This is a genomic window from Bacillus sp. B1-WWTP-T-0.5-Post-4 (genome assembly GCF_009183795.1).
GTDB lineage: Bacteria > Bacillota > Bacilli > Bacillales > Bacillaceae_G > Bacillus_A > Bacillus_A cereus.
In genome coordinates this window covers 173,014-230,684 of the sequence record NZ_WEIJ01000005.1, presented here as the reverse complement: position 1 = coordinate 230,684, position 57,671 = coordinate 173,014, and the positions used below count along the sequence as shown (strand labels likewise).

The following is a 57,671-nucleotide window of genomic DNA, read 5'->3' as shown; positions in this document are numbered from 1 at the left end:
TTTCTTAAGTGCAAAAATAGGAAAAGGTCTTCTAAGAAACTTAAACTACTACTTTTCTTACGTTGATGCCTATGATAAGAAACCACCAGTTAAAGAAATAAGACCACTTATGAAACAAGTAACGAACAGATAGCCAAAAATACAAAAAAAGAAAGCATCTAACTCTGGATGTTTTCTTTTTTATTGAAAACTCATTAACTTTCATCCTCTTCTAAAAGTATGTATCCAAGCATATTTTAAATTAAAAACATTGGAGGATTAGAGTGAATGAAATACTCAGAAACAATTATAAGCAAACGACTTCGAATACTTAAAATGACGGGTATGTTTTTCATGCTAGTGTTAATAGCATGGATTGGCTATACAAAATTACTTTATGAAAACGGCTTTCTTCAAGAAAAAAAGAATTCAGTAGAAGTAATGAACACTAGCATTACAGGAGAAATAGAGCAGCTTTTTCATATAAACTTGCAAGGTTATCGAAAAACAAGCCTTGATGCTGTTATAGAAGCAAGCAAAACCGATCCAAGTGAACTATCCCTAATTGAACTGGTCAACAAATCCTGCTCGCGAGATTGCATAGGCGAACCAGTAACATATGTAAACTCAAACAATGGATATATCTTTTATAAGGAATCTAATGGAACTAATGTAGCTATAACAGTTAAAAAGAAAGACACATGGGTAATTGTAAAGAAATCTGTTCAAGATGGAATATAATCACCCAAAAAAAGAGTACGTATCGTACTCTTTTTTATTATTAATACCCTTCCTCTTCATGAATACAATGGCATTTCGGTTTTGTTTTACAATGACATTTTTCACACTCACATTTCGGTTTCTCTTTGCAACAACATTCGTGAAAATCATTGCGTTTACATCTACATCTCCCAAACATTAAATTATCCCAAAATGTATTACAATTTCGGGAATGCCCACAATGACAAGTATTCCCCATGAATTTGCTTCCTCCTTAATAGAATTCATCATATTCTATGTTTAAAAGTATACAAAGGCTTGTTTATTAGTCTATTTTCTCCATATTATAAGTAGAGTTAAAAGATTATATAAAAATAAAAAACCGTCACATGACGGCTTTTTATTTAGCAAACTACTCTTTTGTATAAAAATATTTAATTCCTTTCGTATCTAACCAAGCAGTTGCTTTGTCCAGTTCGTTCCCTTGACGATAATCTGTTTCGAAATACACAAGCCCTTGGTTATCTCCACGAGATATTATTTTAGAAGTATATCCAAGCTTATCCATCATTTGAATCATGTCAGGAACTAAATTTACACCAAATTCATAAGTAACTACTTTGTTATATTTATTCACTATAATTCCAACCCCTTCTTGTTTTTTTATCGGCTCAACAATTGGATTTGTAAACCAAGCTAACGGCTTATTTCCAATCAGCTTATTTAAATCACACTTGCCGATACCAGCCACATTCCCTGTTTCTGTGTATTGCCAAATATCACATGAATACGCCGGTTTGTTACCACCGTAACGAGGAATCCATACAAAATCAGAATTGAAATTTGCCATTCCAAATGGAGCATACATATGATGAGCAATATATAAACCAGCCTTCTTAGCTCCTAATCTGCGTAATTCATCAATAAAAGCTTGTGCACCCGCTCTCATATCGTTCATTGTTCTTACTTCTACGTCAGCTACCCAAACTGTTGCATTTTTATCACCACGGTTCCAAAAGTCTCTTGCTTCTATCCGTGCATCCTCTACTGAAACGAAACGACAGAACGCATAATTACCAAACGGAATATTCCGTGCTTTCATTGCTTGTACATAATTTTTATATAAAGGATCTACATAGTTTGAACCATCTTGCACACGTGCAATTACGAAATCCAATTGTGGTGCTGCGATATCCCAGTTAATGTCGCCATTCCATTTCGAAATATCCACAATATAACCCATTATTTAACATCTCCTTTTTCATTATTATATTCAAAGCTTGTTTTTTTGCTATTATCAACTAATAAATAGTATGAGAGGTAGTATATTATTGGGTAATAATTTAAAATTCGGCTTATGTATTGAGAAAACAAAATATTATTACAGGTTTAACAAGTAAAGATTTACAAAGCTCTAAACTATATAAAGTGAAACTATAATTAGTAGGCGGCTACGAGCAGTGAAATTCCCACTTAATTTCTTAGCTTCATCCGAATTTTGAGATAAGAATTTTACTGCCCACAAATAGCTAGATAAACAAAACCACCTTTCTGACAGGTGGTTTTGTTTACTAATTTACATATACATTGTCCATATTTTTATAGTTACATAATTATTAGTTACTTAATATACTTGTTAACTAAATATAAGACAATTGTTAGTTTTTAATCAAACTAATTTTCATTTTATCTCACGTACTCATAGTACCATTTTCGTGCATCTAACCAAGCTGTAAATTTATCGATATTTCCAGACGGATAGCCATTCGTTATAGCATAACCAATGCCATCTTTCTGAACGACAATTTGTCCATCAATACCCGCATCTACCATAGCTTGAGCCAAAGCTTGTAAATTACTAAATGCTACACCACCAGTTTTTACTTTGAGCAAATCCGCTGCACCTCCTCCAGTTTGTCCTGTAAGAGCAAATACAACAGAATTAGCGATTTTATCAACATTCCATTTTGCCATATCAGATTCATTGTCAATAAATCCTAATTCTATAAGAATAGCAGGTGCTTTCGTCCCATTTAATACCGCTAAATCCGTACGCTGTTTCGCACCTCGATCACGCCATCCAATATCTTTTGCTAGTTGAGCTGAGATTTTAGCCGCCAAATCTTTCTGATCATAATACAAAACCTCAACACCCTGTCCATTTCCATCACTTGCATTAAGATGAAAAGAAATAACTAAATCCACAGCATGGGAATTGCTATTCCGAATGATATTATTTAAATTTTGTGATTGAGTTGCCCCTACCTCGTCCGTATCGTCATAAACCGTGTGTCCTAGGGATCTTAACTTAGTCGCCACAGCATCTTTAACTTGCCTATCTAAAACGTGTTCTTTCCGATTCCCAAAATTAGCACCTTGAACAATACTATTGTGTCCTCCGTGCAAACTATATCTGGCCATTATTTATCAACATCTCCTTTCTTAATATCCTATTCAAAACTTGTCTTATTGCTATTCCCACTTACAATCTTAACTGTACCCATATGTCCTACATTTTCTAGAAGTGAAGCAATTTGTTCTCGATATAAAAAAGCTATCGCTTCATAAATCGAATGATTTATTCTCTAAATTACTTTTACATGAATGACGACACGAACAAAAAAAGCATCACCCTTTCGGCGATGCCTAAAAACTCTATTTTACTTTTCGGCTCCCTAAATAAATAGAGTTTAAAATCACTGAAACTACACCTATATTTCCTCCCCTTCCTTCACAGCTTCTTTCAACCTCTGCAACATATATCCAATCCCTTTACACCCCTCTAGCGGATATGTAATCATTTCTTCTGGATATAACTTTGTCACTACTTTTTTATGCTTCTTCCCTGCTAGTAAGACGATTTCGTCAAACTGTAATAAACTTTTATCTACCATCTGTTTTTGTAATTGCTCTATATTTATTACTCCATCGCTTTTTGAATCAAATGCAAGATCATAGTTTTCTAATACAATATCATTTGGTCTTAAAAATCCATGTTTCGCCGATAATATAACCCAGTTTTCGAAAAACATAGTTGCGTACGCCTGACATGCTTTTCCGAACGGACTAATATACACATCTTTTGCTTCCATCGGTCCGTAGTCTGAATGTTTATCCCAAATTTTCTTTTTTCCACATGGAATTATACATATCCTTTTCATATATATTTCTACTCCCTTTACTTTGGTAAATAAAATTCGTTATTTTGTACATTTTTCTCTCGAAATACTATATAATAATTTTGAAAAGTTTAAATTACACATTTTACCATATATGTACTATGGATCACTCTCATTGCAAATATTATAATACCATAAAAATTTTTGCATTTTTTTCTTCAAATTATTATAATTAAATTTTAATATTATGATTTATTAATTAAATTAGGAAGGAGGTCCATAAAAATGAAAAATATTATCCCTGCACTATTAGTCTATTTTATTGTTTGCGTTATTTCCGTTATCATCCCAGCATCTGAAGGCTATAATTATGTCGGCTGGAAGTTATTTGTTGGGCAAGTGTATGCGATACCTATTTTCTTCATTACTGCTATAATTACATTTTATATAAACAAGAAAAAATCTTACGAATAAACGATTATAAGGATAGCTAACGCTATCCTTATTTTAATTCGTTAATCAAATTTAGAATGACCCTTGCAGTACTTTATATCCTTTCTTCTAAAAAGTCAAACGCAACTTCTGTATTTCAGCGTTTAAACGTAGCTCCTCCGAGAGCCAGCTCTCTAATTCTGAAACCGACGTAATATTTCGTTCTAAAAGTGACTGTAATTTACTCTCCAAATCATTAAACATACACAATCCTCCCGTTTTTAATTTTCTGTTTTTTAGAGATAAAAAAGGACAAGTAGCCAATCTGACTACTTGTCCTTACTGTTCATCTGTACGCAATACGATTAAGCTTGGAATGCTTCTGTTAATACTGGTACGATTTGTTTTTTACGAGATACAACACCTTTTAAAGTAGCTGTGTTGTTTTCTAGTGATACGTTGTATGCTTTCTCAACAACGTTTGCTGCTTTACCGATCGCAAGACCGACAGAATCATTAGTTAAGATATCAGTTACAACGAATAAGAATAGGTCTAAACCTTTTTCTTCTACTACTGCAGAGATTACTTTTTCAAGTTCCGCTTGGTGTACAAGAACGTCGTTTGTATCAACAGCGTTTACTTGTGCGATTTCAACTTTCGCATTACCCATTTGGAATTCTTTAGCGTCAAGAGAGATTAATTGCTCCATTGTTTTTCCGCTTAAGTCAGCACCAGCTTTTAACATTTCTAAGCCGTAGTTATCTGCATCTACACCAGCGATTTGCGCTAATTCACGAGCAGCTGCTACGTCTTGTTCTGTGCAAGTTGGAGATTTGAATAGTAAAGAATCTGAAATGATTGCAGATAACATTAAACCTGCAACTTCTTTACGAATTGTTACGCCATTTTCTTTGTACATTTTGTTTAAGATTGTAGCTGTACAGCCAACTGGCTCACAACGATAGTATATAGGATCGCTTGTTTCAAAGTTAGCAATACGGTGATGGTCAATAACTTCTAACACACGAACTGATTCGATATCGTTAGCACTTTGTTGACGCTCGTTATGGTCAACTAAAATAACGTTGTCCACTTCGCTTGCTACTGTCTCAACAAAACGCGGTCCTTCTACTTTAAAATAGTCTAACGCAAATTGAGTTTCACCGCTGATTTCGCCTAAACGTACAGGCTCAGCATTCATTCCTAATTCTTTTTTCAATTCTGCATAAGCAATTGCAGAACAAATTGCATCTGTATCTGGGTTTTTATGCCCGAAAACTAGTACTTTTTCCATGTTTTCCACCTCTTCATGAAAAGGATATCTTAAAGAAGCAAATATGACAATATTTAAAGCATATTTTTTTATAAATAATTGCACTTTCTTCTATATTTTTCATCATTTTCATAAAAAAAATCATCTAAAATGAATTAGATGATCGAAATGTATGTTTCAATTAAAATAGTGTAGGAGCTTGCACTACATTGTTAAAAGCGAAATTTGAGGATAAGCCATTATTCAAAAGGTTTACATCTATAACTTGATAAAACGCATTTCCAGTGTCTGCAATTTCCCAAACAGCTAAAATAAGATGGTATCCACTACGGTCAGTTGGTACATTTGCTTCGTGCGTTACTGTTGTCCCTGGTCTAGCTCCACCGTCATTTTTCACATAGAATGGCACTAAATCTAAATCTGATCGCGTTAAAGGTTTATTTGGATTCCAACCTTTTTTCGTAATATAATATTTCCACTCTTTTGTACTATGAGGAGCCGTTAGTTTCCACTTGAATGTATTCGTCCCGCCATTTAACGTAACTTTCTTCCACCTATCTACAGTTTGAACATCTAAAGCGGGAAAATGACCAGCCCCTGCAATTTGTCCATCAGAAGGTCCTAGTTGCGGAAATCCACCTATCCCTTCTACGCTTTGTGGTTCATATTGAATCGGTCCACAATTTACATTTACCCCTTGCTTACATAAATAAGATCGGCTCGCTGGTGATTCTACATATCCATGAGCTGAAGCCTTTTCTGAAAATCCAAATGTTAATAATCCCGTAAGTAATACTCCACCACTTAAAATAACTTTCTTCATCTTTTGTAAACTATTCTTTTTCATACTTTCATCCCCTTCCGATAATAAAGCGAAAATAACTATAGTTGGCTAGTCATCTTCTCTACATTTATTATAAGACGAGAATCATTACTAAAAGAACCCTCTAAAAACTTTCTCAAATTCATTTAGTGCGTTAATTAGATTATAATTAACTATTTTAACACCGCCAGAAAAATATAGACTGTGTTAAAAATAGTCGTTTATTATTCACTTACTAATAATTAAGCACTCTCCCCGTTTGATTATACCTTAAATGTTTTTATAATAAATAACCGTAGCATCTAACTTTCCATTCGGAGAAATTGCATACCCTGGTATTGTTCCAACTTCTTGGTAGTCTAGTGATTTATACAATTTATTGGAAGGATCTCCTTCTCTAGTATCTAATACTAAAAGAGACCTGTTTTCTTGCTTTGCTCGTTCCTCTGCTTTTTGCATAAGCGATCGTCCAATACCGTTACGTCTAAAGTTTGGATGAGTCATTAATTTGCAAATCTCGGCTCTATGAATTCCGTTAGGCTTAGTAACTAATTGTAATTGAATACTCCCTGCTACTTCGTTGTTTATTTTAGCCACATACAATATCACTTCTGGCGCTAATACTGTTCGCCAATACTTTGTTGCGTCTTTTTGTTCCAGTGGAGGCAAAAAACCAATTGATGCCCCATCATTTACAACCATTTTTAAAAGTTTCGAAAGTTCTTCCATATCATTTTCTAGTTGCTTTATTTCTTCAATTACTAAATTTCGCATTACTTTTCCCCCTTTTGTTTCATTGTAACAATTTTTAAAGAAGGAATAATGAAATAATAAGATGAATTTATAGAAAGATATGATTTTTTGTGAAAGGATAACGATATGAAATATATATTAGATAGAACGTACGCAAAAGAATTACTCGAATGGGCATATGAACAAAACCCGGGCCCTTGGTTTGAACATTCACTACATGTTGCTCATGCAACTGAAAACATAATTATAGAACTTATAAAAAAAGGGTACAAGCTAGATGCTGACATAGCATATAATGCTGCCCTTTTGCATGATATCGGAAGATACAAAGGTTTTACCAAATCGGTTATTCATTCCTATGATGGTTATATGTATATGAATGATTTAGGGTATACAGGAAACGCTGTTATTTGTGTGACACACTCATTCCCATGCAAAAATGAACATATAAATATCGCAGCGGAGTGGAGTCTCGTTCCTGACCATATGAGAAGCCGGTTAGTTGAAATATTAAATGAACATTGTAACTACGACTTATACAATAAAGTAATTACTCTTTGTGACGCTCTTGCTGATGCGGATGGCTTTACTACGCTGGAAAGAAGATTAATTTCTGTTGGTTTGCGTCATGGTACAACATCTCATACATCTTTACATTGGAAAGGGTTTTATGCGATTAAGAAAGAATTAGAAGCTTTAATCGGTAAGAGTATATACACAGTTCTTCCTGATGTAGAAAAATCTATTTATGAAGATATAGAATATTAAATTACATACAAATTGAAAACGATAAAATTTGTATGTATGTTTCTAAAAAACTCTTTCAAAAGTGGAGGGATTTCTTATTAGTAAAATAGGATTTGACTTGATAAACCTTGAGATGAATTTTGATTTTGGATATGAAGATATAAAAGAGATTTCTATGAGATGTAAATTTTCTAACTGTTCACATACAAATGAACCAAACTGCGCGGTTAAAAGAGCTATCTCTGACGGTGCTCTTTCTGAAGAAGTAGTTAACAGTTACTATAGAGATTTTAATGAGGCACATTATGTTTCTAAACAGAAAAATAAAACAAAAGCCATTGACTATATGAAGCAATTGAAGCTTTTTACAAAACCTTAAGATTAAATAGTTGTTATTTCTCATTCCTACTAAATTTAAAATTCTCCCATTATTGTATAACCATAAATTGAACCCATCCTAGATAATTTTTATACTCAAATTTAATTTCACATAAAAAACGTTTTAAACATAAAGTTTAAAACGTTTTTTTATTCAATGCTTTTGATTTTTCAGTTCTGTTAAACACTCTTGCACTAAAGTTACCGCTTGACTCATCGCAGCTCCGCCAGCAAATGCTGCTGAAACACCACATGCTTCCAGAATCTCTTTATCCGAACATCCTTGATCAAGACAACCTTTTGTATGATAAATTGTACAATACTCATCTTGCGTTGCTAAACTAATTCCTAATGCAATAAGTTGCTTTTCTCTTTTTGTTAAAGCATCCTCTTGAAAACAAGCTTGCGTGAACGCATTATATGTCTCAGCGATTTCAGGAATTTGATTTGTAAAACTACCTATACCTTCTTTATAATGATGTAGAATATCATTTATCGAACTATGTTGCTCATGTTCCATCTTATTCCCTCCAGTCATATTATCCATACTTATTGTAGTATGTGATGAAATGGAGGCAATATACCTTCTTTAGAATTAGGAATTTTCAGTTAATTTAAGTTATAATTTTAAATTATCATCTACAATAACTTTTTCTCTAGAACGTTTTCTTTCAACCACTTTACTTCTTTCTTCCCAAAAGGTTAATCCTTCAATCCCCACATTTTTAGGATTAAATACTGGATCTTTCCCTTCTTTTTTCTGCGTTTCATAATCTTTTAACACTTTTAATGCGGTTTTACTTAATAATAGAATCGCGATTAAGTTTAACCATGCCATACTACCGATTCCTAAATCTCCGAGATTCCATAAAAGCGACGCTGATTCAACACTACCGATGTAAACCATAATTAAAAATCCAAATTTTAAAACTGGTTTTAACCAGCCATACTTCAATTGACGATCTAAATAAGTAAGTGTCGTTTCAGCGATATAGTAATAAGCGAGTAACGTTGTAAATGCAAAAAAGAAAATCGCAATTGAAATAAATATTGGACCAAACCCTGTTATCACAGTTTCAACTGCTTGTTGTGTATAAATTGGACCAGCTTCCACATTTCCTATGTTTTGTACAATAGCGGTTTTCCCTTCAGGTATAACATTATACATACCTGTTATTAAAATCATAAGAGCTGTCGCTGTACATACGACAATTGTATCGATATATACGGAAAATGCTTGAACTAATCCTTGTTTTGCAGGATGCGATACTTCAGCAGCAGCCGAACTATACGTCGCTTCTCCGACACCAGCAACGTTTGAAAATACAGCGCGTTTTACGCCCCATGCAATAGCTGCACCAACAATTCCACCAAACATTTCATTTACACCAAATGCGCTAGAGAAAATTAAAACAAACATACTTGGAATCTCCGTTACATTCGCAATTAATATGATACATGTAACAATTACATAACCAATTGCCATAAATGGAACAAGCATTTGAGAAACGCCAGCAATTCTCTTTACACCACCAAAAATAATTGCTGCTAGTAACACGACTAAAAATATACCAGTTATATATTTGCTAATACCATTAGAGTTTTCGAATCCAACTGCGATACTACTAGATTGAATACCTGGTAATAACACGCCATACGAAAGTGTTACAACTACCGCTACAATGACTGCAAACCATTTCATTTTTAAACCTTTCTCAATAAAATATGGAGTACCGCCGCGATATTCATTCCCTACTTTACTTTTGTATACTTGAGATAATGTTGATTCTACAAACGCACTCGCTGCCCCTAACAAAGCCATGACCCACATCCAAAATACAGCTCCAGGCCCGCCGAAAGCGATAGCTGTCGCTACCCCTGCAATATTACCAATTCCAACTCTTCCCGATAAGGCTAAACAAAATGCCTGAAAAGATGATATTCCTGTCTCTGAACTCTTTCCTTCAAATAATAGTTTAATCATCTCTTTAAAATAACGAATTTGCAAAAAGCGTGTTGCAATCGTGAAATATACGCCTGCCCCTAATGCAAAAACAACTAAACCGATACTCCACACTTGCCCTACTAACCATTCTACTAAATTCTCCATCCAAATCCCCCTTATCATTCTTTGGAAAAGCAATTTTGTATATAAAAAACGGACAACTATTATCAAACTTTCTAGTTGTCCGCATCTTTCATTATTTCATCCCTCAATTATTTTCAGTAAAACATCCTATTATTTTATATTTACCCAAACACTTTTCACTTCTGTATAATTATCAAGCGCATATGAACCTAACTCGCGACCAATACCAGATTGTTTGTATCCACCAAATGGTACAGCTGCATTTTCTAAGTTATAATCATTAATCCATACTGTTCCTGCTTTTAATTTATTTGCCACTTGATGACCCGTTTTGATATTTTGCGTCCATACACCCGCAGCAAGGCCATAGGATGAGTTGTTCGCTCGTTCAATTACTTCTTCTGTCGAATCAAATGGAAATACAACAACAACTGGTCCAAATATTTCTTCCTTAACGATTGTCATATCGTCTGTAACGTCTGTGAATACAGTTGGCTTAACGAAATAACCTTTTTCAAGCGCACGTTCGCCACCAGCCGCAACTGTAGCACCTTCTTTCTTCCCTTGCTCAATGTAATGTAACACACGCTCTTGTTGTTTCTTAGATACGAGTGGACCCATTTCCGTTTCTTTATCCATACCTGCTCCAAGTTTTACGGTGTTCGCCATTTTCACAAGTGCATCTACTACAGTTTCATAATGTTTACGATGAACAAACACACGTGATCCTGCGCTACAATTTTGACCGTGATTATACATAATACCTTGGAATGCACCATTAATTGCTTCTTCCAAGTCCGCATCTTCTAAAATGATATTTGGTGATTTTCCGCCAAGCTCTAACGTTACATGCTTAATCATTTCTGCAGACTGACGCATAATATACTTTCCAGTAACAGTAGATCCTGTAAAAGCAACTTTATCAATGTCATGGTGATTTACAATTGCCGTCCCTGCTTCAGGACCAAATCCTGGTACAAAGTTTACAACACCGTTTGGAAATCCAGCCTCTTTAAAGAGTTTCGCTGTATACAGTAAAGATAAAGGCGTTTGCTCTGCTGGCTTTAATACGATCGTACAACCTGTCGCCAGTGCAGCTCCCATTTTCCAAGAAGACATAACGAGCGGAAAATTCCACGGAATAATCTGACCTACAACACCTACAGGTTCATGTCTCGTGTAATTTAAGTAATCTTTTGAAATTGGTATGGTTTGCCCAATAATTTTTGTAGCCCATCCTGCGTAATAACGATAATTTTCTACAGTCGCTGAAATATCATCATCAAGTGCTACTTGATATGGCTTTCCATTATCTAAAGCTTCTAGTTGCGCTAATTCTTCTCTATGTTCTTCAATTAAATCTGCTAATTTATAAATAAGATGCGCTCTTTCAGCAGTAGTCATTTCTGCCCACGGACCAGATTCAAATGCAGATCTTGCCGCTTTTACTGCAGCATCAATATCCTCTTCTTGCGCTTCACATACGACAGCTAGAACATCTTCTGTAGCCGGATTATACGTTTCAAACGTCTTTCCGCCAATAGCAGAAACAAATTCGCCATTAATAAACATTTTAATTTCTTCATTTAAAAACGCTTCCACTTTTGGTTTCAGCTCAATATTTGTCTTTAACATTATGTTCTCCTCCTTATTTAAACAGCTGCATGAGCTGCAATATTTGATAAAATCATTTGAAGCTTTTGATCTTCGTCAGCAGTTAACCCTAGTCTTGGATAGCGAGAAGGTCCTCCGGCTTGCCCATGTAATTCCATAGAACGTTTAACGATTTGAACATATTTCCCTGATCCTTCAAGAAACTCGCAAAGTGGTAAAATAGCATCGTTTATTTCCCACGCCTTTTCTAATTCACCATTTTGAAAATGCTCATACATTTTTGTAACGAGACCGGGAACGATATTTCCTGCTACTGAAACCCATCCCGAGGCACCAACTAAATATGATTCCATAACTAAATCTTCAGAACCACAGAAGACTTGGAAAGCCCCTTCACTTTGTCTTACTAAATCTCTTGCTTTTCGAATATCTCCGCTAGATTCTTTAATATGTGTAACATTTTCACACTCTTTTCCAATACGGAGCATTAGCTCTGTACTCATATCAACACCAGAAGTAAATGGATTATTGTATAACATAATTGGTATATTTACAGAGTTTGAGATTTCTTTAAAATGAAAATAAATCTCCTCTTCCTTCGGTTTACAATAGTAAGAGTTTATAATTAATGCACAATCCGCTCCGTGCGCTTCTGCATGTTTCGTATATTCAATTGTTTCTTTCGTCGTCTCTGCTGCAGTTCCAACAATGACTGGAATACGGCCATCAATTTCTTTCAACACGGTTTCTACCATTTTAAATCGTTCTTCTTTTGATAAACTTACAAATTCTCCTGTACTTCCATTAATGATGATACCTGCAACGTTTTGTTCGATAAAGTAATTTACATTTTGCTTTACCCCATCCCAATTAATTTCCTGAAATTCATCCATCGGTGTTATTAATACTGGAAATGCCCCTTTAATTTTTTGCATATTTATCTCTCCCTATCACATTTTATTTTAATAAGAAACCTGCTGGAAATGGATCCGTAGGGTCTAATAGAAACGTCTGCATCCCTGTAATAAATCCTCTACTTTCAAAACGGAAAATGTATCCTAGTTCCTCCTTCTTCACTTTTTCCACAATTATAAAACTATTAAATATACTTTCATTTTTAAAAGGTTGATCCGCCATATAATCATTTTTAAATAATGCATGAACATAAGAAACAATAGAAGAAACAAACCCCGGTGAACGGACAATAAAGTTATCTTCATGAAATGTAATCGATTTTATATGATTCTTTTCTTTTTGCGAAGGATCTACTAAAATAAGCCTTTTTATTAGCGACTGTTTTTGTATAGTCTGTAGTGTAGCTTCTCCCCATCTTTTCAATTCAGAAATGTTTTCAACACGAATTTCTGGCGAATACGTACCTTTCTCTACAACTGCATATACTTTATCTGCTTGTATGAGAGAATAACTTACATTACCAACCTGTAAATTTTCCTCAATCATATAGCATAGTTTGCTTTCAAACGAAACAGATATAACTTCATCATTCTCTACATACGCATGAACTAAAAATATTCCAGATAACGTTTCAATTTTGTATTGATTGGACTCTCTCTTTTTTAAATACCCACTTTCGAGTAACATCGTTATTACTGCAACAATGCCTCCATAATGAAGCGGAACCGAACCTTCATGATTAAAAAATAATACAGCTGCATCCACTTCATTATGGATAGATGGAACGACAATACACCCATTCAAACCGATAAAACCACGTGGTTCATTTAATAAAAGCTTCATCTCTTCTGCTAATTCACCTGAAAATTGTTCATTTAATTGCTCCAAACTGTAGTAGTATTTGCATGGTACGTCTTTCATTACACGAAATGCCTCGCCATTTACATGTACGTCTACTGCTGTATACATTTTTTGAATGTTCATTTTATATCCTCCGTTTCATGTTCCATCGGCGGAATTAGCAAAAATCCTTCTTTAAGTGGATCCATTTCATTGTAAAAAAATCTATGCATACCCATAAGCCAAGCTGATCCCGTAATTTTCGTTATGACAGCTTCAATATTTTCAACATGTGTCGTATTCATGACATATCCTTTAAATAAAGAACCAACGATACTCTCATGAATGAACTCTTCACCAATTTCGATTTCTTTCTGAGCGTATAATACAGCTAGCTTCGCAGATGTTCCTGTACCGCATGGAGATCGATCTATTCCGCCTGGTGGTACAACAACTGTATTTTTCACATGCGCACATTCATGAGTAGGATCTGTATAAAATTCAACATGTGTTAATCCTCTTATAAACGAATACTCTGGATGAGTGATTTCAAACTTCTCATTAATTGTGTTTCTTATATGAATCGCCTTATCGATGATTGTAGATGCATTTTCTGGTACTAATTCTAGATCTACTGATTTCGCATCAATAATGGCATAAAAATTCCCTCCATACGCAATATCAGCCTCTATAGTCCCAATGTCTTTCACTTGTACAGTAATATTTTTCAATAAAAAAGCTGGTATGTTACAGAAAGATACTTCTTTTGCTTTTCCATCTTGAACAGCAATATCTACTTCAACTAAGCCAGCCGGTGTATCTAGTTTTAAAGAAGTAATCGGTTCAACTACCGGAATTAAACCTGATTCAACTAACGCTGTACATACACCGATTGTATCGTGACCACACATCGGTAAATATCCACCTGTCTCTATGTATATAACACCTATATCAGCCTCAGGATGACACGGGTCTGTTAATAATGCTCCTGACATTACATCATGACCACGCGGTTCATTCATTAACAATTTTCGAATCCAATCATACTCCTTTTTCATATGTAACATCTTCTCTGCCATCGTCTCTCCAATCAACTTTGGAAGTCCACTAATTAATGTCCTCGTTGGATTCCCACCTGTGTGTGTATCAATCGTCGTAAAGACTCTTTGTGACCTCATCTGTTTAACACCCTTTCTGTAAAACGACTCAAACGAAGTGGTTCAATAGGAATAATTGTCTCTTTTTCATTTAATAACTCTTCAATTACTTTTCCAGTAACTGCTGCAAGACTAATCCCATCACCTTCATGTCCAGCGGCAATGAAATAATTCGGAATATGTTCCACTCGTGAAATAATCGGTAAATGATCTTCTGTCCACGGACGTAAACCAGCGTAAGAACGAATTACCATCATATCTGCCATTTTCGGATAAAAGCGAATTGCTCTATTTGCGATACATTTAATGACTTCATTATTTATCCTCGTATGAAATCCTACAAATTCACGACTACTACCAATTAAGAAATTTTGACTTTCAGTAGGCTCAAATACGAGCGCAACCCCGTATTTTTCAGTTAAAGCATCTACTTTTCGTTTTCCGCCAAATTTAGAAATTAAATAACCGAATTCCATTACTTTACGGCATCCTACGTGTTGTTGCCTTGAAGCTACAATAATATGCCCTTTTCTCGGTTCAATTGGTATATTTATATTTAACATCTGACCAATCTTAGGAGCCCACACACCGGCTGCATTTACAACTTGTTGTGCTGTAAAAGTTCCATTCGTAGTTTCTACAACAAATGAACCATCCGTCTCTATTTCCATACTCTTTACTTCCGTCTGCTTAAAAGCTTTTGCGCCAAACTTTTGTGCCTCTGACAGAAGCGAGAAAGCAAGGAGATATGGATTCACAGTTGAATCCGTCGCACATTCTAAACCGCCTAATAAATCCTCAGCAAAAAAAGGCGACTCTTCCCTTATATCTTGCCTATCAAGCATTCGAAACGGTAATCCAGCTTCTTTTTGCCGATTTACCCATTGCTGCGCAGCTTCCATCTCTTCGTCTGACTCACATACGAGAATACTTCCTGGTGCCCTATATTCAAATGAATGCTCTAATTCTTCACTTAAATCAGTTACTAATTTTTGACTTACTAAAGACATTTGACTATCAAATCCTGGGTCTTTATCAATGGCCAAAATATTCCCATCACACCGTGAAGACGTCCCGCTGACAAATTCCCCTTTTTCAATGATTGTTACGTCTCTTCCGTATTTTGAAGTGTAATAAGCGATAGAACACCCTATTATTCCACCACCTATAATTAAAACGTCGCAGTGCCTCACAATATACTCCTCCTTTCCTAGCCCTCTCACTTTCTTTTTATGCAATTGACGTGCCAATTCTGTACATATACAATTTTTATAAATAATATTTTTATTTGTAAAAATATTTTAAATTTATAGTAAATAGGTGTATTATTTTTTTATCACTGTCAAAATTTTTATACATAACAGGAGGACATTATGGAATTTTCATTTCCGACTATACAAGAATTTTTGGAAAGCGTTTTAATCAATCATACATGTAGCCTTGATCGCATTAAGAAAATAAACGAAAGGTTTTATTATCTCCCTTCTACTACAGAAGAATATAATTGCGCAATTATTTATGTAGATGACTCATTCACTGCATTAATTGACGCTTTTTCTTATGAATTAGCTGTTATCATCCTTAACGAAAACGATGAGCCGCTATGCTGTATAACTTCTCAGCAAATGATTCCATTTCTTTATAAGTCCTACAATGAACTACAGTCATTTTATGACACTGTAATACAAACAACTGACTCTTCTGTTACAGTCATTGATAGTAAAGAATACGTTCGAACTTGGACAGATGGCGCTGAAAAAATATTTTCAGTCAACCATAATGAGATTATTGGGCAACCGATTACTCGTTTTTTTGATTATAAAGACTTGGAAATTTTACAATCTTTACATGATGGAAAAAGCATAGTCGCTCAGTTCCATCAGCCTCGTCCCGATTTATTCGTATTAATTAATTCAAATCCAGTTTATTGTAATGATGAAATTATAGGAGCAGTCGTTTCAGAAACAGATGTTACAAATCAAGTCGCTTTAAATGAAAAACTATTTAATATGTCACATGAAATGCACCGTTTAGAACAAGAAGTGGCAAAGTATAAAGATGAATCCGATCCATTCCTTGCGATGAATGGGAAAAGTCCTGTTATACAAAGAACGATACAATTAGCTAGAAAAGTTTGTTCTGTAAAATCAACTGTTTTAATACTTGGGGAAAGCGGAGTTGGAAAAGAAGTATTTGCGAAAGCAATTCATGAAGCAAGTGAGGCAGCGAAGGCGCCTTTCATTTCGATTAACTGCGGGGCAATTCCAGAAGCGTTATTTGAAAGTGAATTATTCGGTTACGAGCGTGGGGCGTTTTCTGGAGCAAATAGTAAAGGAAAAAAAGGTAAAATTGAACTCGCGCAAGGCGGTACTTTATTTCTTGATGAAATAGGTGAAATGCCACTTGATATGCAAGTAAAACTGTTACGTGTACTGCAAGAGCGAAAGTATTACCGAGTTGGTGGTGAAAAAGAAATTAATATTGATTTCCGTATTATCGCTGCTACAAATCGTGATTTACAAGAAGAAATGAGAAAAGGAACTTTCCGAGAAGATTTATATTACCGCTTAAATGTAGTTAGTTTGCAGATTCCACCGCTGCGCGAAAGACGCGAGGATATTATTGAATTAACCTATTCTTTCTTAAACGATTTTTCAATCAACTACAACAGACCAATTCGTGACCTACCTTCAAGCATTATGCATGAACTGCTTCATTACAATTGGCCAGGTAATATTCGCGAACTTCGAAACGTTGTTGAACGGCTTGTGGTATTCGCAACAGACGGAATTATAAAACAAGAATATTTACCATTTCATACGACTGAAACTTTAGACAACCATACAGCTCATTCCCTATTACTCAGCAACAATAATACAATCCTTTCTTTACAAGAAGAGATGGATGAGCATGAGAAAAAAGTTATTGAAAGGGCTTTACGAATTTTAAATGGGAATAAATTAGAATGCGCAAAACAACTTGGTGTAACAAGGGCTACTTTATATAACCGTTTAAAGAAACTTGGACTTCAATAAAGAATCAGTATGCACCAATCAGGCGTTTACAGGTAGCCCTCTCTCCCTCCTCTATATTGGCATGATTTTTGCATATATAATTTGTGAAAATCGAACTAGAGGAGGAATACACGTGACAAATAAAAACAACTTAATCGTTTGTCGTTGTGAAGAGGTTACATATGGGCAACTTCAATCGACAATTGCTGAATATAACTGCTCGGCAAGAGAATTAAAATTAAGAACACGTGCTGGCATGGGATTTTGCGGTGGTCGCACATGCAGAATAATGATAGATCGAATGATTGAAAATGTGAATCTTGACGTAACTCTTAATGAACTACCGTTAAAATATCAACCACCAATACGTGCAGTTACTTTTGGATCAGTAGGTGAAAGTAAATGAATAGAATTACACATCACCCTATTTTAGGTACTTTACAAAGTAGTGAGCGTATTACCTTTCAATTTAACGGTCATCAATACGAAGCATATGAACATGAAACGATAGCTGCTGCCCTGTTAGCAAATGGAATAAGGACATTAAGAGTTCATGAAGATAGCGGAACACCGCGAGGTATTTATTGTAATATCGGGCACTGTTCCGAATGCCGCGTGACAGTAAATAATCAAACAAATGTACGCGCATGCTTAACTGTTGTAGAAGAAAACATGGTTGTTGAAAGCGGGAAACAGCATCCGAATATCGTGAGAGAGATGGTGAAAAAGCGATGAGTGATGTAATTATTATAGGTGCAGGGCCAGCGGGATTATCTGCTTCTATCTCTTGTGCTCGTTTCGGACTAAAAGTGCTCGTTATTGATGAATTTATGAAGCCGGGCGGGAGATTGTTAGGACAGTTGCATCAAGAGCCTACTGGAGAATGGTGGAACGGAATAGAAGAATCGAAGCGACTTCATGAAGAAGCAGAATCACTTTCAGTACATATCAGGTGCGGTGTTTCGGTCTATAATTTAGATAGAGATGAAAACAATTGGTTTGTACATACTAATATCGGCACGTTAGAAGCACCTTTCGTACTACTTGCTACTGGAGCTGCGGAATATTCTATTCCCCTTCCTGGCTGGACACTTCCAGGAGTGATGTCAATTGGAGCAGCTCAAGTTATGACAAATGTTCATCGCGTGCAAGTTGGAAAAAAAGGAATTATTATTGGTGCTAACATTTTGTCTTTCGCCATTTTAAGTGAATTGCAATTAGCGGGAATTAAAGTAGATCATATTGTACTCCCTGAAAAAAGCGAGTTAAGTCAAAAAGCTGGTGAACCTGAAGAAGTTTTAAACTCTCTTTTAAATGCAGCACATCTCGCTCCTTCTGCTATTTTACGAATAGGTAGCCACTTTATGAAATATGATTGGATTCGAAAAGCTGGATTAACATTCTATCCAAACAGCGGAATGAAAATAAACGGAACGCCACTTCACCTTCGGAAAGCAGCTCTTGAAATTATCGGAACAGATCAAGTTGAAGGTGTACGTATTGCTAATATTGACTCTAAAGGAAATGTTATTAATGGAACAGAGAAAATATATGAAGCAGATTTTGTATGTATTGCCGGGGGATTATACCCACTTGCCGAACTTGCAGCTGTAGCTGGTTGTCCCTTCCATTACATTTCAGAATTAGGTGGACACGTTCCTCTCCATTCTGAAGCAATGGAAACCCCTCTTCCCGGTTTATTTGTAGCTGGCAATATTACAGGCATTGAAAGCGGAAAAATTGCGATGGCGCAAGGAACAGTTGCAGGTCTATCTATTGCTAAATATGCAAGTAAAAAACCTGATATAGTCGACCAACAATTATCTCACGCCATTCAAAACGTTCACTTTGTTCGTCAGAAAGCTACAATTCAGTTTAATCCTATGCTAGATATCGGTAGACGAAAAATGAATGAAATTTGGCGTGATTATTCTTCTACATATGCACATACTAAAAAGAGCTGCTGAGATTATTCTCAACAGCTCTTTTTTCTAGTCATCTGAGTTATTAAATTTCGCTAATGCGTAAATGCCTTCTTCATCATCTAATTCAAGTTGTAATCTCGCTGCGAATGGATTGACATTATATTCTCTGTCAAGCAATAAGCGTAAAGCTTCGATTAAGTTTGCTTGAATTAAAATTTGCTGGCGACCATTTACCTCTACTTCCGCAGAGAAACCGTAGTCGTCATCATACATGAGTTCAACTAATACTTCTTCTGGACCCACTTGTCTTTTTTCAGCTATATATACGCAAAGCGCATTTATAAGCTCTTGTTCAGAAATTTTTATTGTTTCCATGCTACTTCATCTGCTTTCTTCTTACGTTGGTCTTTGAAGTATTTAAATGCACGAACTGCTAACATTACGATACCAGCCATTACTAACATATTTACCATAAACGCTAATACAGAACCAAGAGCTCCCATATTTGCAAATAAGCTACCCATTAGTAAACCACCAAGACCACCTAGTAATAAACCTTTCATAAAGCTTCCTTTATTACTTTTTGGTGCCGTGTTTGTTGCTTTCGTTTTTGAATCTGGAGTCGTTTTTTGAGAATTTACATTTGAGTCTTTTTTGTTTAAATCCACTTTTGACTTTTGACCTGAACTTGGTGTAAATGATTTTTTACCAGATTTGTAACTTTTCGCTGCTGCATGATCTACGAACATAAAGCTGCTAGCCCCAAAGATAACCATGAATGCTGTCATTACTGCTACAAGTTTTTTCAACATATTATATCCATTCTCCTTTTATATAGATATATGTGAAATCTATCTTTCTAGTAAATTCAGAATGATAGATTTGTTTTTAAGAACATTTTAAAGGTTCTTATGAACTTATTATATGAACTTTTGTCGAAATATGCAAGTATTATTTACTTTCAACAGTTTGGTCACAAAGGAAAAATTAAGCAAAACAGAATTGACTTTAAATGAAACAAAACATATTATAAGTTCATAAGAACTTTTTATTATTTTGGAGGTGAAAAGATGGAAACATTTCATCTCACACGAAACGAAATGGCTACCCTTCTTCTATCACTAAGAGGATGGAATACGAAAAAGCCTCTCGGTATTTTACAAGAAGCTTGGGCAAAGTCACATAAAAAAGATATTGAAAGCGGACAAAGCGTTACAGCTTTTATTACTACCGCACTTTCACCTATTTTTGAAAAGCTGATTAAAATTGACGATACTGATGTCGGTTTTTCTTTAAATGAAATAGTTGCGCTTGGCAATCAGATTGAAAACACAAGTTTCTCTGTAACTGCTATGCAAAACTGGGTGAAACGAGATATAAAAGAAATGATTGGCTCTCCTCAAAAAGGGAAAAAATATTCAATTGAACAAGCAGCCTTACTATTTATTGTCGAAGATTTAAAAACAGCACTTGATTTTGAATCCATTCGTAAGCTATTACGCCTTATTGTAAATGACCCAGCCGATCGAAGTGATGATTTAATCAATCCTGTTCATTTATATGTAGCATACTCTTCTCTATTTGAAGAACTCAATCAAGGGAATTGCTTACAATTAAATGCAACAGATACCGTTCATACAATTGAAAACATCGTAAAAGAAAAAGCTGATAAAATCGCAAGCAAGTTCGATCAAATTAATAACGAACAACGCGAAGCAATTCGTAACGCTATTATTATTGCGACCCTTTCTGTACATACCGCATATGTACAAATGTTAGCAAAGCGTTACGTAACAGCAACTTTATTTTTACAGAACTTAGATGTGAAGCCGTAAAAAACAAGCATCCCCCCGTCATATACGTAGTACAGGGGGATGCTTGTTTTCAATCAATATAAAATACAAAAATCATTTTACATCTAAGTTTCATTCTACAATAGCTCTTGATTATGTAAAAATCATGACTAACCTAACATTCAACAATGTTCATTTCTTTTTATTAAACTCCCATCAGATTTTCTCGATAAACTTAATTACTTCATCTTTATAATTATATTTGTCATTAATTTCTTGTAATAATTCAATATCATGCGTATGAGTTTTTCCTGTCTCTAACAGCTCACGATATAAATCAATATAAGGAAGATTTTTATTTATGGCATTTTTATATTCCTTTTCTACATCGTAAAAAACCTTTTTAAACCTCACATCAGTAATCCCTGCCTCATCAATTTCAAGAATTGCATACTGAGCACGTAAGTCAGAGTTTAGCTTATTCCACTTGTAAAAAGGTTGTCCAACTGTTCCTGGGTTAATAATTAATTGATCATTGCTACTATAGCGCAATAATTGATGGTGGGTATGAGCGTAAATCGCAATATCATAATCACGATCAAATAACCGATCAAACTGTTCCTGATTATTAGTGGGCCACAAATCTCCCCCGTAATTTTTATTTTGTAGATTATGACTAATACTGATTGATAAATCATTAACCTGTTTTGTTATATGTAATGGTAAATTTTTAACATGCTTAATATAGTTTTCATCCAAGTTTTCACATTGATACTGAACTAATCTAGAAACATAAATATCAGTTGCGTTATCAATATCAATATTTTTATTAAGAACGTCAAGAAAACTATCTTCCCAGTTTCCTTGTACATAAGTATCAACGTTAATACTTTCTAATATTTCAAATAAATCATTCGATCCAGGACCAGGCATAATTAAATCTCCTAAAAACCAATAATCAGTCACACCTTCTTTCATAGAATCTTCGATAACTGCTTTTAAAGCAGTTGCATTTCCATGTACATCTGCCAGTACAGCAATTTTATGTTTCATGTATTTTATTCCCTCCTCTAAATTTACGTTTCCATCTCATTCATTTTTTATTTTCGAACCAAATCAAATTGAATAGGCATATTCTTTTTTAGGCAATTTTACTATCTCTTGAATGAAATTTGATTTCTCTAAAATGTCCTCTAACTGCCCCTCACTATAGACGTAAATACCACCTACATATGAACTGTACGCCTTTTTCTCAGTTATTACTGCTAAGGTGCTATTTTCCTTTTTAAAATCACCCTCTAGTCCTTTTTCAAAAGATAAACTTTTGGCTTCTGAAAAATAAAGGTGAATTAACGTCGCTAATTGTACGTCCTCTGATTTTGCAAAGTACTTTATTTCATTTAAAATCATTTCATCTTGTAAAGGAAGAAAGTCTTCTACTTCTAACTTCTCTCCTTTATGAAAGAAGTTTTGAAGTTCAGGAGTATAGAACGAAAGATTTTTCTCCTCTATCATTTTTAAAATTGTTTGCAGCAATATGTCTTTTCCTATCACAAACGGGTGGCCAAATCCATTATTGTAAAGCCCTTCTTTCATTTTCATTAATTGTTCGATGAAGGGGATTCCTGATTCTTCAATAACAAGTTTATCGTCAATTAAACGCATGTTAGCAATCAATTCTTCTATCTGTAAACCTTCTAATTCAAGCGATGAGTAATATAAATCTCTATTCCAAAAATCTAATTGATCCATTCCTAATGAATTAAATAAGAGCTCATCTATAATTGGAAAAACTCCATCTTCTGTTAAAGCTTTCGTTACATCATCTAATAATCTAGGTGTTTGATTTAAAATCGTACGTATTTCTTCGTCCTCTTGAATGATTCGTACCGTCCACTCACCATGATCTTCACCCGATATTTGCTGAAAACAATGTGAATATGGCCCATGTCCAACATCGTGTAGAAGGGCTACAGTAGATACTAGCTTTCGTTCATATTTCGATAAATGTATGTCACCAATCTCAGTAAGATGTTCTATCACTTTATTTACTAGCACATATACACCTATCGAATGTTCTTCCCTCGTATGTATTGCGTTCTCATGTAAAAAATAAGTATGTCCTTGTTGTTTAATATTCGCCAACCTTTGAAATGCTTTTGTATCTATCAATCGAAGGATATCTCTATCACGAATAGAGATTGGTCCATAAATCGGATCTGTAATATACATACGTTCTCCTCCTATTTTTGTAAATGAAAGACCTATACCATTATACTTAATTTTCAGTCTATTATCATTGATATATGAGAAATTTTTAATAATCTTTTCATTAACCCTTCATGAAAACGCGGCTTATATCTTTTACTATAATAATTATGAGAGACATAAAAGAATTGAAATAGCAATCCCCTATGTAAATAAGGTATAATCTACATATAGTGAACCTTTTACGTCATTAAATAAAAGGTTCTTATACTCAAAAATTCATAAACTAGAAGGTGCAACAATGTTAAGTAGTTTTATTCATTCAGTATTAACGTTTTTTGAAGGATTAGGTTATTGGGGCATTATGCTTGGACTTATGATTGAAATTATCCCAAGTGAAATTGTCCTTGCTTATGCAGGATACTTAGTATTCAATGGAAGTATCTCATTTATAGGCGCTGTTGTATTCGGTACAATTGGCGGTGTTATTGCTCAAATCTTTATTTATTGGCTTGGACGATACGGCGGACGCCCTATATTAGAACGTTACGGAAAATATATTTTCATACATAAAAAACAAATAGATGCTGCAGAAGATTGGTTTAATCGTTACGGAACTGGCGTCATTTTTACAGCACGCTTCATTCCAGTAGTGCGTCATGCGATTTCAATTCCTGCTGGTATTACAAAAATGCCATTACTACGTTTCACTACATTAACAGCACTTGCGATTATCCCTTGGTCTATTATTTTCATTTATTTAGGTGAAAAACTAGGTGAAAATTGGGAGAATATAAATGATATTGCTGGTCCGTATGTGAAATCATTCGCAATTGGTGGCGTCGTACTTATACTTTTATACTTCGTTATAAAAAAATGGACAAAAAAGCGTAAAAATCTCGCTTAAGAATATAATAAAAACCGCTATAAATTCATTCGGAATTATAGCGGTTTTTTATTTATATATGAATTAATCTTCAGGAATTATATAACACCTTTCCATCTACATTTACATGGATAAGCAACCATTTAATCATTTCTTTCGTATATTATCTCAAAAAGGAGTGGTTCCCCTATGCATTGGCAGCAAAAAATACCGTACTTAATCGGACGCCCTATCGGCATTTCCTTCATAAATGGACAAGGAACTTCTGGTGTATTATGTTCAGCGCATGATGGTCAATTATATGTGTATGAATACCTTTATCAAGCTCAGTTTGCAATGAAACATTATGATTATAGACAGATTCAAGATATACATGCATTCCCAAATTGTCCTCACCAAAATCCTCTATACTAAAAAAATCGGAACGGCTCATAGCCATTCCGATTTCTATACTTTATTTCTCAGAATAAAATTTCTGCACTGCTTCATCAAAATAAATCCAACCTTTCCAGCCCAAATGAATCGTATCTTTTAAGAAATACTTATCATATTCATGACCAGAGAAATCAATTACTGGATATCCTGCTTTCTCAACCTGTTCTCGAACTTTTTTATAATACACTTCACGGCGTTCTTTCGGGAAGCCAGTATAATCATACCAAGGCCCATTTACAGGTACAGAAATAAAGAGTGGTTTGACATTTTTCTCTTTAAATAACTCTAAAATAATTTGTAAATCACCGTATTCTGGTGATTCATCATATGTTTCATTTGCTCTAAAGTTTTTTAAACCTTTTAGTTTTTTCTTCAGATTATTCTTATGATAATACGGATTTTCAATTCCGAATGTATTTGTAGTAGATTCAGCTTTCCCTTCTTGTTCTGCGTGTTTACGTGCGTCTTCCCAAGAAATTGAACGAAGTCCGATATTTGTTTTCTCTTTCATCGGTTCGATTTTAAATAAAGAGTTAAATAAATCTCTATGATCTAAAATATTTCGATGCATATAAGCAAGTGGTTTAACTAACCCTGCTTTTATGTTATGTTTCGAATCATTATATACAATACCTTCTAATGAATTTTTTAATATATCATCTTCTTGAACAACTTTATAATCTAATAGCCGTTTCGCGATTTGCTTCTTCATTTCTGGATTTATCTCATCATTAAAAATAAAATGATATGCTTGTTGTTTGGAGAAATTATTAGTGAAATCCCCTTGTGATACACCAGTCTTTGTAAACCATTGTGGTGAAAGAACAAAGACTACTTTTTTACCTTCTAATTCATCCATAGTAGATGTCATATTTAAAATATGAGCTAAACTTTGTGTACCACCAGTTCCAATTAAAAACGGTGTAAAACCAGTTGGGTTTACTTTGAAATAATTAGACGGATGATATGCATCCATTCGTAAAAATTCTGATGAACCGTACATCGGTAAATACTGTGAATTCTCTAACATTTTTTGCTGTAAGAAAACACTTTGTAATTTCTCTTTTTGTAAAGAAGTTGCCGCATCTTCTACCTTCTTATCACTAATAAGCGATACTAAACTTTTCGATGGGATTAGAATGATAATGAAAAAAAGCACACACGCTAAAATTATAGGACCAAAAGCATGCTTCATTTTCATCTTCTGTCCCTCTTTCTATCGTTATTAAATTGTAACCCTTGTTTTTGACACGTCATCTTTTCTCTCCTTTTTCTCTATACATGTTCCATTCTATTTATCTATTATATACATGTATGTATTTCCTTACTTGGTCTATTAAGTCCTATATAAATAGCACAAGAAAATGTTTCCATAGAAACACGTTAATTATACAAGATTCTACATAAATTTCACACTGGAATTTCATTAATAATTTTATTTTTTAACAATAAAAAAACATATGAAATGTCTAGAATTCTTCGGATGATGTATGAAGTTCAAAATATGATAATAAACGCCCGCTATGATTAACTTCATGAGTATATATAAACCCGAGCTTTCGTAAAAGTTTTTTCGAGCTCTCATTTGCTACTTTAACTCTAGCAATTATTCTTGTTACATTCAAAGTCTCTATTGCATATTTAATGGAAGCCTCTGCTGCTTCTAATGCATACCCATTCCTCCAATGTTCTGGGTCAAGGAGATACATAATTTCTATTTCACCTGTTTCCTCTACCGTTCTTAAACCACAATGTCCTAAAAGCTTTCCTGTTTTACTATTAAATAACAACCATACCCCGAAGTCATACTGTTCCCAATGTAAGATAAGTTGCCCAATATAATCATTTGTTTCTTCCTTCGACATTCCTCTTGATTTAGCCAACCATTTGCCAACAGTATCTTTTTTTAATATGTTATAAAACTGATTAATATCTTCTACAATTGGTTTCCTCATAAATAATCTTTTTGTATAAATTACTTTCTCTTCTTCAAACATAGACATCATTTCCCCTCCAAATACTGTTTACAGACTAATAAATTATACCATGAACTATTTTTCTAACTTTAAATGAGAAAAACAGACTATCACATACATGAAGTCTGTTTCTCCATCACTTTATTTTTGTACATCTGCCCATTTTAAACTTGTAGCTGGACCAAATTGATGTACATATAAATCTTTCACATAGGGTTTTTGTAAGTAAGATAATCCGCGCTGGAATACTGGAGCAATTACCGCATCATCCAGTAGCATTTTTTCAGCATCTTGCATTGCTTTCCAGCGAGCCTTTTCATCATTACCTAATTCTGTTTTAATCTTCTTAATTAACGCATCATATTCTGGGTTTGCATATTCTGTATTATTGACGCTACTTCCAGAAAGGAATACTTCTAAGTAAGTCATTGGATCTGGATAATCTGGTAACCAGCGTGATAACGACATTTCATATTCTTTCTTCTTCTCAAGTGCTAATTTTTGCGTATGCGGTTGTAATTTCACATTCACTTTTAATCCTGGTAAGTTTTTCTCAAGCTGCTCTTTAATGTACTCTCCAACTTTTTTAAAGTTTTCCAAGTCATAATTTAATAGTTCTAACGTCACTTCATTTGTACCTGTCTCTTGTTTTGCTTTCTCCCAATATTCCTTCGCCTGTTTTACATTTGTCTTATTAAACTCACCAGCCGTACTTCTAAAATCTTTCTTATCTGGGCCCTTTAAAAATCCTTTTGGTACGTAATAGTTTGCTGCAACCGATCCATCATTTAAAAATGAATCTGCGAGTCCCTTCTTATCAAAAACTGTACTTAGCGCAAGACGTGCATTTTTATTTTTAAGAATCGGTACATTTTCATTAAATCGGAAGAAGTACATAACTGGATCTGTATATTGTTTTAACTCTTTATTATTTTTATATTTATCTACGAATTCTGTAGAAATAACAGCTCTATCACCTTTATCTGTTTCATATAAATTTACCGCAGTTGAAATTTCTTTTACAATTTGATAGTTTACTTCATCTAACTTCACTTCTTTTTTATCCCAATACTTATCGTTTTTCTTCATTGTAAAGCTAGCTTCATGCTTCCACTCTGATAATGTAAACGGTCCATTATATACCGCTTTATTTGCTTCTAATCCATATTTATCACCTTGCTCTTTCGCATATTTTTCGTTAATTGGATAGAAGGATGGTAAAATTAATAATTTCGTAAAATACGGTACAGGATGTTCTAGCTCTACGACGAATGTTTTATCATCCTTCGCTTTTACTCCTAATTCATCTAGACCTAGTTGTTTTTTATTTATTTTCTCAGCATTTTTTACATCGTACGCAATGTATGCATATTGAGAAGCAGTATCTGGATTTACCAATTGCTTCCAAGCGTATACGTAATCATGAGCGGTTACTGGCTCTCCGTTAGACCATTTCGCATCACGTAATTGGAATGTATATGTTTTTCCATCTTTACTCACTTCATATTTTTGTGCGCCGGCTTCAATTACTTCATCATTTTTCGATAGACGAAATAGTCCTTCCATTACGTTATTCAAAACGTTAAACGAGACTGCATCTGTTACTTTCCCTGAATTTAACGACGGAATTTCACCTGTTTCTAGTAACTGTAATACTTTCTTCTCATCTTTCGGCTTTGTTGCAGTTTTTTCTTTTGCGCAACCAACTAAAAATGAAGAAACTAATAGAGTACTAACTAATGAGTAACGAACAACTTTTTTCATTTAAAAACCCCCTTCTATTTTTAAGGTAAGTAACGACGAGCACCAGCGTATTCTTCTATATATCCTGGTGTATTTAGCGGTATAATCTCTACCGACCTTTCAGCTCTTGGTGAGTGAATCATATTGCCATCACCAATATACATTGCAACGTGATGGACACTACCTTTCCCTTGATCATGTGCAAAGAAAATTAAATCTCCTTTTTGTAGATTTTCTTTATCAACTGCAACCCCTGCTCTTGATTGCGGTCCAGAATCTCGCGGAATTGTAATGCCGTGCGATTTATAGATCGTATGTGTGAAGCCAGAGCAATCAAATCCAAAACCACTTGTACCAGCCCATATATACGGTAAGCCTAAAAACATTTTCCCTGTGTTAATTAAATCATCGGCCGCCGGAGTTGGAATATCAGTTTGAGATCGGTAAACTGTTCCATCATTTTTTCGTAGCCATGCTTTCTGACCATTTGGCAACAATACACGGTATGAAATTGTGTCTTCACTTAATAGCGGCAGTCTTGTATTATAACTGACTTCAAGTGATTTATGTTTTTCAGAAGGATTTATATATAAAATCGCTGTTGGTTTGGTTATTAAGACAAAAGGTTCATTTGTTTTATCTGCAAATTCTTGATTATATGTTAATTGTTTTTCAGGCATCCAGCCCGGATAACCTTCTTCATTTCGTGGTGTTGGCTGTCCATGCACTAATACCTTCACCCATTCGCCTTTCTTATCAATAACAGTTACTTCTTGACCGAGTAAAGCTTGTGTTTCTAATTTATTTGCATTTGTTAACCATAGTTTCTCGTCAAGTGTCATTGATTTCGTCCATTTCCATAGATCCACTGGATTTGTTGCACTCGGTGTATCGATTGGTCTTAATGAATCAGGTGCTGTCCATAACGTTGCAGCAGATACATCTATAAATGCTTTATTATCCTTCTTTTCTTCAGCATTTGCCGATGTAAACGATGAAAATATAAATAAAGTTGTTAAAAATGCAGTTCCTACTTTTTTCATATATATCCCCCTTAAAAGATAGTTTACTTGTCTCTTCTCCTAAGATTTACTATTCACTGTCGATTGAAGGTTTACCTTTGATCCAGAATAAGTCATTCCTTCTGGCTCTTCCATTAACCAAAGCGGTGCATCAAGATCAAAATAATGAATATTAGGATGCGCTGCCGCTAAATGCGCAACAGCACTAACGGAAAGTGAAGACTCCATCATGCTGCCCACCATACACTTCACACCAGCTGTTTCTGCGATATCAGCAATACGCCATGCTTCACGTATGCCACCACATTTCATTAATTTAATATTAATGAAGTCTGCATATCTTCCTTGAACGAGCTTTAATGCGTCACTTGCTGAAAATATACTTTCATCGGCCATAATTGGCGTTTGCACACGATCTTTGACGTACTTTAACCCATCCCAATCTTTCGCGTGTACTGGTTGTTCAATAAATTCTATATTTAAATTACGATTTTCCATCTCTTGAATGATAGAGACCGCTTCTTTTGGACTCCAACCTTGATTCGCATCTAAACGTAATGTCGTATTTCTTGGTACCACATTTCGAATTGCCTCAATACGTTCCAAATCTAAATGCGCCTCTTTACCCACTTTAATCTTTAATGTTTGAAATCCTTTTTCTATATGTTTCTTCGCTTCTTTTGCCATTAATACAGGCTCATCCACACTCACTGTAATATCGGTATGAATTTCTTTCTTCCCGCCTAACAATGCATATAACGGCACATTTTGATATTGGCAATATACATCATATAAAGCGATATCTACCGCTGCTTTTGCACTTGAATTTCCAATACAACTCATTTGAATGCGCTGTAGTAACTGCTGAAATTGAATGATATTTTGACCAATTAAACATGAACGCATCGGCCCTAAAATCGCTTCTTCCATTCCGCTGGTGAAATCCCCCGTAATAACTGGCGTTGCGGCTGCAGCCCCCTTACCAATCACTCCTTCGTCTGTATGAATATAAACATCTATACTTTCAATTTCGGTTACAGTACGAAGCGCGGTTTTAAACGGTGTATGCAGTTTTACACGTCTACGATTTACTTTTACATCTGTAATTTTCATTTTGTTCATCCTTTCGTTCTCCAATGAAGTGAAATTTTAATCCACCGGAGATTTATACCCACGGATTATTAGGTAAACCCATTGGGCATTTACTCTCCTATCTCTCTACTTTATTTTCGTTTGCTTTTGATGTAGGACGATAATGTGAAATAAAAAAATCCAGCCATAAGAATGATTCTTACGGCTGGATTTTGTCTATGATTGAGTAGACAAAGCAGCAATCTGATTATATTTTTTCTGCGCATCTTTTAGCGCTACAAGTAACGCTTTTTGAGAAGAACCGAAATATCGGTTCTTTACTTCCATTACTAACGCCGGGTCATTTATATTTTTATGTAGAAATAAATATTTAACAAATTGAGATGTTAATGCAATTGTCGCTGAGCAGTCTGCATCTACAATTTCCCCTGTATCCTTAACAAGTATAAATGCTACGAAATAGCTTTTAAACTTTTCAGTAATGGGATTATTTTGAGGTGCTTTCGCATCCCCTACGATATAAATTGTATTTGAAGCGTACACAGCTATCTTCCTTTCTTATACGAGGATAACGGGTTTCTTAATAGTCGTATGAGCGAGGAACTCAACGTGGATTAAAAAATGTATCCGCTTACCTTGTATTATAATATAATTGACAGAATTTTAACAACATTTATTTTAGTGCATATTCCATATTTATGAAAACAGCTTAAACTCTTCATTTTTACAATATGTGATTGTTCCTTGTACCATGACATTCATACATAAAAAACTGCACCTCCAATTGTTAGACGCTGCCTAACAATTGGAGGTGCAGTTCAATGGCTAACTGTTTTTTATTACTTTGGCATCACAAATATAGTTTCATTTGACTTAGAAAATTGATACTCTTTTCTCGCTAACTTCAAAATTTCTTCCTCATCGTCTGTTAAATTTTCTATGTTAGTCTTTAAAGAATCTTTATCTTTCTTTAAAGATACTAATTGCTTCTTTTGATCCGTAATCGTATCTTTCTTTTTATCAATTACTTCTTGTTGTTTCGTTAAAATATATTGAACGTACAGAGTAGTTGTCGCAATAAAAAGGACCATTAAAATAAGTCGCCTTAACTTCTTTTTATTTACCCTACGCTTGTCACTAGGTTGTGATAATTGCTCTGGTATATTAGGAACATTTACTCGTTTGAGTTTCCTCATTCAAATCCCCCTAACCCATATTTTTTCACTACCATCGGCACGTTTTCTTACTAAATTAATTCTATTCTTATAAAATAAACTCCTTCACAAAAATATCCCATAAATTAACCAATTAAAGATAGCATTCGACGACATTTCCATATTTACACCGTTTTTTTTTATACATGCTGCTATAAAATAGTAGTTTCTGTAATTCTTTTTCTACTATTGTAGAAGAGTTTTTTCACACACAAAATTCCTTCCCCACATATCCATGTTATAACATGCTTACAAGGAGGGGGAATATGCATTACCGTACATTAGGTAAAACTGGAATAACTGTTTCTGAAATAGGTTTTGGCGCATGGGCAATCGGTGGGGATGAATGGGGACCTGTTAACGATAAACAATCTATAACCGCTATAAAAAAAGCAATTGAGTGTGGTGTGAATTTTATTGATACTGCGGATGTGTATGGTTTAGGACATAGTGAAAAGTTGGTGGCTACCGCGATTAAAGGACATCGTAATGATATTATCCTATCAACGAAAGGTGGTTTAATCGGACATCACTACGACCCTAATGGAGTTCCTGTATATGATACTCCCGAAAAAATCATCGCCGTATTCGAAACAAGTTTACAACGTCTTCAAACAGATTATATTGATCTTTATTTTTGTCATATTTGGTGGCATAATCGTAGGGAAACAGAAGCATTTCTACGTGCATTTGACATATTAAAACGTGATGGCAAAGTAAGAGCAGTCGGTGTTTCGACTCATGATTTACAATACATTCATCATTTCAATAACAACAACGAAATTGATATCGTACAGCTTGATTACAATATATTAAATCGAAAACCAGAAAAAGATATATTACCATTTTTACAAGAGAAAAATTTAGGAGTTGTTATTCGTGGTCCATTAAAAATGGGCATTTTAACTGGAAAATTCTCAAATAAAACAATTTTTCCGGATGGAGATTTACGCAAAGATTGGCCAAATGAAACTTGGTTTCAAGAAGACTTACAAACTGTAGAGAAACTTCGGTTGCTCTCAAATAAAAATCAGACCTTAGGGCAACTTGCACTTCGCTATGTACTCTCTCATCCGGCAGTAAGTGTTGTAATTCCTGGTGCCAAAACAGGAATACAAGCACAAGAAAATGCAAATGCATCTGTTCGCCCTATGTTGAGTGATGAAGAGCTTAACTATATTCATTCAATATAAAAAGCCCAATCCGGGCTTTTTAATTTGGGAAACTAATATCATACTCCATTCGCTTCGCTGTGTCCTCCGCAACATGCACACCTAACAAGTTTTTCACAATATGAAATGCCATATTAATTCCAGCTGAAATTCCGGCAGATGTTATAATATGTCCTTCATCTACAAACTTTACATTTTCTATAACTTCAACATTTTGAAACTTATTTTTAAACTTTTCGATACTAGCCCAATGTGTTGTTGCTTTTAAACCTTCTAGTAAACCTGCTTTCGCCAGTAATAGCGCTCCTGTACAAACTGAAGTCATCAGCTTTACTTCTTTCATTTGTTGGCGAATCCATTTTATTACTATTTCATTTTTTATTTCATATTTTCTAGCACCTAGCCCGCCCGGAATTATTAAAATATCCACTGGTGGTAAATTTTCAATACTATAATCTGACTGTACCTTCAATCCATTCCTTGCTGTAATCATTTCCCCATTCTCGCTAACTGTATAAACAGTAAATGGTTTTTCTCCATTCACCTCAGTTACAGAAAAAACTTCAAATGGCCCTGCAAAGTCTAACACTTCTACTTCATTAAATAAAAATATACCAACACTCCATTTATTCATCATAAGTTCACTTCCTGTTTCAAATGATGTAAAAGGTGATCATATCCTTTTTCTAATGCAATATCATACGCTGTTTTCCCATCACTTTTCTTAATCATCTTATTAGCTCCATTTTTAAGGAGCAACATAATTATTTCCTCATTTCCTAATAATGCTGCTTCGTGGAGTCCTGTCCAGCCACCACTTTGCATAATATTTACATCTGATCCTTTTTCAATTAAGAAAGCGACAAGTTCACTTTGCTTGTTCGCAATTGCCGCTTGCAAAGGCGTATTTTCATTTTCGTTTTTCGCTCTACTATGTATATCTGCACCGCTTTCTAAAAGAAAACTCGCTATTTCTTTCTGTCCAAAATAAGCTGCTAAATGAAGTGGTGTCCAGCCATCTTCACTACATTCGTTAACAATACTTGGACTCGCCTTTATAAACTTTACTACTTTTTCCTTATTACCACTTATCACAGCTTGTGCTATTGATTGTAAATACTCCATAATAATCTCCCATCCTTCAAAATATTTAAGCATCTCCTTCTACATGTTCTATTCATTATTACATTTTCCTTTTAAAATCTTAAGTTTACATAATAATATTATATACCACTTTTTTGTGCTTAATGCTGAATAGCAATAATGTTAAAAATACTGCCTTTAAACAATGAAGACCATGATTTCATTAGAGTTACTGAAAAAGCAAGCAAAAAACTATACACATAGTTTTCATCATATTTGTTCAGTTGCATGAAATAAAACAGCTAATGTCTATTACTGCTATTCATGCTTTCGACGCATCAAATAATATTATTCCAATAAAAAAACAATCCCTTTTTAGAATGGATTGTTTTTTTATTTCTTTTTTATACTGTTTATTTTATTTTTGTATTTTCAATGATGAAATAATTACATTTACAAAAATGAAACACTACTATCTTAGCCCCTCTTATAGTGAGTTTTTCGTTTGAAAACAAAAATACACTTTCACCTTACGATTGAAAAAACATATGTAAAAGTCTCTAAAACAGCTGCCTTATCATACTAATCTATAGCAATTCTGTCTTCTTCCCTTACCTGTTTCCTTTAACACATACGATTTTAAAACTAGCGCCGTTAATGAATCTGTTAATGTTTTATATGATAAATTTGATAATGCCAATAGATCGTTCGTATATAACATTCTATGCTTCTCTAATAATAATAGTACTAATCGTTCAGACGGTTTTAATGCCTCGTCACTTTCTAGTATAAAGTCTATATTTTTCATTTCTCTAATTATTACTCCTTATATAAAAAAATACTTTAGACACTTATTTAATATGAAAATAATACATAACAAAATTATAGATATATTAAAATAGCGCCCTCTAAAAACACTATTATACTATAACATAGAAGTAGTGTTTCCCCAAATAGGAAATACTTTTTATATCGCTTATAAGATTCTTGCAAACCTACATAATATTTTGTACCATTAGCCGCCAAGTTTTCTTCTAATTTCGCTGGTCATCCCGATGTATTTGTAATCAATGAAGTTCTTCTAAATTTATAAACAAATAAAAAAACGGTTCGTCTATCATGCCCTAAACATGAATGACAACCGTTTTCCAGCTTCTTCTTAATTAACAACATGTTCTATCTTAAATATTTCTTGCAATATGCGGCTTACTGTAATGACTTGTTCCACCGCCACCTACTACTACTTTACCGCCTTTTTCGAAAATTAATAATTTACTTGAACCATCTGCAAGAAGCACTATTACTTCAGCATTATTACTTGTTGCTACATAAATTACATAACCACTCTTTGATATACAAGTTTCCCAATTCGAATCAAATTCTGATCTTACTACACGATTTGAATACACTTGATTTTCAATTCTATCTTGTTCTACGTTTTCCAAATTGATTCCTCCCACTTCACTAAAATAGCATTTATAGGAAAATAACAGCCCTATATAAAATAGTAGCCGACTTTAACATAAATAGTATATGTAATTAATAGGAAAATGCTTGGACAACGAAAACGAAATAAACTTACTAGCCTTTTTGCTTCTTTCGTACTGTAATCAAAAATTGGACTTACTAAATCAATTGTCATGTGGTTATGAAAAAGTTTTAAACCGGTTAATGTTGCTAATTCTTGCCCCACTGTCATTTTTCCAACTGCTTGTGGGCCAAATATTAATATAAGTTTCATTTATTTCCCTCCAATCTTTCTCTATAAACCATTACATAAAATAAAAAATAAGGCAGCCGATTTTAAATCGATTGCCTTATTTTTTATTCATAGTTTTAGTTCTATTCTTTTCGCACAGCTTCAAAAGTAATCATTTGATTTGCATTTGACGGTTCTTTTTCATAATCATATTCAGCAGAGCAAGTAATATTAGAGAAACCTATACTTTCTAAAAGAAGTTTAAACTCTTCTATTCCATACCAGCGCAGCGCAAAGCGTTGCAATTCTGTTTGTACTAACTGTCCTTTACTCCACTTTTCATATTTCAAATATGACACAGTAACTTGGTTCAGCCAATCTATTTCAATTGATTTATTTTCTAATGTGATTCCGTCTCCACTCGGCAAAGAGAAAGTCGATGTATGAATTTCCCCAGTCTTCCAGTCATGCGGAAGCATAATATCTACGATTAATCGTCCATCTGGATTAAGATGTTCATAAAAACATTTCAATGCATTTATAGAATCCACACGATTTTCAATTAAACAAAAAGATCCAGTAGGAATGATAATTGCGTCATATTTATGCGGAAGTGAAAATTGTTGCAAGCTTCCTTCATATAAATTAGGATGTAAGCCTCTCTCTTTACAGCGCTTACGGCAAGAATCTAGCATTTCAGGTGAATAATCTATCCCATCCACTTTAAAACCAGCCTCTAGAAGCGGAATGATGACACGTCCTGAACCTACTGCGGCTTCGAGGATTCTTCCTCTACAATCTTTTAAACGTTTTTTGTAATACTCAATATCACCATTTAAAGAATAACCGACTGGTTTTGTGTAATCATACAGTTCTGTACAAAGTGTACTATAAAAGCTAAACATTTATTTTCTCCTCCGTTTTTACGTACGGAAGATTTCAATTCAACTAATCTTCCTGCACCTCTGATTTTAATGATATTTCGAAAGAGCTGACTGTCATAATATATCACTCACTTTCCATAGAATATAATGATATTGTATTACATAACCTTCCAATTTGAAATATAAAAATTAAAAATTCAGACTACAAATTAAAGAGCTTACTTTAGTAAGCTCTTTAGCAAAAATATTTATTTCACAATCGGCAATGTCACTTCACTTAATTTCACTGTAAGTTTCGTGCCAGCTTTCGGTCTAATTGTATAATCATAATCACTTGCAATTAAAACAACTCCGATTTGATGCCCCGCTTTAAATACATAATCATCTGGCTGCATGTCCCATGTAAATGTATAATCTTTGCCCGGTTGAATCGCTGTTGAATTTTCTATACTCTTTAAGTTTTGTGGATCCATCCAGCCTCTCGTTACGATTTCCGGCTTCGCTCCTCCATAGTCAACAAGTAATGCTGTTAAATTTGATACAGATCGATCAATATTTCCTGTAATTGAAATCTTTGGTGTACCACTTATACGCGTATCTTTTTGCAGTACAGGCATTGTATATACTAATCGATTTGCTACTTCTAATTCTGGGTTTGCTACTAATTGGTTTGATTTCATTTGTGCATCATCTAAGAATGAGAAAACTTTATTAGCCGATCCCATACTTAATGGCAAATTGACTAATTTATTACTTAAATACATACGGATTTTTGAAGGTACAGCTGATGGATCTGGCCAATTTTTTATCTTTTGCCACGTTTTATTTTCTCTTTGCACATCAACCATTGGTTCATCCATAATTCCATTTTCAATTCCGTATAACCAATAATCTAACCATTTATTTTGTGTTTGCTGCCAGTTATTACTTGATGTCCCACCATGACCACCTTGATGTAGCCACATTTTACGAGGAACATTATTTTCTCCAAGTGCTTCCCACCATTGCGCGAACTGTTTTGTTTTAACATTCCAATCGTTTAAACCATGAACAACAAATACACTCGCTTTTACATTTTTAGCATCTTTTACATAGTTACGTTTATCCCAAAAATCATTATAATTACCTGTTTTTCTGTCTTGTCCAGCCGTTAACTCTTTTATAACTTGTCCGCAAACTTCAGGGTTTTCCCTTGTCAGTACTGCTTCTGCCATATTATCTGTATCTTCCCCTTGATATCCGCCTGGAGCAATGACTGCACCATTTGCACGATAATAATCATACCAACTACTAATTGCTGCGATTGGAATAATTGTTTTTAAACCTTCAACTCCAGTAGTCGCAACAGCATTTGGTAATGTACCATTATAAGAAACTCCAGTCATACCTACATTGCCTGTAGACCAATTTGCCTGAACTTCCTCACCCTGTTCTGTAAATGCTTTCGCGCGACCGTTTACCCAATCAATAACAGATTTTGTCCCAATTATCTCTTGTTCATCTCCAGTTGTAGGGCATCCATCTGATTTTCCAGTACCGATACTTTCGCCTAGAATAACTGCATAACCTCTTGGCACGTAATAGTTCCCATACGAACCAAGATTAATCGCTCCATACGGTTTTCCTTCATACGCATACAATTCTTCATCTACATTATATACAGGAACATCTTTTAATCCAGATCGATATGGACTCATTTCATAAATAACAGGAACTTTCACATTCGGATCTGTCTTTGGACGCATAACTTTTATCGATACTCGGTCTTTCTTACCGTCTCGATCACTATCAACTTCTGTCTCTACATATAAATTTTCGATAATAGCTTCATCGAGAGAATAAATCGGTTTTGTCATCCCATTTTCTAATTCAATTTTCGTATTTTTAGTCTCTTCCTTCTTCTCTGCATGCACATCCATAGTAAAGCTAGGTATAATTGTTGCAGATAGCATTGCTGACAGTGTAATTACCATTTTCTTTTTACTCAAAATATTCCCTCCCCTTATTCGTTCTCTTTTACTATATAACAAAATAACTGAAAATTCAGTTTTATTTTTATATAAAAGTTGAGAAACTCAAAGATTTCTTATTAAGTAAAATTTAATGGAGGTGTGAAATTATTTTCCCACTTCCTCCTTCTTTATAACGTGAAACTTTAATCAGCCCTCACCAATTGGGCGTTTACGATCAGCAGGGCCACTTCTTTGCTTTCGCTGAATTTTGAGGTGGGGTCTTACTGCCCGGCAAATAGCGGGATAAATAGAGAAAAAGACAACCGATATTTCTATCGCTTGCCTTACATTCCATTTATTATTTTTCTAACTCTTTAAAGGTATCTTTCAAGTCTTTATCAGATACCTTTATATCTGCATTTTTAAGCAGTTCTCTAGTAACTTGTTGATGGAATTGAGGATCTTGTATACGTTGCTGTTCTAATTCTTTACGAATATTCTCTTTCTCTTCCTCATACGGTTTAAGCTCTTTTTTATCCGTTAGCTTAATAATATGATATCCGAAAGAAGATTTAACAGGTTCACTCAATTGACCAACTTCTAACTTATACGCAGCATCCTCAAATTCTTTCACCATCATACCAGGTCCAAATTCAGATAGTTCCCCACCTTTTTCTTTAGAACCTGGATCCTCTGAATATTGTTTAGCCAATGCCGCGAAATCTTCGCCACTATTTAATTTTTCTTTAATTTCTTTTGCTGTCTTTTCATCTTTTACTAAAATATGGCTAACTTGAAGCTTTGGCTTATAATGATCTTTAATATCTTTTTCCGTTACGGTTGCTTTAATAGCTTTTTCAAAAGCAAAAGTAAGCTTTAATTTCTCTTTCAACTGATCTTCATTTTTCACACCATTAGATTCCATATATGTATTAAAATTATCGCCCATCTTGTCTTTTAATTCTTTTAGTTGTTTCGTTACCTCTTCATCCGTAACTTTATATTTATCATGTAATACTTTTTCTACTACCATTTCAGATAAATTCTGTTTACCGTAGTTTTCTTTTAATTTTTTGTTAAAATCACTTTCTGAAATGCTTCCTGATTTTGTCGTTACAATATTATCTGATGAACCACATGCAGATAAAGATAACGTCATACCCATTAAAATGCTACCAATTACTAATTTCTTTCTTTTCAAATCTGAATACCTCACTTCATTAAATTCAAATATAACTATGTAAATATAACGTTTTCCTGTGAACTTCACGTGAATTTAATGAAAGTAGAACATTTGCTAATTCTCCATTTAATACATCAATTTTGAAAATTATGGTGATTCATCCTGTATCGCTAATCTCTAAAGCTGCAAAAAGGACTAATATTTTCATTAGTCCTTTTTCACATTTATATAAAATTGAATTTCTCCATCTATAGAGGAAACTCCATATTCAAAACCATGCCTTTCTAAAATACTTTTCACTATCGCTAAACCTAATCCTGTACCTGATTTTTCTTTACTACGAGAAGATTCTAGTACATAAAAAGGCTCCCAAATTTTCTCGATATTCTTAATTTTATCCGTAGGAATGCCATTTTTTATTTGGAAATATATACTTTTATTTCTATCTTCTAATGTAATTATTATGTTTTGATTTGCTGTATATTTTATCGCATTAGAAATTAAATTTTGAAACACCATTCTCATTTTATTTAAATCTGCATAAACGATTGTATTGCCCGCATTACAATTTACTTGCAAGTTAATTTCTTTCGAATCCAGTTCAATCTGATGCTTATCTAATATACTCTGGACCAGTGGTTCAATGGGGAATTCTTCTTTTTGTAAAATATCTCTTTCTAGTTTAGAAAATCGTAATAGTTCTTCAATTAAGTTTGATATTTGATCTGTTTGTTTAATAATTGTATCTACGTAAGTCCCATCATCTAATCCATCTTTAATCCCCATAGAGTATGCTTTTACTAATGCGATCGGTGTCTTTAATTCATGCGTTACATCACCCATAAATCGTTTTAAATGTTCATTACGATCAGTTAAGTCTTGATGTGCTTCATGTAGTTTTTCACTCATGATATTAATACTATTGGCCAACTCTCCTATTTCATCATTCGTTTTCACTTTCGTTCTTTTAAACTGCAAATGTGAAATATCCTGAGCCACATCACTTAACTCTTTCAGTGGTGTCGTTATTATTTTTGAAAGTATCCACACAAGTAAAATAATAAGAAGGAGTGAGAAACATAGGATATATAAGTAAAATGTATTTAACGTATTTATAATTTCATTTGAATTCGCAATGGAAGTCCCAATTAAAATTATCGTATCATCTTTCGCAATATATTTAGCAAAAAAACTCGCTTTTACCTTTCCTTGATCGTACAGTTTATTCGATTGCCCTTCCGTCTTCACTTTCATAACTTCGTCTTTCGTAATCCAAAGCTTATTTAACGTTACTTTCTTTTTCGTAAGTTGCATGCGTAACGCGTCGTTCATAGCATCTTCCGACTGATTAATTGGCGTATACGCAATTGTAACGTTATTTTCACTTTCAATTGTATGAATAACATCCTCTATATTTTCCACTGTTGTATTTTGTATTTGTGTTGTAAATTTATTTAAGTTTTCACGTGTTTTATAAATATTATAGTTCGGTAAGAGATTGTTAATGAATAATAATGAAATCATAAAGATGAGAATAACAGTTGCAGAAATACTTAAAAATAACTTTTTCCCAAGTTTATTCACTTTGTTCCTCCAAACTATAACCCAGCCCACGATGCGTCTTAATAATATTTTCTCCAATTTTTTTACGTAGCCTTCTTACATGTGTATCAACCGTTCTCTCTTCTCCAAAATAGTCAAATCCCCAGACAATATCTAGCAATTTTTTACGAGTTAAAATTGTTCCTTTATGATTTAAAAAGCATTTTATTAATTCGAGCTCTGTTTTTGTAATTTCTAACTCTATATCATTTTTATATACTTTATTTTTGGCGAAATTTATCTTTACATCTTGTACTTGAATAATATCATCATGCTGAATAAGTTTTTTCGCTCGCGTAATTAGTACTCCTGGATGAAATGGTTTTTTCACGTACTCATCTGCCCCACTTTGAAGCGCTGCTAATTCATCTTCACTTTCACTTTTCGCCGTAAGCATTAATACTTTTACGCTTGAATTCTTTTTTATTTCCTGACAGACAGTAATACCACTATGTTTTGGCATCATCCAATCCAAAATAGCTAAATCAATTTTTTCATCATAAAATATTTGAAGTGCTTCCTCCCCGTCTTTTGCTAAAAAAACTTCAAATCCTTCTTTTTCAAAATAAGCTTTTAAAATCCTTAACATATCTTGTTCGTCATCTGCAATTAAAACCTTCATATTTTTTCCTCCATTGCTTTTAAACAAAAACCAATTGTATCATACAACATCTTTGTTACATGAATGTGACAGAAAAATATTTAAAGCTTTTGAGGGGATAGTAATGGTGAGGTGTTGTACTATGATAAAAAAAATCGGGGTCATTTCTCTTCTTCTATTTCTATTATCAACAAATGCGTTCGCAAATACAAATCAACAAATTGAAGTATTTGATTGTCAAAAAGAAATGGTCATTCAAAAACAATCTTTAGATCCAGTAATCCAAAAAGAAGCAGTTCAATACGCTAAATCAATTACTGGTCCATTTAAAAACTTAAATGTCGTTCCAAAAGATGGCTATATGATAAAAATCCCTTTATCTAAGCCGGTTTCTATTACTAATCAATGGTTACACACTACAATAGACGAAATACTTATACTACTCCCACTAAAAGAAAAGCCTTATATTATGCTTTATGATGATGAAAATAATCCGCATTTTTATTATGTAAAAGGTAAACCAGGATTATTATTGAAACAAATGAAGGTTAAAATGTAATTGAATGAAAAGGAGTCACCTTATAAGCTAAATTTTAAAAGCTAAGGTGCTCTTTTTTATAATAACAATTTGGTAAATGAAATTATAAAAGTTGTTTTTAATATAAGGGTCGCACCTTCATATATATCAGGGATTTTTAAAATATATCGATTTATCAACGAAAATATCTTTCCGTAGCTATTCTTTGGATAGCAATCTCTATAATAGTTTGTAGTGACTCGATCCCTTATATAATCCCCCTTTTACAAATCCATTTGAAGTATAAAACACATCCCCTTGCTTCGTGTCAGCATGTAAAACAATCACTTCAAAATACTTTTCCGCATGACATAATAGTTGATTTAATAATAAATTCCCTAACCCTATACGCCGATAATCCTTGGAAATATAAAATCTCCTCAACCGCCCAATCTTATTGTCTTTTGTGTACGGATCTTTATTTAAACCTCCAACTCCGATTAACATATCCCCTTGGAAAATACCATATAAACATTCTCCAGTTTTATTGAATACATTTACTTTGTGTTTATATTCATTTATTAGTCTTATAAGGAAATTAAACCCTTCTTCTTCACTGTCTTGAACGAGATGACTGAATTCATATTCCATTAAATTTTCTATTTGTTGAATATGTATATCTTTCAAGTCCATTCCCCCTAAGTACGAAAATACATAAAAATGCTCGAGAATCATTTATTCTGAGCATTTTTATGGTTGTTACTTTATTTAATTCATAGTATGCATATACTTCACTTCATATGTAAATCGATAATACAGTTAATTAATTTTATTATGAAAATATAAGAGCCTTGCTACAATCTAGTGTGTGGTAAGGCTCTTTAAAGTTGTGTAATTCTTATTGAACTAAAGCACCTGTTTACTTAAATGAATACATATACATTTATAATGTCTCTCAAATATAATATCAGTTTATAAATTCACCATTCTTCTCTAGCAGGTATAAGTTAAATTATAATTTGTTAATTGATATGCTTGTGTAACCACTGTTCAAATATTTTCAACTGTTCTTCAGTATGAAAGTAATGTTCACCCGTCTCCATAACTTCTAATTCACAACGATGTTTTTTTGTAAAATAGTTAATAGTTTCAAATTCGCACAGCTCATCCTTAGCTCCGTACATAATATATGTATCTGTATTCCATGTACTAATAGGATGCTCTTTTACATAGCATAAATAATCCCAATATAACTTTTGACCAATAGGTGTCTCTATAGTCATTTCTTTTTGTAAAAGCTCCGGTGTTACATTAAACCATTTCATCATATTTTCGATAATTCGTTCCATATTAACTACTGGTGATAAAAATAATGCCTTTTCTAGCACATCATTTTGATAAGCTAAAAGACTAAAATACGCTCCCATACTACATGCAAACACATTTATTTCTTTCCAATGTACTTTTGCGTAGTTCATAATTATAGATAATTCACTAACACAAAACTGTACTTTGCAAGGAGTGTTATCATTTTTTCTTTCTCCATGCTCAGGTAAATCAAAGCTTAATACTTGATAGCCTTTTTGATTGGCTTCTTCAGCTAATATTTGAATAACTATATCTTCCTTATTTGACATATTTCCATGTACTGCAATAAAAACTTTTTCACTCTTCTCTCCCCATAAAACCGCAGGAATATTACTAATTTTAAAATTATTTTTAAGCATACTCCCTCCATAAAATAAGACATATAGGACTTGGAAAAAATGCACACACTTTATTTATCTCTGTACAGCAGGCAGTATCCGCTTTAACTCTATTAAATCATCTATTACTATATCAGCCTGAGCAAGTTCCTCTTCTTGCGCAAAATCAAAATTGCACCCAACTGCAAGTAAACCGTTGTCTTTCGCTGCATTTATATCAGATAGCCGGTCACCAACTACCGCTGCCTCTTTTATATCATATTTGTTCATAATACTTTTAACTAAGTCACCTTTATTTAGCGATTGTATTTGTTCAATACTAAACGTTTCAGTCACCCACTTGTCTAAAGCATAATACGTTACGATTGCTCGTAAATATTCTTTCAAACCATTACTAGCAATGTAAATTGAACAATTATTTTCTTTTATATATGTAAATATTTCTTTTACATTTGGATATAAAGCGCCTTTTCCGCTTTTTATGTTTTCAATTAGTCTATCTAAAAAATATGCATCTGTTTGTTCTCTTATTTCAATAGAATGGTCCGGTAATAAAGCTTCCCAAACTTTCGGTAGCGGCACACCCATAATTTCACGGTATTTTTCAATCGGTGTTACCGTATCCCATAATTGAAGTGATCTTAAGTGATCAAAAGTATCATCTAACGATAATTCTAAAATTTTATCTGTTTGAAATAATGTTCCATCCATATCAAAAATTAATGCTTGTAACATTCCTATCTCTCCTTTTGGACTATAGTTTTACCAGATATATTTTTAAGCATCTCAATAATAATTTCTGAGCAATAATTCGCAGCAGTTTTCGCGAAATCATCATAAGAAACTTGAGCTTCATCATCTGCACTGTCAGAAATACATCGTATAACAAGAAACGGTATATCATTTATGTAGGCAACATGTCCAATTGCTGCACCTTCCATTTCTGTACAATGAGGTGCGTATTCATCTATTAATTTTGCCTTTAACTTTGAATCTTCAACAAAACATTCACCACTTACAATTCTTCCTTCGTGAGCTTGAATATTTGAACTATTACTGTTACATGCTTTACGTGCTAACTCTATCAATTCCTTACTTGCAATAAATTCCTCTTGGAACGGAAATAAGTTTTTCATTTGAGTTTTACTTACATCATGATGAGTAACATTCGTTGAAATAACTATATCGCCGACTTTTACATCTGAATGTAATCCGCCAGCAACGCCCGTATTAATGATAGAGTCTACATCAAATTTATGAATTAATGTTTGCGCGCATGCAGCTGCATTTACTTTCCCTACACCAGAACGTGTAATAATTACTTCTATTCCCATGAATTCTCCAATATAAAAAGGCATTCCCGCTATTGTCTGTTCCTCTTGTATAACTAGTTTTTCTAAAAGTAAATCTATTTCAATTTGCATTGCTCCAATAATGCCGATTCTGTTCATGTATGTAGTCCCCTTTATTAATTAATCCCTTTAATCCTCTCTGACATAACCGACAATAAAAATTTCGGAAGTACAAGTTGTCTCTTTAATCTTTTCGGCTGTGAGAGTAACCTATACAGCCATTCAGTTCCAGTATCCCTCATTATTTTCGGTGCTCTTTTTACAGTACCAGATATTATATCAATCATTCCTCCGATACCAATAGATAGCGGAACGTTTAATGTTTGTATGTTTTCATAAATGAACTCTTCTTGTTTTGGTGAACCTAGTCCTACAAGTAATAAATGCGGCTTGAATTGCTTAATTTTCATTTTTATTTCTTCTATTTCTTCACCATTTACAAATCCATGCTGTCCTTTAAATTGTGCTCCTGGGAACTGCTCATTTAATTTTTCTAATGCCTTTTTATTACTTTCTGGCGCAGCTCCAAAAAGAAAGACACGATATTCATTGTCGTTACAATATTTTATTAAATCGTGAGTTAAATCCGCCCCAGTAACACGTTCTTTCAAAGTTCCTTTTAATATTTTCGAGCCAATTATGACACCAATCCCATCCGCTGTTATTAAATCCGCAGATAGTAACATCTTTTTAAACTCCTTTGATTTTTCCGTATTTTCCTTTGCAGACATAACAATTTCAGGATTTGCAGTTACTACAAACCTTGGTTTCTCTTGTTGTTCATGTACCCAACCTTTTAATAAACTTATAGCTTTTGCATATTCTAAAGTTGAAAAAGGTATACCTTTTATAAACTGTTGATCCACTATACTCTCCCCTTATATAAGCTGCAAATATTCATCAATGTCTTTAGAAATTTGAATAAAAGCTTTATTCCAAAATTCATAATTTTTTATATCTATTTCAAAATGTTTTTTCATAAGCTCCTCTACTGGAGCCTTTCCTGTTTCTCGTAAGAACTCTTTATATTTCGAATGAAAAGTACTTTTACCTTCTTGAGCTATTTCTAATAAACTAAAACTTACTAAATATCCAAACGTGTATGGATAATTGTAAAAAGGAACATCTGCTATATAAAATTGAATATATTTCATCCATACAAACGGCTGGTATTCACTTAAAGCTTTTCCATAAGCTTCTTTTTGTGCCATTATAGATAATTTCTCAATTTCATCAGCACTTAATGGACCCTCTTTACATTTTTCATAAAATGTTTTTTCAAACTGATACGATGCTCGTATTGCCATTACATAATTAAAACTATTTCTTATTTTCCAGCTAAGTAATGACTTTTTCATATCTTTACTATCCGTTGTTTCAATTAGATAATTTAAGAGTACCGTTTCAAAGAAAATAGATGCTGATTCAGCCGTACTCATCGGCAAATAATCATCTAAAAAAGATGTAGATTGTTCAAAACTCATATTATAAAAATGCCAAGCATGTCCTAATTCATGAGCGAGCACTCTTACACTATCTATACTCCCATCATAACGCATGGAGATTCTCGATTCTTTCTCACTGAAAAATGGAGCACAAAACCCACCTGGTGGTTTATTCTCTCTCGGTTCAGCATCTATCCATCCACTTTCTATCGCATTACGTGCAAATTCTGCTAATTCTTGATCAATATTCTTACATGCATCATAAACGTTTTGTAATGCCACTGAAAAAGGAATCATGACCTCATTACTTTCCTTTACTGTCATAAGTTCATGCCATGTAATCGAAGCTTTCCCTTTCTTATACACGTTTAAAGCACTTACTAATTTATCAAGGTTTTCTTCTGTCACATTCCACATTTGGAATAATACAGTTTCTGAAATGCCATTCGCATGAAAAGATTGTGTTAAAATCTCTCTATCTTCTATTTCATTACTCTTTGCATTACGCAATCTCCCTACTTGATTTAATACAATAGCAAAGATTTCTTTTTCCTTATGTAAAGCACATGTTAATGAATCGAATACTTCTAATCTTTCCTTTTCATTATCACTATTCATTGCAATAGTATTTGCTTGTCCAAAGGATAATAGTTTATTATTGTGCTCTATTTCTATCCTATCCCGTAATTGTATGTACATATTTTCCCACGCATTAAGTTCATCTTTTATTAACTTAGTATTATCTGAAGTTTCCACTTCATTATGTTTTATTACTTGCTGTAATTCACTTTTTAGTTCCTTCACTTTCACGGTCAATTTAGTAAGGTCAGATGAAACACTTTCTTCAACCGATCGACAGTACAAATAGTATTCTGCTTTTTCAATAGCTTGTATAAGCTTTGAAAGAATCTCTACATCTTTTGTTACAAAATATTTCTCTTTCAACTCCAAAATTGGAAATAGAATGTCCTCATTCGAATACAAGCGATTTAAATCCCATCTAGCAATTTCTTGCATTTTTATAGCCGCCTCCTATTTTTACAAATAGTTACAGATATTTCTTCCTACACAATTATATATGAAATGGCAAAATTTTGATATCTTCAAATATTTAAATTCCTATAAATACATTCTTATTTATACTCTTTTCTTCTACCATTAAGTATCATTACACATATAAAAAATACTCCCTCTACAAGATTGCATTTGATATAGGAAAACTTCAAAGATTTTATCTTCATCAATACCATATCGACCAATTATCACAGATTAAAAAATAAAAAAGGATTGATCAAAAGATCAATCCTTTACTCTACTTCATTTAAGAAAAATAACGTTATAACGCCAGGTCCTGTATGTGCACCGATTGCTGCACCAATTGTATTTACGATAAATACTTCACAGCCAAATCTTTCCGTAATTAATGATTTTAATGCTTCAGCTGTTTCTAAATCGTCACCGTGAGTCATACCGATTGTTTGACCTTTAAGGTCTTTACCACGCTCTTCCATAATATCAACAATACGGCTTAATACTTTCTTTTTCCCTCGTACCTTTTCAAGTGGTACAAGTTTTCCTTCTTCCACATTTAAGATTGGTTTAATATTTAGTAAACCACCGATAAATCCTGCGACTTTACTTAAACGTCCACCTCTCACTAAGTACTGTAAGTCAGCTACAGTGAAGATATGTTCCATATGGCTCATTAGAAAATCAACACGCTTTAAAATATCTTCTTTTGATGCGCCGTCTTTTGCCATTTTAGCAGCTTCTAAAACGACAAGACCTTGACCAAGCGAAGCACATTTCGTATCAATAATTTCTAAATCTAAGTTAGCATATGTTTCTTTTACTTCCTCTTTAATGACAACTGATGATTGATATGTACCAGACAGTTCAGATGAAAAAGCTAAATATATACAAGGATTACCTTCTTTTGCATAAGAAACAAATTTTTCTTGGAACGTTTCAAGTGAAGGCAATGACGTTCTATAAACAGCGCCTTCTCTCATTTTTTGCAATAATGTAACTGACTCTAATGTTACTCCATCTAAATACTCTGTTTCTGCTTCATCATATACACGGAGTGGAATTAAATCAATATCATATGCTTGCAGCAATTCTACTGGTAAATCCGCCGCACTATCCGTAATGATTTTAACACCCATTTTTAAACCTCTATTCTGTTATAAATATAAAATAATAAAATAAAAATAGTACTTTTAAATTATATACGTAAAACTTAAATGAAGAAAGGAAAACACTTTATATTGTATGCACTATTCTTCAAAACTTGAACTGTTAATGAAAATGATTCTATTTTAAACACCTTTTTCTTATTATTTTTCTAAAACACGAATAATTTTATAAGTATTTTGTATCATTATATTTTAATTCTTTATCTTAATATAATCTTTTCAAATTCATACTGTTTAAAATTGAAAAGCCAAATCCAATAAAGGAAATGGCTTTTACATTTTCATAAAATAACCAAACTTTATTTTCCATCACATTGTTTGTTTACATTCATACTTTGGTGATGTTGAATATTAGTCCAGTTATGATAAATATTTATAGCCTGTACTATAATTAAAACAGTGAATATTCACCTGTAAGAATCACTAGATAAAAACAAGTTAAACATTTTATAAAATATTTAATTTTACTAGTAAAGCTAATAAAATTTGGAGAAGAATTTGAACATTTACTGCTATGTCTGTATCCGTAGTCGTAACTGTAACATTTCTAGAATTTCTAATAACAGTTTCTTGTTTATTAATTTGTTTAATAGATGATTTTTGAAACAATTCTTGTGCTACACGGTCAGCTTTTTCACTATCTGCTATAGAAATACTTATTATAACCACGATAGCTGCTTGTAATGCTGCTTGAATAGATAAAGCAGCTTTTGTATCTGTAGTAGTAACTTCTACATCTGCTGAATCTACAATTGTAATAGATTCTTCAGAAATTTGATACGTTTTACTTTCTTGCGCAGCTGCTTCTGAAACGCTAGCATTTTTAAAAGATGGATGAGGATTTGAGGAATCTAATGCACTCCACTTTTTATTTTCATCTGAATGACATGTTTTGTCCATGCGTTCACCCCCTTTCAATCTAAATAATTATTAACTTGTGATTGTATTTCAGAAACAATACTTTTAATTTGCTGCTTTTTTTCTGGTGATAAATTTTTTAATTTTTCTTCATTTATCCCATGCCTATTAAAAATATCTGAGAGTAAAAGGTCTATAATTATATTCTTTTGATCCTTATCAAACTTAAAGGAAGAAAATTTGTTTAAATCATCCATTTACAATATTCACTCCAATCAATTTTCTATAAAAATTTTAAATATCTACGAGCATTATATGTAATGAAATAAAAATTGCTTGGACAAGTAACTTAATCTTCTATTTTCACTTCTTTTTGCTAATAAAATCAAAAGCTGACTTCTAATAAGAAGACAGCTTTCCTTCACTTCACATAAATATAAGTTTCATTACTGTTAAATCATGTATTTTATCTTTATTTGTAGTTTTCCACACTTGCTTTACCATTAATCTTGAATATTAATTCAGTCATAATAAAAAGTCCAAGCTTGTACCACGTATTACAACAAAAAACATTTACTTAGAGTGAAAACTTATAGCTAAATATCAATAGGATAGACACTTTATAAAATGTTTAGTTTAACTAATAAAGCTAATAAAATTTGAAGGAGAATTTGAATATTCACTGCAATATCTGTATCAGTAGTTGTTACGGTTACGTTTCTAGAATTTTTAATAAATGTTTTTTGTCTATTAATTTGTTTAATAGCTGATTTTTGAAATAATTCTTGTGTTATTTTATCTGCCTTTTCACTATCTGCTATAGAAATACTTACTACAACTACGATAGCTGCTTGTAATGCCGCTTGGATAGATAGCGCAGCTTTTGTATCTGTAGTAGTAACTTGTACATCTGCTGAATCAACTATTTCAATATATTCCTCAGAAATTTGATCGATTTCATCTGTTTGTATAGCTGCCTCTAAAAAATTTGCATTTTTACTAAACGAATAATCATTTAATGATTCGCAATCTTCTTTTTTTGGCTCACAATCCTCTTTTTTTGGCTCATGAACTCGTTTTTTCGGCTCAAACTCCCGGTTTAATGGATCCCGATTTTTCTTTCGTCTACAAACTTCACATTCACACATAAAATCACCCCTTTTAGTCTTAAAAATTAGCAATATTAAAATATTGACTAACTAATAGCATTTTATGTATTTTTTTAAAATTTGTTTGGACAAGTAACTTAATCTTCTACTTCTTTTTCTAATAAAAAAAGCTGCCTTCTAATAAGAAGACAACTTTCTTTGTGACTACTCTAGAATAGATTTCATACAATATAATTGTTCCTTCCTTATAACCTGAGTTCGTCACTTTAGTTATAAAAATGTGGGTATATCCTATAACCTTTTTTAGGGACCATCCATAATTTATTTCATAAAAAGTGCTTTGTTTTACTGAAAGGTGGTTGCGGAAACAACCGCCTTTTTATTCGGAACAAAATAAAACTTTTATATAAAAGACCCATACTTAAATACACTAAACTTCATATAATATATTGCATCCTTTCTTTTTAGAATAAGTAGTCGTTTACTGAAGGGCACTTTTCGAAGTGCTCTTATCTTTAATCCCCCTCTTTTTCAGGAAGAGTTTTTTTACTAAACCATAATATGATTTGTATCACTAAGGCTAGGGATTACGACATTTCCTTAATAACTTCAATGAATACAGTAGCTACTAATTAAAATACCCCTATGATCTTCTCTACACTTAAACCATCGTGCATTACCGAACGCATGAACTAATTTTTATTTTGACTATGTAACACTAAATTCACAAGATTATTATCCTATGTTTGGTGAAGCCATCATTTCAATGCCAGCAACCCCACACTTTTAACTAATAACTTAAACAAATGGGCTACCTCAAGGTTCCTTTGATATAGTATGTTATGTTCTATATAATGAAGAAAGCGCTAGTATTTCCAAGGAGGATGTATATGAGTATTCAATTGGCCACATCTAACGATTTAGAATGGGTTAATAATCAATATGACTCAATAGGATTTGTACGAAGTGATTTAAAAAGAGATAAAGTTGCAATTATTACATATAACAACGAGTATGCAGGTGTTGGCCGATTAGTCCAAATAGATGAAGATACTTTAGAAATGGGCGGGATTTTTATTCTGCCTCAATTTAGAGGGCTTCAATTAGCTGGTGAGCTTGTTTCATTTTTAGTAGAAACTGCGAAAAAATCACAAATACAAAATGTATATTGTCTTCCTTTTGAGGAATTAGAAAACTTTTATAAGAAATATGGATATACTGAAGTCGATACTACGACAGAAGCAGTCCATCCAATTATTCTAAAAAAATATAATTGGTGTTTGGAGAACTACGATAAACACGTTCTACTATTTAAATTGTAAATGTAATAAAGTGAAACTTTAATCAGTGGGAGTTTTAATCAAACCCCTCACCAATCGGGCTTTGATTAAAACTCTATGTTCCGTCAATACTATAGATAATATGATTGTATTTCTCCATTCCTCCTGAGAGAGGAGCAGTTGGCTTTTGCTAGCTGCTCTTTTATTTTTTCAAAAAGTCACATAAATATCTTTAATTCCAAACATTCAAAAGATAAAATATGATATGATTGTTATGAAGATATTTACCAACTAATAAATGCGCCCTAGACTTACGTACTAGGGCGCATTTATTTTTTAGTATGTAACTCCTTCACTCATCTATTATCCACAAAATAAGTATCATATGCCTTATCAAATTCATATCCTAACTTTTCTGCTAGTTTAGCAGATGTAGTATTCGCTGCGTCCCAGTTTGGATACTTTCCATTTTCTAAGCAATCCAATATAAGAGCTGCACTTACTACAGTTGCCAAGCCCTCTCTTCTATGATTGTGATCAGTCGCAACTTCAATTTCAATCCCATCATTATAAATACTATACGAGGATGCACCGCATACAACTTCTCCGTTATATAAAATGCTATAACCTATACCACGGTTTATATAATCTTCTACCGAATGAAATTGACTTGTGAAATCTTCAGATATCTTATGTAATGTAGGGCTATTTGCGATATGCTCGTCTATTCTTCTTAACTCATATTCTTTTGGAAGTGCTGATATAAAAGATTTTAATTTTGAACGATTAAAAACTTCTGGATTTCGTTTGAATTTATAACGTAAAAACTTATCTATTTTTCTTTCATGGAATGTTTCTAAGCGTTGTTTCCACTCTTCACTATTTACGATAACTAAAATTCTTTCTGGAATATTACGTAATAACTCTTCTGTTTCTTTCGTATTTGGGTCTCCAGCGTAAAATGTAAAAATCCCTACCGTAACTTGTGCTACTTTTGGATTTTCAAGATCATTTACCCAAGCAGTACCCATATGCCCTTGTAAATAAGAAAGTAAAACAACGTTATTGAAATCCTCAAACATAGAAACTAGTTTTTTTCTTGTATGTATATTCGCTTCATATATCATTTACATTCCCGCCTTCTTTAGAATCAACTACTCTTAACATTTTCATGAGCGCTCCATAATTCGTATTCATATACATACCCACCTGTTCATCATAAAAGCAATTGACTATTAAATTAAAACTTCGAATATTTATAAAATATCAGTAAACATAAAATGATTATAACATCTACTAACTATGAAATGATCAACATATAAAATAAGTCAACAATAAATATATTTCTTACCCGTTAACAAACGGTTTGAAGGACCAACATAATTAATTATGTAACAACCCTCAACAATAGTTTGAGGGTGCATTTAAATACATGTGTTATAACTCATTTTTATAAATAAAAGATTCCGTCTCACCGTTCTTATATACTTTAGTCAATTTAACAACTGATTTGTACGTGTTAACGTCATCCTCTATCATTTTTTTCATCTCTTCTATTTCGGCATCACCAGTTCCGCCCTCTATTTTTAAACAGTTCGAAATGGAAAGGTATCCGCTTGATGCCAATATAAAAATAAAAATCGTATCAGGAAAATTAATAAATAATAATCCGTAGTTTAAAGGGTCTCCAGCTGGATGTGATAAAAGTAATCGAAAACCTACCAGTTCAGGTACTTGAACAAAATCTCTAGAAACTCTCGCCTCACCTACTATAGTAATTTGCTTTACTACATTCCCGAGATCATCTGTAAATTCAGTACATCTAGGTGGATTAATTGTTGTTGCTTGGAAAGACACATTTAATTCAGGATTGTTAAAATCGAAAAAGATTGTACTCCCCTCTGTTAAACAATGCGGGCAAACATTTCCTAGCAAGCTAAAGTCCTCTTCAATATATTTAACTTTTGTTTTGCAACTACATACTTTCCCTATTCGAATTGCATCAATCTTTGAACAATCGACAAATATAACCTCATTGTCTTCTTGTACGAATGATACGATACCTGTTTTCTTATTAAATGAAAGAAAATAAGATACAGCAATTTCGTTTCCTGCTATTATGATACTTTCAACTTTTGTATACGGTTCTAGACTCTGTAAAAACTCACATATACTATTTTGGCAACACCCACAATCACGTTTCGGTTCACACCCCACTTACACTCCATCCCTTCTCTATATAGAATTGCTACTACATATATATGAGAAGAAAATAAGAAAAGCTTGGACAATATAACGTTAACGTAGCAATATCGTTACCTAATCGTACATTTATATGGAAATCACACCATTTTTGAGTAAGGAAACATAATTTTTACTATAAATACATATAACAATTTCATCTTTCATGAAAAAAACGTTATAATAAGGTGTAGCCTCTACGATTACGTTATAAAGGAGATTAAAACAATGGCTAAAATTAAAGTATACCAAGCAAAAGAGGAAAATATGGAAGCAGTAAAAAACATCATTGATGTTGAGGAACAAAACCCAACTGCTGAAAATTTACAAAATCTATATGCGTGTGTATTAGATACTGAAGATATGGCATTGCCTGAATCATATATTGAAGAAGATATCTTAATTGATTCTATTGAAGTTATGGTTAACGCTTCTCAAAGCAAAGTAAGAGACTTAGGCGCATACGATGTAATCGAAGTTCAAAACAAAGGCAAGAAAACGCAAATTTTATTACTTGCAGACGAAGAATACGAAATTATCGAAGGCTAATCTAACACCGTACATACGAAAAAGCTCCTTTCCAATTAGAAAGGAGCTTTTTCATTACGCTTTTGATGTTTCACTCTTTTTATTCGTTTGTTGTTTCTTAATTACCATGCGCTCATTTCCCATAAAGAAAATGAATATGAATGCTAATCCAGCTGGTACCAATGCCCACATGAATGTTTGAACAATTGAACTAGAAAGAGCGTCAATAATCTTATCTAATATTTGCGGAGGGATTTGAGATCTTGCCGATTCTGATAGAATAGCTCTTGAATCCCCTAAAGCGTTTGTATTCATTCCCCCGCTCATCCCTTTAAATGCTTCTTCTAATTGATCTTGGAAACCTGTTCTTTGGATCATTCCGAAGATTGTAATGCCTAGTGTCATTCCTAACGAACGAATGAAGTTACTCGTTGAAGTCGCAGACCCGCGCTGTTCCATACCGAAGTTGTGAATAGCTGCCATACTTAGTACAGAGAATGAGAAACCGACTCCAAATCCGATAATAATCATATAAACTGTTAATAATGCACGACTTGTTTCTGGTGTTAACGTGCTTAATAAGAATAGTCCAATTAGCATAATAACCGCAGAAATAATCATAATGTTTCGGTAGCTAAGTTTAGTTGTTAAAAATCCGCCTAACTGCGCTGTTACGACTGATCCTAACATCATCGGTAAAAGTAATAATCCTGAGTTTGTTGCGGTACCACCGTATACACCTTGAATAAATAACGGAATGTACACAGTTGCTGACATAAATGCAGCACCGTAACATAAAGCAATAATTGTACTCATTCCGAATAAGCGCTGCTTAAACATCTCAAATGAAATAATTGGTTCTTCTACTTTTCGTTCAATAAAAATGAATGCGATGATTAAAATGGCGAATCCACCAAATAAGCTTAAAATAAAGCTAGAATCCCAATCATATTTTTGTCCACCTAGTTCTAAAGCAAACATTAAACAAATTACTGCACCAACTAAAGTAATTGCGCCAAACCAATCAATTTTTTGCTTTCTATGAACGCGTGATTCTTTATAAAAGAATGTAATAAAAATAAGTGCTAAAATGCCAAGTGGTAAGTTAATATAAAATACCCAGTGCCAGCTAATGTAATCGGTAATATATGCGCCAAGTAATGGCCCGAAAATACTAGATAATCCAAATACCGCTCCGAATAAACCACCCATTTTCCCGCGTTTTTCAGGTGGGAAAATATCAAAAACGATAGTAAACGCGATTGGCACTAATGCCCCGCCGCCAATACCTTGAATGGCACGATAAATACCTAACTGTGTAATATTTTCAGCAGTACCACAAAGTGCCGAACCAATCATAAAGACAATTAAACCGAAAATAAAGAATCTCTTTCTACCATACATATCTGATAGCTTACCGAAAATCGGCATGCCTGCCATTTCTGCGACCATATAGGCAGAAACGACCCATACAAAGTTTTCGAGGCCTCCTAAGTCACCAACGATTGTTCCCATCGCCGTTACGACAATGGTATTATCCATCGATGCCATTAAAATACCTAGCAATAAGCCCGCCACAACAAAGCCGAGCTTATTATTCTTCTCAACCATATCTCTTGCTCTCCCTCATACTACTTATATTTGTTTATGTTCTTTTACGACTGCATTACCTTTTTGATTAAAACTAGTATGATATTCTACAACACTAATTTCACATCCAGGACCAATTGTGACGTTGTTGCCTCTTACAACTTCAGCAATCGTATGTTCTAAATAGATATCATCTCCTTCAACAATCGAAGTTTGGAGGTTTCCAGCATGACTAGTAAAAGGAATAAATCTCGCTTTTTTACGAACAGTAATCTTTTTACCACCAATTTCTCTTACCTTACTGCCTTCATAACGAAGTGAGATTTGAATATTTTCAGCATTAAGTAATCCATCACTTTCAAGACCACCAGTTAATGATAAATCTTCTACTTCAATATCTCCCTTTACATTTAAAGCACCTTTTACATCTACGAAATCACCTGAAAACTTTCCTTCAATATCTATCATACCTCTAACTTTTGTTTTTTCAATATGAGCATCACCATGAATTTGTGTATTACCA

General features: G+C 33.5%; 65 protein-coding genes and 1 pseudogene (2 of these 66 only partly in view). 16 read left to right on the top strand and 50 right to left on the bottom strand.

What is annotated here, in order from left to right; genetic code table 11:
- Together GBN91_RS17810 and GBN91_RS17805 are read left to right on the top strand one after the other, a co-directional pair.
- Nucleotides 1-133, top strand: partial view of a hypothetical protein gene (locus tag GBN91_RS17810; protein ID WP_000606231.1) — the final stretch only. The gene continues 224 nt to the left of window position 1, outside the view; only the last 133 of its 357 coding nucleotides appear in the window; the start codon falls outside the window, past its left edge; the stop codon is at nt 131-133.
- 134 nt (nt 134-267) lie between these two features.
- Nucleotides 268-720: a hypothetical protein gene (locus GBN91_RS17805; RefSeq protein ID WP_000877572.1), complete on the top strand. Its 453-nt coding sequence runs from the start codon at nt 268-270 to the stop codon at nt 718-720.
- Here GBN91_RS17805 and GBN91_RS28910 read toward each other — a convergent pair whose 3' ends face one another.
- The 4 genes from GBN91_RS28910 to GBN91_RS17790 all read right to left on the bottom strand — a co-directional run bounded on the left by GBN91_RS28910 (nt 721) and on the right by GBN91_RS17790 (nt 3,860).
- On the bottom strand, nt 721-894 hold the full coding sequence (locus GBN91_RS28910; protein ID WP_000503004.1) for a hypothetical protein: 174 nt from the start codon (nt 892-894) through the stop codon (nt 721-723).
- 217 nt (nt 895-1,111) lie between these two features.
- Entirely contained in the window at nt 1,112-1,942 is an 831-nt protein-coding gene (locus GBN91_RS17800; protein ID WP_086412049.1) for a GH25 family lysozyme, read from the bottom strand.
- Between the two features lie 443 nt (nt 1,943-2,385).
- A complete protein-coding gene (locus GBN91_RS17795) occupies nt 2,386-3,120 on the bottom strand; it encodes an N-acetylmuramoyl-L-alanine amidase (RefSeq protein ID WP_006920619.1) in 735 nt (244 codons plus the stop codon).
- Nucleotides 3,121-3,410: 290 nt separating this feature from the next.
- Nucleotides 3,411-3,860: a DUF6884 domain-containing protein gene (locus GBN91_RS17790; protein WP_000820904.1), complete on the bottom strand. Its 450-nt coding sequence runs from the start codon at nt 3,858-3,860 to the stop codon at nt 3,411-3,413.
- 243 nt (nt 3,861-4,103) lie between these two features.
- Here GBN91_RS17790 and GBN91_RS17785 point away from each other — a divergent pair, with 243 nt between their 5' ends.
- On the top strand, nt 4,104-4,292 hold the full coding sequence (locus tag GBN91_RS17785; protein WP_000789485.1) for a DUF4017 family protein: 189 nt from the start codon (nt 4,104-4,106) through the stop codon (nt 4,290-4,292).
- Between the two features lie 87 nt (nt 4,293-4,379).
- Here the strand turns inward: GBN91_RS17785 and GBN91_RS29475 are convergent, their stop codons facing one another.
- The 4 genes from GBN91_RS29475 to GBN91_RS17765 all read right to left on the bottom strand — a co-directional run bounded on the left by GBN91_RS29475 (nt 4,380) and on the right by GBN91_RS17765 (nt 7,121).
- Nucleotides 4,380-4,514 (bottom strand): hypothetical protein, encoded by a 135-nt coding sequence (locus GBN91_RS29475; protein ID WP_000481362.1) that lies wholly within the window; start codon nt 4,512-4,514, stop codon nt 4,380-4,382.
- Between the two features lie 101 nt (nt 4,515-4,615).
- On the bottom strand, nt 4,616-5,545 hold the full coding sequence (gene ppaC / locus GBN91_RS17775; protein ID WP_000416873.1) for a manganese-dependent inorganic pyrophosphatase: 930 nt from the start codon (nt 5,543-5,545) through the stop codon (nt 4,616-4,618).
- Between the two features lie 160 nt (nt 5,546-5,705).
- Nucleotides 5,706-6,371 (bottom strand): lytic polysaccharide monooxygenase, encoded by a 666-nt coding sequence (locus tag GBN91_RS17770; protein WP_000742279.1) that lies wholly within the window; start codon nt 6,369-6,371, stop codon nt 5,706-5,708.
- 246 nt (nt 6,372-6,617) lie between these two features.
- Nucleotides 6,618-7,121, bottom strand: coding sequence for a GNAT family N-acetyltransferase (locus GBN91_RS17765; protein ID WP_016122672.1), 504 nt, complete (start codon nt 7,119-7,121; stop codon nt 6,618-6,620).
- 105 nt (nt 7,122-7,226) lie between these two features.
- Between GBN91_RS17765 and GBN91_RS17760 the strand changes: the two genes are divergently transcribed.
- Nucleotides 7,227-7,868, top strand: coding sequence for an HD domain-containing protein (locus GBN91_RS17760; protein ID WP_000874111.1), 642 nt, complete (start codon nt 7,227-7,229; stop codon nt 7,866-7,868).
- A 61-nt stretch (nt 7,869-7,929) separates the two neighbouring features.
- Entirely contained in the window at nt 7,930-8,226 is a 297-nt protein-coding gene (locus GBN91_RS17755) for a P-loop NTPase family protein (RefSeq protein WP_080120270.1), read from the top strand.
- 153 nt (nt 8,227-8,379) lie between these two features.
- Here the strand turns inward: GBN91_RS17755 and GBN91_RS17750 are convergent, their stop codons facing one another.
- The 7 genes from GBN91_RS17750 to GBN91_RS17720 all read right to left on the bottom strand — a co-directional run bounded on the left by GBN91_RS17750 (nt 8,380) and on the right by GBN91_RS17720 (nt 16,033).
- Entirely contained in the window at nt 8,380-8,772 is a 393-nt protein-coding gene (locus GBN91_RS17750; protein WP_183128499.1) for a carboxymuconolactone decarboxylase family protein, read from the bottom strand.
- A gap of 72 nt (nt 8,773-8,844) precedes the next feature.
- The gene (locus tag GBN91_RS17745) at nt 8,845-10,335 is read right to left on the bottom strand and encodes an alanine/glycine:cation symporter family protein (protein ID WP_152121881.1); all 1,491 of its coding nucleotides are present in this window, start codon (nt 10,333-10,335) and stop codon (nt 8,845-8,847) included.
- 129 nt (nt 10,336-10,464) lie between these two features.
- Nucleotides 10,465-11,949 (bottom strand): aldehyde dehydrogenase family protein, encoded by a 1,485-nt coding sequence (locus tag GBN91_RS17740; RefSeq protein ID WP_152121879.1) that lies wholly within the window; start codon nt 11,947-11,949, stop codon nt 10,465-10,467.
- Between the two features lie 17 nt (nt 11,950-11,966).
- The gene (gene dapA / locus GBN91_RS17735; protein ID WP_061113185.1) at nt 11,967-12,863 is read right to left on the bottom strand and encodes a 4-hydroxy-tetrahydrodipicolinate synthase; all 897 of its coding nucleotides are present in this window, start codon (nt 12,861-12,863) and stop codon (nt 11,967-11,969) included.
- Between the two features lie 22 nt (nt 12,864-12,885).
- Complete coding sequence (locus GBN91_RS17730) at nt 12,886-13,827, bottom strand: proline racemase family protein (RefSeq protein ID WP_097987240.1); 942 nt, start codon at nt 13,825-13,827, stop codon at nt 12,886-12,888.
- Entirely contained in the window at nt 13,824-14,861 is a 1,038-nt protein-coding gene (locus GBN91_RS17725; RefSeq protein ID WP_001257540.1) for a proline racemase family protein, read from the bottom strand. The genes GBN91_RS17730 and GBN91_RS17725 overlap by 4 nt, the downstream gene beginning before the upstream one ends.
- The gene (locus tag GBN91_RS17720; protein ID WP_001215265.1) at nt 14,858-16,033 is read right to left on the bottom strand and encodes an NAD(P)/FAD-dependent oxidoreductase; all 1,176 of its coding nucleotides are present in this window, start codon (nt 16,031-16,033) and stop codon (nt 14,858-14,860) included. The genes GBN91_RS17725 and GBN91_RS17720 overlap by 4 nt, the downstream gene beginning before the upstream one ends.
- Nucleotides 16,034-16,213: 180 nt before the next feature.
- Between GBN91_RS17720 and GBN91_RS17715 the strand changes: the two genes are divergently transcribed.
- The 4 genes from GBN91_RS17715 to GBN91_RS17700 all read left to right on the top strand — a co-directional run bounded on the left by GBN91_RS17715 (nt 16,214) and on the right by GBN91_RS17700 (nt 19,821).
- On the top strand, nt 16,214-17,875 hold the full coding sequence (locus GBN91_RS17715; RefSeq protein ID WP_152121877.1) for a sigma-54 interaction domain-containing protein: 1,662 nt from the start codon (nt 16,214-16,216) through the stop codon (nt 17,873-17,875).
- A gap of 112 nt (nt 17,876-17,987) precedes the next feature.
- The gene (locus tag GBN91_RS17710; RefSeq protein WP_113303591.1) at nt 17,988-18,260 is read left to right on the top strand and encodes a (2Fe-2S)-binding protein; all 273 of its coding nucleotides are present in this window, start codon (nt 17,988-17,990) and stop codon (nt 18,258-18,260) included.
- Nucleotides 18,257-18,589, top strand: a complete 333-nt coding sequence (locus tag GBN91_RS17705; protein ID WP_113303592.1) for a (2Fe-2S)-binding protein — start codon at nt 18,257-18,259, stop codon at nt 18,587-18,589. Before GBN91_RS17710 ends, GBN91_RS17705 begins: the two co-directional genes overlap by 4 nt.
- Nucleotides 18,586-19,821: an NAD(P)/FAD-dependent oxidoreductase gene (locus tag GBN91_RS17700; protein WP_152121875.1), complete on the top strand. Its 1,236-nt coding sequence runs from the start codon at nt 18,586-18,588 to the stop codon at nt 19,819-19,821. Before GBN91_RS17705 ends, GBN91_RS17700 begins: the two co-directional genes overlap by 4 nt.
- Before the next feature lie 24 nt (nt 19,822-19,845).
- Here the strand turns inward: GBN91_RS17700 and GBN91_RS17695 are convergent, their stop codons facing one another.
- A complete protein-coding gene (locus GBN91_RS17695) occupies nt 19,846-20,154 on the bottom strand; it encodes a YxcD family protein (RefSeq protein WP_000447758.1) in 309 nt (102 codons plus the stop codon).
- Complete coding sequence (locus GBN91_RS17690) at nt 20,142-20,591, bottom strand: hypothetical protein (protein WP_000914478.1); 450 nt, start codon at nt 20,589-20,591, stop codon at nt 20,142-20,144. Before GBN91_RS17690 ends, GBN91_RS17695 begins: the two co-directional genes overlap by 13 nt.
- A gap of 258 nt (nt 20,592-20,849) precedes the next feature.
- On the opposite strand from GBN91_RS17690, the gene GBN91_RS17685 reads away from it, so the two are divergent.
- The gene (locus tag GBN91_RS17685; protein WP_000447231.1) at nt 20,850-21,614 is read left to right on the top strand and encodes a DUF1836 domain-containing protein; all 765 of its coding nucleotides are present in this window, start codon (nt 20,850-20,852) and stop codon (nt 21,612-21,614) included.
- A 174-nt stretch (nt 21,615-21,788) separates the two neighbouring features.
- Here the strand turns inward: GBN91_RS17685 and GBN91_RS17680 are convergent, their stop codons facing one another.
- Complete coding sequence (locus GBN91_RS17680) at nt 21,789-22,625, bottom strand: metallophosphoesterase family protein (protein WP_000680866.1); 837 nt, start codon at nt 22,623-22,625, stop codon at nt 21,789-21,791.
- Between the two features lie 63 nt (nt 22,626-22,688).
- Nucleotides 22,689-23,804, bottom strand: a complete 1,116-nt coding sequence (locus tag GBN91_RS17675) for an HD domain-containing protein (RefSeq protein WP_000275988.1) — start codon at nt 23,802-23,804, stop codon at nt 22,689-22,691.
- Between the two features lie 277 nt (nt 23,805-24,081).
- On the opposite strand from GBN91_RS17675, the gene uptA reads away from it, so the two are divergent.
- The gene (uptA, locus tag GBN91_RS17670; RefSeq protein ID WP_000952913.1) at nt 24,082-24,687 is read left to right on the top strand and encodes an undecaprenyl phosphate transporter UptA; all 606 of its coding nucleotides are present in this window, start codon (nt 24,082-24,084) and stop codon (nt 24,685-24,687) included.
- A gap of 168 nt (nt 24,688-24,855) precedes the next feature.
- Nucleotides 24,856-25,080, top strand: a complete 225-nt coding sequence (locus GBN91_RS17665) for a hypothetical protein (RefSeq protein WP_000558689.1) — start codon at nt 24,856-24,858, stop codon at nt 25,078-25,080.
- 40 nt (nt 25,081-25,120) lie between these two features.
- Here the strand turns inward: GBN91_RS17665 and dltD are convergent, their stop codons facing one another.
- The 7 genes from dltD to GBN91_RS17630 all read right to left on the bottom strand — a co-directional run bounded on the left by dltD (nt 25,121) and on the right by GBN91_RS17630 (nt 32,130).
- Nucleotides 25,121-26,302 carry a D-alanyl-lipoteichoic acid biosynthesis protein DltD gene (gene dltD, locus GBN91_RS17660; protein ID WP_061112978.1) on the bottom strand — a complete coding sequence of 394 codons (1,182 nt, stop codon included), beginning with the start codon at nt 26,300-26,302 and terminating at the stop codon, nt 25,121-25,123.
- 268 nt (nt 26,303-26,570) lie between these two features.
- Entirely contained in the window at nt 26,571-27,104 is a 534-nt protein-coding gene (locus GBN91_RS17655; RefSeq protein ID WP_000061618.1) for a GNAT family N-acetyltransferase, read from the bottom strand.
- A gap of 114 nt (nt 27,105-27,218) precedes the next feature.
- The gene (locus GBN91_RS17650; protein ID WP_152121873.1) at nt 27,219-28,841 is read right to left on the bottom strand and encodes a peptide ABC transporter substrate-binding protein; all 1,623 of its coding nucleotides are present in this window, start codon (nt 28,839-28,841) and stop codon (nt 27,219-27,221) included.
- 20 nt (nt 28,842-28,861) lie between these two features.
- On the bottom strand, nt 28,862-29,863 hold the full coding sequence (locus GBN91_RS17645; RefSeq protein WP_006921880.1) for a C40 family peptidase: 1,002 nt from the start codon (nt 29,861-29,863) through the stop codon (nt 28,862-28,864).
- Nucleotides 29,864-29,902: 39 nt separating this feature from the next.
- Nucleotides 29,903-30,964 carry a dipeptide epimerase gene (locus tag GBN91_RS17640; RefSeq protein ID WP_001038463.1) on the bottom strand — a complete coding sequence of 354 codons (1,062 nt, stop codon included), beginning with the start codon at nt 30,962-30,964 and terminating at the stop codon, nt 29,903-29,905.
- Between the two features lie 186 nt (nt 30,965-31,150).
- Nucleotides 31,151-31,477, bottom strand: a complete 327-nt coding sequence (locus tag GBN91_RS17635) for a DUF3870 domain-containing protein (RefSeq protein ID WP_000271312.1) — start codon at nt 31,475-31,477, stop codon at nt 31,151-31,153.
- Nucleotides 31,478-31,773: 296 nt separating this feature from the next.
- The gene (locus GBN91_RS17630; RefSeq protein WP_001228729.1) at nt 31,774-32,130 is read right to left on the bottom strand and encodes an FtsB family cell division protein; all 357 of its coding nucleotides are present in this window, start codon (nt 32,128-32,130) and stop codon (nt 31,774-31,776) included.
- 284 nt (nt 32,131-32,414) lie between these two features.
- Between GBN91_RS17630 and GBN91_RS17625 the strand changes: the two genes are divergently transcribed.
- Entirely contained in the window at nt 32,415-33,341 is a 927-nt protein-coding gene (locus GBN91_RS17625; protein WP_088362616.1) for an aldo/keto reductase, read from the top strand.
- 19 nt (nt 33,342-33,360) lie between these two features.
- On the opposite strand, the gene GBN91_RS17620 is transcribed toward GBN91_RS17625, so the two are convergent.
- From GBN91_RS17620 to GBN91_RS17575, 10 genes and pseudogenes are all read right to left on the bottom strand, one after another.
- Nucleotides 33,361-33,957, bottom strand: coding sequence for a DJ-1/PfpI family protein (locus tag GBN91_RS17620; RefSeq protein ID WP_088362617.1), 597 nt, complete (start codon nt 33,955-33,957; stop codon nt 33,361-33,363).
- Nucleotides 33,954-34,445, bottom strand: coding sequence for an ankyrin repeat domain-containing protein (locus tag GBN91_RS17615; RefSeq protein WP_000456154.1), 492 nt, complete (start codon nt 34,443-34,445; stop codon nt 33,954-33,956). The genes GBN91_RS17620 and GBN91_RS17615 overlap by 4 nt, the downstream gene beginning before the upstream one ends.
- Before the next feature lie 535 nt (nt 34,446-34,980).
- Nucleotides 34,981-35,211: a hypothetical protein gene (locus tag GBN91_RS17610; protein ID WP_000789031.1), complete on the bottom strand. Its 231-nt coding sequence runs from the start codon at nt 35,209-35,211 to the stop codon at nt 34,981-34,983.
- A 373-nt stretch (nt 35,212-35,584) separates the two neighbouring features.
- A complete protein-coding gene (locus tag GBN91_RS17605) occupies nt 35,585-35,848 on the bottom strand; it encodes a hypothetical protein (RefSeq protein ID WP_000432429.1) in 264 nt (87 codons plus the stop codon).
- Between the two features lie 122 nt (nt 35,849-35,970).
- A pseudogene (locus GBN91_RS17600) lies at nt 35,971-36,144 on the bottom strand (DEAD/DEAH box helicase family protein); the annotation flags it as partial.
- Nucleotides 36,145-36,245: 101 nt separating this feature from the next.
- Complete coding sequence (locus GBN91_RS17595) at nt 36,246-37,007, bottom strand: class I SAM-dependent methyltransferase (protein ID WP_000490927.1); 762 nt, start codon at nt 37,005-37,007, stop codon at nt 36,246-36,248.
- Nucleotides 37,008-37,234: 227 nt separating this feature from the next.
- The gene (locus GBN91_RS17590) at nt 37,235-38,974 is read right to left on the bottom strand and encodes a Xaa-Pro dipeptidyl-peptidase (protein ID WP_152121871.1); all 1,740 of its coding nucleotides are present in this window, start codon (nt 38,972-38,974) and stop codon (nt 37,235-37,237) included.
- A 322-nt stretch (nt 38,975-39,296) separates the two neighbouring features.
- Nucleotides 39,297-40,139: a peptidylprolyl isomerase PrsA gene (locus GBN91_RS17585; protein WP_002204764.1), complete on the bottom strand. Its 843-nt coding sequence runs from the start codon at nt 40,137-40,139 to the stop codon at nt 39,297-39,299.
- Nucleotides 40,140-40,328: 189 nt separating this feature from the next.
- Complete coding sequence (locus GBN91_RS17580; RefSeq protein WP_139849707.1) at nt 40,329-41,705, bottom strand: sensor histidine kinase; 1,377 nt, start codon at nt 41,703-41,705, stop codon at nt 40,329-40,331.
- Nucleotides 41,698-42,345 (bottom strand): response regulator transcription factor, encoded by a 648-nt coding sequence (locus tag GBN91_RS17575; protein WP_000865970.1) that lies wholly within the window; start codon nt 42,343-42,345, stop codon nt 41,698-41,700. The genes GBN91_RS17580 and GBN91_RS17575 overlap by 8 nt, the downstream gene beginning before the upstream one ends.
- A gap of 121 nt (nt 42,346-42,466) precedes the next feature.
- Here GBN91_RS17575 and GBN91_RS17570 point away from each other — a divergent pair, with 121 nt between their 5' ends.
- Nucleotides 42,467-42,883 carry a hypothetical protein gene (locus GBN91_RS17570; protein WP_006922097.1) on the top strand — a complete coding sequence of 139 codons (417 nt, stop codon included), beginning with the start codon at nt 42,467-42,469 and terminating at the stop codon, nt 42,881-42,883.
- A gap of 198 nt (nt 42,884-43,081) precedes the next feature.
- Here the strand turns inward: GBN91_RS17570 and GBN91_RS17565 are convergent, their stop codons facing one another.
- The 10 genes from GBN91_RS17565 to GBN91_RS17520 all read right to left on the bottom strand — a co-directional run bounded on the left by GBN91_RS17565 (nt 43,082) and on the right by GBN91_RS17520 (nt 51,548).
- Complete coding sequence (locus GBN91_RS17565) at nt 43,082-43,576, bottom strand: GNAT family N-acetyltransferase (protein ID WP_116344779.1); 495 nt, start codon at nt 43,574-43,576, stop codon at nt 43,082-43,084.
- A 287-nt stretch (nt 43,577-43,863) separates the two neighbouring features.
- Entirely contained in the window at nt 43,864-44,568 is a 705-nt protein-coding gene (locus GBN91_RS17560) for an alpha/beta hydrolase (protein ID WP_000916870.1), read from the bottom strand.
- 54 nt (nt 44,569-44,622) lie between these two features.
- The gene (locus GBN91_RS17555; protein ID WP_006922102.1) at nt 44,623-45,282 is read right to left on the bottom strand and encodes an HAD hydrolase-like protein; all 660 of its coding nucleotides are present in this window, start codon (nt 45,280-45,282) and stop codon (nt 44,623-44,625) included.
- 2 nt (nt 45,283-45,284) lie between these two features.
- The gene (locus tag GBN91_RS17550; RefSeq protein WP_044307257.1) at nt 45,285-45,998 is read right to left on the bottom strand and encodes a 5'-methylthioadenosine/adenosylhomocysteine nucleosidase; all 714 of its coding nucleotides are present in this window, start codon (nt 45,996-45,998) and stop codon (nt 45,285-45,287) included.
- Between the two features lie 17 nt (nt 45,999-46,015).
- Entirely contained in the window at nt 46,016-46,765 is a 750-nt protein-coding gene (locus tag GBN91_RS17545) for a WecB/TagA/CpsF family glycosyltransferase (RefSeq protein ID WP_006922103.1), read from the bottom strand.
- A gap of 12 nt (nt 46,766-46,777) precedes the next feature.
- Nucleotides 46,778-48,361 (bottom strand): M3 family metallopeptidase, encoded by a 1,584-nt coding sequence (locus GBN91_RS17540; protein ID WP_152121869.1) that lies wholly within the window; start codon nt 48,359-48,361, stop codon nt 46,778-46,780.
- 290 nt (nt 48,362-48,651) lie between these two features.
- On the bottom strand, nt 48,652-49,512 hold the full coding sequence (locus tag GBN91_RS17535; RefSeq protein WP_000538278.1) for a DegV family protein: 861 nt from the start codon (nt 49,510-49,512) through the stop codon (nt 48,652-48,654).
- Between the two features lie 477 nt (nt 49,513-49,989).
- Nucleotides 49,990-50,442 carry a spore coat protein gene (locus GBN91_RS17530; RefSeq protein ID WP_000361676.1) on the bottom strand — a complete coding sequence of 151 codons (453 nt, stop codon included), beginning with the start codon at nt 50,440-50,442 and terminating at the stop codon, nt 49,990-49,992.
- Between the two features lie 14 nt (nt 50,443-50,456).
- Nucleotides 50,457-50,657, bottom strand: coding sequence for a spore coat protein W (locus GBN91_RS17525; RefSeq protein WP_000342253.1), 201 nt, complete (start codon nt 50,655-50,657; stop codon nt 50,457-50,459).
- Between the two features lie 363 nt (nt 50,658-51,020).
- The gene (locus tag GBN91_RS17520; protein ID WP_000333026.1) at nt 51,021-51,548 is read right to left on the bottom strand and encodes a spore coat protein; all 528 of its coding nucleotides are present in this window, start codon (nt 51,546-51,548) and stop codon (nt 51,021-51,023) included.
- Between the two features lie 851 nt (nt 51,549-52,399).
- On the opposite strand from GBN91_RS17520, the gene GBN91_RS17515 reads away from it, so the two are divergent.
- Entirely contained in the window at nt 52,400-52,831 is a 432-nt protein-coding gene (locus GBN91_RS17515) for a GNAT family N-acetyltransferase (RefSeq protein WP_000027163.1), read from the top strand.
- Between the two features lie 314 nt (nt 52,832-53,145).
- Here GBN91_RS17515 and GBN91_RS17510 read toward each other — a convergent pair whose 3' ends face one another.
- Together GBN91_RS17510 and GBN91_RS17505 are read right to left on the bottom strand one after the other, a co-directional pair.
- Nucleotides 53,146-53,916, bottom strand: a complete 771-nt coding sequence (locus GBN91_RS17510; RefSeq protein WP_000638727.1) for a GNAT family N-acetyltransferase — start codon at nt 53,914-53,916, stop codon at nt 53,146-53,148.
- Nucleotides 53,917-54,226: 310 nt separating this feature from the next.
- Nucleotides 54,227-55,006, bottom strand: coding sequence for a BC_2878 family exosporium-associated protein (locus GBN91_RS17505; protein ID WP_000501710.1), 780 nt, complete (start codon nt 55,004-55,006; stop codon nt 54,227-54,229).
- A 252-nt stretch (nt 55,007-55,258) separates the two neighbouring features.
- On the opposite strand from GBN91_RS17505, the gene GBN91_RS17500 reads away from it, so the two are divergent.
- The gene (locus tag GBN91_RS17500; RefSeq protein ID WP_001062733.1) at nt 55,259-55,579 is read left to right on the top strand and encodes a hypothetical protein; all 321 of its coding nucleotides are present in this window, start codon (nt 55,259-55,261) and stop codon (nt 55,577-55,579) included.
- A gap of 54 nt (nt 55,580-55,633) precedes the next feature.
- Here the strand turns inward: GBN91_RS17500 and GBN91_RS17495 are convergent, their stop codons facing one another.
- A complete protein-coding gene (locus GBN91_RS17495) occupies nt 55,634-57,169 on the bottom strand; it encodes an MDR family MFS transporter (protein WP_000229612.1) in 1,536 nt (511 codons plus the stop codon).
- A 24-nt stretch (nt 57,170-57,193) separates the two neighbouring features.
- On the bottom strand, nt 57,194-57,671 hold the 3' portion of the coding sequence (locus GBN91_RS17490) for a polymer-forming cytoskeletal protein (protein ID WP_000400903.1). Its footprint extends 230 nt past the window's final position; 478 of the gene's 708 nt are visible here — the last part of the coding sequence; its start codon lies off the right edge, out of view — the gene reads right to left on this strand; its stop codon occupies nt 57,194-57,196.

What these genes read in the sequence shown, in the direction of transcription:
- GBN91_RS17805 (WP_000877572.1), top strand. Translation starts at nt 268, where the DNA reads ATGAAATACTCAGAAACAATTATAAGCAAACGACTTCGAATACTTAAA.
- GBN91_RS17800 (WP_086412049.1), bottom strand. Translation starts at nt 1,942, where the DNA reads ATGGGTTATATTGTGGATATTTCGAAATGGAATGGCGACATTAACTGG.
- GBN91_RS17795 (WP_006920619.1), bottom strand. Translation starts at nt 3,120, where the DNA reads ATGGCCAGATATAGTTTGCACGGAGGACACAATAGTATTGTTCAAGGT.
- GBN91_RS17790 (WP_000820904.1), bottom strand. Translation starts at nt 3,860, where the DNA reads ATGAAAAGGATATGTATAATTCCATGTGGAAAAAAGAAAATTTGGGAT.
- GBN91_RS17785 (WP_000789485.1), top strand. Translation starts at nt 4,104, where the DNA reads ATGAAAAATATTATCCCTGCACTATTAGTCTATTTTATTGTTTGCGTT.
- GBN91_RS29475 (WP_000481362.1), bottom strand. Translation starts at nt 4,514, where the DNA reads ATGTTTAATGATTTGGAGAGTAAATTACAGTCACTTTTAGAACGAAAT.
- ppaC (WP_000416873.1), bottom strand. Translation starts at nt 5,545, where the DNA reads ATGGAAAAAGTACTAGTTTTCGGGCATAAAAACCCAGATACAGATGCA.
- GBN91_RS17770 (WP_000742279.1), bottom strand. Translation starts at nt 6,371, where the DNA reads ATGAAAAAGAATAGTTTACAAAAGATGAAGAAAGTTATTTTAAGTGGT.
- GBN91_RS17765 (WP_016122672.1), bottom strand. Translation starts at nt 7,121, where the DNA reads ATGCGAAATTTAGTAATTGAAGAAATAAAGCAACTAGAAAATGATATG.
- GBN91_RS17760 (WP_000874111.1), top strand. Translation starts at nt 7,227, where the DNA reads ATGAAATATATATTAGATAGAACGTACGCAAAAGAATTACTCGAATGG.
- GBN91_RS17750 (WP_183128499.1), bottom strand. Translation starts at nt 8,772, where the DNA reads ATGGATAATATGACTGGAGGGAATAAGATGGAACATGAGCAACATAGT.
- GBN91_RS17745 (WP_152121881.1), bottom strand. Translation starts at nt 10,335, where the DNA reads ATGGAGAATTTAGTAGAATGGTTAGTAGGGCAAGTGTGGAGTATCGGT.
- GBN91_RS17740 (WP_152121879.1), bottom strand. Translation starts at nt 11,949, where the DNA reads ATGTTAAAGACAAATATTGAGCTGAAACCAAAAGTGGAAGCGTTTTTA.
- dapA (WP_061113185.1), bottom strand. Translation starts at nt 12,863, where the DNA reads ATGCAAAAAATTAAAGGGGCATTTCCAGTATTAATAACACCGATGGAT.
- GBN91_RS17730 (WP_097987240.1), bottom strand. Translation starts at nt 13,827, where the DNA reads ATGAACATTCAAAAAATGTATACAGCAGTAGACGTACATGTAAATGGC.
- GBN91_RS17725 (WP_001257540.1), bottom strand. Translation starts at nt 14,861, where the DNA reads ATGAGGTCACAAAGAGTCTTTACGACGATTGATACACACACAGGTGGG.
- GBN91_RS17715 (WP_152121877.1), top strand. Translation starts at nt 16,214, where the DNA reads ATGGAATTTTCATTTCCGACTATACAAGAATTTTTGGAAAGCGTTTTA.
- GBN91_RS17705 (WP_113303592.1), top strand. Translation starts at nt 18,257, where the DNA reads ATGAATAGAATTACACATCACCCTATTTTAGGTACTTTACAAAGTAGT.
- GBN91_RS17700 (WP_152121875.1), top strand. Translation starts at nt 18,586, where the DNA reads ATGAGTGATGTAATTATTATAGGTGCAGGGCCAGCGGGATTATCTGCT.
- GBN91_RS17695 (WP_000447758.1), bottom strand. Translation starts at nt 20,154, where the DNA reads ATGGAAACAATAAAAATTTCTGAACAAGAGCTTATAAATGCGCTTTGC.
- GBN91_RS17690 (WP_000914478.1), bottom strand. Translation starts at nt 20,591, where the DNA reads ATGTTGAAAAAACTTGTAGCAGTAATGACAGCATTCATGGTTATCTTT.
- GBN91_RS17685 (WP_000447231.1), top strand. Translation starts at nt 20,850, where the DNA reads ATGGAAACATTTCATCTCACACGAAACGAAATGGCTACCCTTCTTCTA.
- GBN91_RS17680 (WP_000680866.1), bottom strand. Translation starts at nt 22,625, where the DNA reads ATGAAACATAAAATTGCTGTACTGGCAGATGTACATGGAAATGCAACT.
- GBN91_RS17675 (WP_000275988.1), bottom strand. Translation starts at nt 23,804, where the DNA reads ATGTATATTACAGATCCGATTTATGGACCAATCTCTATTCGTGATAGA.
- uptA (WP_000952913.1), top strand. Translation starts at nt 24,082, where the DNA reads ATGTTAAGTAGTTTTATTCATTCAGTATTAACGTTTTTTGAAGGATTA.
- GBN91_RS17665 (WP_000558689.1), top strand. Translation starts at nt 24,856, where the DNA reads ATGCATTGGCAGCAAAAAATACCGTACTTAATCGGACGCCCTATCGGC.
- dltD (WP_061112978.1), bottom strand. Translation starts at nt 26,302, where the DNA reads ATGAAAATGAAGCATGCTTTTGGTCCTATAATTTTAGCGTGTGTGCTT.
- GBN91_RS17655 (WP_000061618.1), bottom strand. Translation starts at nt 27,104, where the DNA reads ATGTCTATGTTTGAAGAAGAGAAAGTAATTTATACAAAAAGATTATTT.
- GBN91_RS17650 (WP_152121873.1), bottom strand. Translation starts at nt 28,841, where the DNA reads ATGAAAAAAGTTGTTCGTTACTCATTAGTTAGTACTCTATTAGTTTCT.
- GBN91_RS17645 (WP_006921880.1), bottom strand. Translation starts at nt 29,863, where the DNA reads ATGAAAAAAGTAGGAACTGCATTTTTAACAACTTTATTTATATTTTCA.
- GBN91_RS17640 (WP_001038463.1), bottom strand. Translation starts at nt 30,964, where the DNA reads ATGAACAAAATGAAAATTACAGATGTAAAAGTAAATCGTAGACGTGTA.
- GBN91_RS17630 (WP_001228729.1), bottom strand. Translation starts at nt 32,130, where the DNA reads ATGAGGAAACTCAAACGAGTAAATGTTCCTAATATACCAGAGCAATTA.
- GBN91_RS17625 (WP_088362616.1), top strand. Translation starts at nt 32,415, where the DNA reads ATGCATTACCGTACATTAGGTAAAACTGGAATAACTGTTTCTGAAATA.
- GBN91_RS17620 (WP_088362617.1), bottom strand. Translation starts at nt 33,957, where the DNA reads ATGATGAATAAATGGAGTGTTGGTATATTTTTATTTAATGAAGTAGAA.
- GBN91_RS17615 (WP_000456154.1), bottom strand. Translation starts at nt 34,445, where the DNA reads ATGGAGTATTTACAATCAATAGCACAAGCTGTGATAAGTGGTAATAAG.
- GBN91_RS17610 (WP_000789031.1), bottom strand. Translation starts at nt 35,211, where the DNA reads ATGAAAAATATAGACTTTATACTAGAAAGTGACGAGGCATTAAAACCG.
- GBN91_RS17595 (WP_000490927.1), bottom strand. Translation starts at nt 37,007, where the DNA reads ATGTTTAGCTTTTATAGTACACTTTGTACAGAACTGTATGATTACACA.
- GBN91_RS17575 (WP_000865970.1), bottom strand. Translation starts at nt 42,345, where the DNA reads ATGAAGGTTTTAATTGCAGATGACGAACAAGATATGTTAAGGATTTTA.
- GBN91_RS17570 (WP_006922097.1), top strand. Translation starts at nt 42,467, where the DNA reads ATGATAAAAAAAATCGGGGTCATTTCTCTTCTTCTATTTCTATTATCA.
- GBN91_RS17565 (WP_116344779.1), bottom strand. Translation starts at nt 43,576, where the DNA reads ATGATTCTCGAGCATTTTTATGTATTTTCGTACTTAGGGGGAATGGAC.
- GBN91_RS17560 (WP_000916870.1), bottom strand. Translation starts at nt 44,568, where the DNA reads ATGCTTAAAAATAATTTTAAAATTAGTAATATTCCTGCGGTTTTATGG.
- GBN91_RS17555 (WP_006922102.1), bottom strand. Translation starts at nt 45,282, where the DNA reads ATGTTACAAGCATTAATTTTTGATATGGATGGAACATTATTTCAAACA.
- GBN91_RS17550 (WP_044307257.1), bottom strand. Translation starts at nt 45,998, where the DNA reads ATGAACAGAATCGGCATTATTGGAGCAATGCAAATTGAAATAGATTTA.
- GBN91_RS17540 (WP_152121869.1), bottom strand. Translation starts at nt 48,361, where the DNA reads ATGCAAGAAATTGCTAGATGGGATTTAAATCGCTTGTATTCGAATGAG.
- GBN91_RS17535 (WP_000538278.1), bottom strand. Translation starts at nt 49,512, where the DNA reads ATGGGTGTTAAAATCATTACGGATAGTGCGGCGGATTTACCAGTAGAA.
- GBN91_RS17530 (WP_000361676.1), bottom strand. Translation starts at nt 50,442, where the DNA reads ATGGACAAAACATGTCATTCAGATGAAAATAAAAAGTGGAGTGCATTA.
- GBN91_RS17525 (WP_000342253.1), bottom strand. Translation starts at nt 50,657, where the DNA reads ATGGATGATTTAAACAAATTTTCTTCCTTTAAGTTTGATAAGGATCAA.
- GBN91_RS17520 (WP_000333026.1), bottom strand. Translation starts at nt 51,548, where the DNA reads ATGTGTGAATGTGAAGTTTGTAGACGAAAGAAAAATCGGGATCCATTA.
- GBN91_RS17515 (WP_000027163.1), top strand. Translation starts at nt 52,400, where the DNA reads ATGAGTATTCAATTGGCCACATCTAACGATTTAGAATGGGTTAATAAT.
- GBN91_RS17510 (WP_000638727.1), bottom strand. Translation starts at nt 53,916, where the DNA reads ATGATATATGAAGCGAATATACATACAAGAAAAAAACTAGTTTCTATG.
- GBN91_RS17500 (WP_001062733.1), top strand. Translation starts at nt 55,259, where the DNA reads ATGGCTAAAATTAAAGTATACCAAGCAAAAGAGGAAAATATGGAAGCA.
- GBN91_RS17495 (WP_000229612.1), bottom strand. Translation starts at nt 57,169, where the DNA reads ATGGTTGAGAAGAATAATAAGCTCGGCTTTGTTGTGGCGGGCTTATTG.